The following is a 55727-nucleotide window of genomic DNA, read 5'->3' on the forward strand; positions in this document are numbered from 1 at the left end:
TGCACTGCTGCAGCTGGCCGCCTACTGGAAGCAGGACAGCAGCCTGCGCAACGCGCTGGACCTGCTGCCGGACGCGATGCGTGAAGCCTGGCAGTGCGACTGGAGCGCGGTGACCGAAGGCCTGGTCGAGGCCACCAACCTGTTCGTGCTCGGCCGTGGCCTGGGCTTGGGCGCGGCGCAGGAAGCGGCGCTGAAGTTCAAGGAAACCTGCAGCCTGCACGCCGAAGCCTACAGCTCGGCCGAGGTCAAGCACGGCCCCATGGCGCTGGTCGATCGCGGTTTCCCGGTGCTGGCCTTCGCGCAGCCCGATGAAACCGGCGCCGGCACCCGAGCGGTGGTCGAGGAGTTCACTTCGCGAGGCGCGCAGGTGTGGCTGGCCGGTGCCGGCGGCAACCTGCCGGTGGCGCCCGCGCCGCACCCGCTGTGCGCACCGCTGCTGACCGTGCAGAGCTTCTACCGCGCGATCAACGCGCTGGCGCTTCGCCGTGGCTTCAACCCGGACCTGCCGCCGCACCTGAACAAGGTCACGGAGACGGTGTGATGGCAACCGTGCTGCGCAATGCCCGCATCCTGGCAGGCGATGAGTTCCGCGACGATCTGGCTGTGGTGATCGAAGAGGGTCGCATCGGCGCGCTGTTGCCCGACGCCGCACCGCAGCTGGGCCACGCTGCCGAGCAGGTGGACCTGGGCGGCGGCTGGCTGCTGCCCGGCTTCATCGACGTGCAGGTCAATGGCGGTGGCGGCGCGCTGTTCAACAATACGCCCGATGTTGCCTCGCTGCGTACCATCGCGCAGGCTCACCGCCGCTTCGGTACCACCGCGATGCTGCCCACGCTGATCAGCGATGACGTGGCGGTGATGCGCGAAGCCATCGGTGCGACGCGCGAAGCGATCGCGCAGGGCGTGCCGGGCGTGATCGGCATCCATCTGGAAGGGCCCTACATCGCGCCGGCGCGCAAGGGCACGCACGATGCCAGCAAGTTCCGCGTACCGGACGAAGAAGAGATCGCGCTGGCCGCGTCGCTGGACAACGGCGTGACCCTGCTGACGCTGGCGCCGGAGCGCGTGCCGCTGGAGACCATCCGCGCGCTGGTCGAACGTGGCGTGATCGTGGCCGCCGGCCACACCGCAGGCACGTACGAAGAGATCCGCGCCGGCCTGGATGCCGGCGTGCGTGGTTTCACCCACCTGTACAACGCGATGTCGCCGCTGCAGGGGCGCGAGCCTGGCGCGGTGGGCGCTGCGCTGGAAGACCGCGACAGCTGGATCGGCATCATCGTCGATGGCGTGCATGTGCATCCGGCCAGCCTGCGCGTGGCGCTGGCGGCCAAGCCGCGCGGTCGCCTGCTGCTGGTGACCGATGCGATGCCGCCGGTCGGTGCCGACGATCCCAGCTACGTGCTGTACGGCGAAACCATCACCGCCATCGACGGCGTGGTGCGCAATGCCGCCGGTTCGCTGGCGGGCTCGGCGCTGGACATGGCCACGGCGGTGCGCAACACCGTGCAGCTGCTCGGCCAGCCGCTGGCCGAAGCCGCGCGCATGGCTTCGACCTACCCGGCGCAGTTCCTCAATGTCGACGACCGCCTGGGCCACATCGCCGAGGGCTACCAGGCCGACCTGGTGCTGCTGGATGACGCCCTGCAGGTACGTGGCACCTGGATTGCCGGACAGTACGAGGCCGCCTGATGAACAGTACGCCGCCACGCCGTCTGGGCTCGATCGATGCCCTGCGCGGCATCACCGTGGCGGCGATGCTGCTGGTCAACAATCCAGGCGACTGGAGTGCAGTGTTCGCGCCGCTGCGCCATTCGGAATGGCATGGCTGCACGCCCACCGATCTGGTGTTCCCGTTCTTCCTGTTCCTGGTGGGCGTGTCGATGGCCTTCAGCGTGGCACCGCGCGCGCTGGATGCCGCTGCGCGTCCTGCACTGGCGCGCGGTGTGCTGGAGCGCGCGCTGCGCATCCTGGTGGCCGGTGCGCTGCTGCATCTGCTGATCTGGTGGGCGCTGGATACACACCACTTCCGCATCTGGGGGGTGCTGCAACGGATCGCCGTGTGCGCGGCGCTGGTGGGTGTGCTGGCGGTGTATGCACGGCCGCGCATGCAGGCCGGCATGCTTGTTGGACTGCTGGTGGGATACACGGTGCTGCTGCTGGGCGTCGGTGACCTGGCGCCGTGGACCAACCCGGCCAGCCGCCTGGACACCACGCTGTTCGCACCGTGGATCTATCAATGGCATGCCGATACCCGCCTCGGCCATGACCCGGAAGGATTGCTGAGCACGCTGGGTGCACTGGGCAGTACCGTGCTCGGTCTGTTGGCCGGTGGCCTGCTGCGCAGCGGGCGTTCGACGGCACTGGCCGGGCTGGGCGTGGCGACCGCCGTGCTGGGCCTGTTGCTGGCCGGGGTGCTGCCGTTGAACAAGCAGCTGTGGACGCCCAGTTACGTGCTGTGGACCGGTGGCCTGGCCGCGCTGGCGCTGTGGCTGGGCCACGTGCTGATAGACCTGAAGGGATGGCCGGCGCTGGGCCGGCGCTTCGGGGTCAACGCGATCACTGCGTACCTGGGGGCATCGGTGATGTCGGTGGTGCTGATGGCGACCGGCGCCTGGGGCTGGATCTGGCAGCAGCTGGCCGCCGCGATGCCGCAGGCGCTCGAGCTGGCATCGATGCTGCAGGCGCTGGCGTTCGTCGCACTGTGGTGGGGCGTGGCATGGTGGCTGGACCGGCGGAAGATCTACCTGAAGATCTGACCCCATCCGCCAACGCCATCCACGCATGGCGTGGATCTACCAGGTGCCACGAGTGAATCGATTGGCGATGCAGGATCAGTAGATCCACGCCATGCGTGGATGCTTTGCGCGTGATTCTGGATGCAGGAAAAATGAACGATTTCAGCCACATCATATTGGCGTGAGGGCCCGGCGATTTCACATCCGAAGTGTGATTTCCCGCACGCAATTTCACCTATCGAAACCGTTCACCACACGGCAGACTGCCTGCGCAGTACCGCATATCCGCAGTTCCTGATCCCCTGTCCAGGAGTGCTGTATGTCCCGTGCCGTCCCGTGCGCTTTCCGTCCGCGCCGCCTCACCGTTTCCGTGATGCAGGCCCTGGCTGTCCCGTCCGTCATGCTGCTGAGTGCCAGCGTCGCCTGGGCCGGCTGTAACAGCGCCGCCCCCGTCGCCGGCCAGACGGTCACCTGCGATGCCAATGCGCCGAACCCGCAGACTGTTCCCATCACCGCCAATGGCGCGGCCGGTATCACCGTCAATGTCGCCAGCACGGCACAACTGCAACAGAGCGGTGGTGGCAGTGCGATTTCGCTGGTCGGGGCCGGCGGGCACCTGCTGTCCAACCTCGGCACGATCAGTTCGGTGGGGGGTGTGGCGGTCCAGCTCGGTGGCGGCAGCCGTGTCGAGAGTTCGGGCAGCATCAGCACCGGCAACAACATCGCGCTGCAGTTCGTTGGCGCCGGCGACAGCGTGCTGGTCAACAGCGGAACGATCAGCGGGCGCACCGGCGTGCAGTTCGATGCCGGCAATGATCGCCTCGAGATGCAGGCCGGCAGCATCACCGGCGGTGTCCTGCAAGGGGATGGCAACGATGTGCTGGTGCTGGGCAACGGTACGATCGACAGCGTTGACCAGAGCAGTGGCGATGACCAGATGACCGTCACCGGTGGCACCGTCACCGGCGTGGTGGCGCAGGGCAGTGGCCGCGATGATTTCGTCATGAGTGGCGGCACGATCGGCGCGCTGCAGCAGGGCGACAACATCGATACCTTCCGCATGAGCGGTGGCCGCATCGTCGGTGCGTTCGAAGATGGCGACCAGGCCTGGATGACCGCAGGCCGCATCGGCCGCGTCAACATGAAGCTGGACAAGAACCTGTGGGACCAGTCCGGCGGCACCGTGGACGGCAACGTGGTGACTGGCTTCGACACCGACACCATCATCATCTCGGGCACCGCCTACATCGGCGGCAACATCAGCGTCAGCGGCGGCAACGACAGCGTGACCATCACCGACGGTACCGTGCGCGGGCAGGTACTGCTCAGTACCGGCGATGACACCTTCAACTGGAGCGGCGGTGGCATTGTCTACGGTGCGATCGACATGGGCCCAGACAACGACGTGGCCAACCTCAGCAACCTCAACCAGGGCAACCTGGGTGCGGTGCCGCTGTTCGACGGTGGCAGTGGCATCGACCAGCTCAACCTGAGCAACGTCAAGACCGCAGGCGTGGGCCGTTACCAGAACTGGGAGACGATCAGCCTGGCCAACAGCACCGAGCTGAGCTTCGATGGCGATCTGGTGCTGGGCGACAGCGTTACCGGCACCGGCACGCTGACGGTGGATGACACCAGTACCGTGTACGCAGGCAGTGGGGGACATGCCATCCGCCCGTTCAACAGCGCTGCACTGGTGGAGATGGTCAATGCCGGGCGTATCGACCTGACCGGTACCGGCGCGGGCGACGTGTTCACCGTGCGTGGCAACTACCGTGGTGACGGCGGGGGCCTGTACCTGCGTACCGTGCTGGGCGCGGACAACTCCCCCAGCGATCGCGTGGTGATCGATGGCGGTACCGCCACCGGGACCACCGGCATCGGCGTACTCAATGCCGGCGGCAGCGGCGCGGCCACGCTGGCCGACGGCATCCTGGTGGTGCAGGCATTGAATGGTGGCCGCACCGCGTCGGGCGCGTTCTCGCTGTTTGCACCGGTCGCGGCCGGCGCCTACGAGTACTTCCTGTTCAAGGGCGGTGTCAGTGCCGGCACGAGCGAGAACTGGTACCTGCGTTCGACGCTGGTGACCGGCCCGACGCCGGCACCCAACGGTGGTGGCAGCGCCACCCCACCGCCGCTGACGCCGCCGGTGGCACCCCCGCCCCCCATTGCCCCGGCGCCGCCACCGCCGCCCGAAGGCGCCATCGATCCGGACCTGACCGCAGGCGAGACCGCACCACCGCCGCCGCCGCCGGAACCGGCGCCGGTGGCACCGCCCAGCGATCCGGCGGTGCCGGACGTGCCGGTGGCTGGCGGTGCGCTGCCCGGAACCGGTGCGCCGCCGACGCCGGGTGCACGCCCGGCCGAAGGTGCGGTGGTACCGCTGTACCGCGTGGAGACCGCCGCCTACGCGGTGGTGCCGCCGCTGCTGCGCGAGACCTCGCTGGCCAGCCTCGGTACCTTCCACGAGCGGCAGGGCGAACAGCGCCTGCTGTACAACCAGGGCGCATTCCGCACCGCCTGGGGCCGCCTGGTGGGGCAGAGCAGCGAGATCCACTGGAAGGGCGATGCGCAGCCCGGCTTCGATGGCGACGTGATGGGCCTGCAGGCCGGCCTCGACGTGTGGGCTGCGGCGTCTGATAGCCATCGCAACCAGATCGGCGTGTTCGTCGGCCGCACCCGCGCGCAGGGCAGGACCACCGGCCTGGCACTGGGCTGGGAAAACGTGCAGGTAGGCCAGAACCGTTTGGACGACAAGCACGCGGGCCTGTACTGGACGTTCACCGACAGCAGCGGTGCCTATATCGACGCCGTGGCGATGCAGAGCCGCTACGACGGCCGCGTACGTTCCTCGCGCGGGCTCGGCTTCGGCCTGAGCGGCGACGGCACCAGTGTGTCGGTGGAGGCTGGCAAGCCGCTGCTGCACTTCGGTCAGTCCGCATGGTGGCTGGAACCGCAGCTGCAGGTGATCTGGCAGCGCACCTCGCTGGACGACCGCCGCGATGAAGTGTCGAGCGTGCGCTTCGACAACGACAACGCCTGGACCGGCCGCATCGGCCTGCGCCTGGCCGGTGATTACCAGCTGGCCGACAACGGCTGGCAGCCGTACTTCAAGCTCAACTACTTGCACGGCCGTTCCGGCGAGGATCGCATCCGCTTCGACGACGACGTGATCATCAATTCGCATCGCTCGCGTGCATTGGAAGCCGGCGTGGGTGTGGTCGGGCGCTTCAACCGCACCATCAGTGCGTACGCCGTGGCCGACTATACGCGCGAGCTGGGTGGCGACCGCAACGAGAAGCGCCGCATCATCGAAGGCAACATCGGCTTGCGTGCGGACTGGTAGCGCGCGGTGTGGATGTCATGGCCCGCCCTGGTGGGTGTCGACCTTGGTCGGCACGAATCCCACCGACGCCATGAGCACAGCGCAGCCGAGCGTAGGCTCGGCTCTACGACAACGGCGCGCCCGCATCCGGCTCCACCAACGCTCCGGCATGATCGGCCAGCACCACCACCGCATGCAGCAGCCCTTCCTCCACCTGCGGTGGACACTGCGCCTGCGCACCATCCATCTCGCGCGCCGACTGCGCCGCCAGCAACACGCCCCCACACGCAGACACTGCCGCCAGGCAGCGCGTTGCCTCGGCCAGTTCCCGGCTGCGCGCCTCGCTGAGTTGCCGCTCGCGCCACGCCTGGCCGTCGGCCCCGTGGCTGTTTGCGATGCCGCGCAACCGGGCGAAGAACGCCGACGGCGGCGCCTGTTCGTCGGCTTCGGTGAGCGCATCTTCCAGCGCTTCGGCTGCCGTAGTGGACAGCTGCAGGTCGGGCAATGCAGCACCGAGCAGTGCCTGCAGGCGTGGATAGGTGGGGTAGGGCGTGTTCATGGCAGCAACCTCACAAGGCAAGGCCACCTGCGGGATGCAAGGTGGCGGGCGGTGCGGGTTGGCGTGCCGGTGAAGCTCTTCACGAGGAATGACGCCGGCGGATCGGGGATCCCCACGCACCGCCCGCCGCAGAACGACGGACGGTGCATTGTTCGGGCCGGCAACGACGTTGCAAGCCCGCTCGTGAAAAGCTTCATTCAGGACGCCAATCCCGGTCAGCGCAGGAAGCGCCGACGGGGGCCACCTTGGCGCGTTGTGCGCCGCGATGACATGGGCAAAGTTGCAATGTGGTGACTGCACGCAAGCCGCTTTGCTGCAACCAGCGACCGGGCCGGATACGACAGTTCGCGCGTGGCGCAAGCGGTCATGCCCCGGTTATGCTGCGGTCCTGACTCAACGACAAGGAAGCGTCGCATGCAGGTTCGCAAGGGAGTGCGTCGCATCGGCGCGCTGATGTTCGTGTTGCTGGCGACCGGCGCCATGGCCGATACGCCAAGCACGGTCGAGGTGCCCTCGCCGGAGGCCCTGGCCGAGATCCTCAGCCTGCTTGAACGCCAGGCGCTGTATCGCGATCGGGTGGACTGGCCCGCCATCCGCATCCGCCTGCAATCGGCGCAGGGCGACCCCGCGCAACGGCTGGCCGTTCTGCGCGAAGCCATTGCGCTCAGCACCGGCCACCATGGTGCATGGACCACGACCCAGCGCCAGCGTGAATCCCTTGCGCGCGCGCAGCAGGCCGGTGCCGCCGCCGTGGACCGGGCCAAGGCCGTCGATGCGGTGGATGCGCGCATCGGCTGGGTGGTCATCGAGGGCTATGCCCCTATGCCCGGCGCGACGCCGCAGGAGAAATTCCGCCAGGACATCCAGCGCGCCGCGCGGTGGCAGCAGGTAATCCGTAGCAAGGACGACGGCATGCGCTGTGGCTGGATCGTCGACCTGCGTGACAACAGCGGTGGCAACATGTGGCCGATGCTGCTGGGCATGGCACCGTTGCTGCGCACCTCGGTGGTGAACAACGAAGATGTGGGAGCGTTCGAAGCCGCACAGGGGCCGGAGCGCTGGACGTTGACCGCGACCGCTGTACAGCGTGCAGGCAAGTCGGTGCTGGACTTCGGCCAGTCCGGCTATGTGCTGCGGCAGCCCGGCGCGCCGGTGGCGGTGCTGTTCGGGCCGCGCACCGGCAGTTCGGGCGAGGCCTCGGTGCTGGCGTGGCGTGGTCGTCCGCAGACGAGGAGTTTCGGTCAGCCTACTGCGGGTGTCTCCACTGGCAATGTCGTGCACACGCTTGCCGATGGCAGTCGCCTGCTGCTGACCACCAGCGTGATGCGGGACCGCAATGATCGTGGCGATGGCTTGAAGATCGAGCCCGACCAGCGCGTCGAGGGTGACGCCGCCACCGTGGCCGCCGCCCAGGCCTGGCTGCTGGCCCAGCCCGCCTGCCAGGGCACCCGGTCATGATCCTGATCGGCCAGCAGGAACGGGTGCTGATCGTCGGCCCCACCGAGGCGCACCACTGCCTGCGCTGCCAGACGGAAACCGAGTTCGCCCCGCAGCTGCGCTACAGGATGGCGCGCATCGACCTGCTGTTCGGCTTCACCTACCAGCGCCGCTACGAGCTGGCCTGCACCCGCTGCGAGCACGGCTGGGTGCTCGATACCGAGACCATGGACCAGCAGCTGGGCGGGGTGCCGATCCCGTGGCGGCACCGCTTCGGCCTGCCGTTGATGCTGGTGGTGGTGGCGGGGCTGGCGGTGGCCGGATGGATGTGGCGGCACCTGTATGCCTCCTAGAAAGAGGGCGGGCCGACATGGCCTTAGCAGGTCGTTCCAGCGGGCGCTAGCCTCGGGTGGGGCCAAGCAATCCACGCTGGCCTAGCCCATGCGGATCGCTGTTCGGGTCTGCTCTTGGGTTTGCTCTTGTTGAGCGACCTGCTGTGCCTGCCAAATCTGCTCGGCCTTGGCGAGCGACTGTTCTACGGGTGTATTGACGGCCTCGCTGACCGCGATCGACGCCCGCAGGTGTGCCGGATTGTCGAGCGCTCCCTGCACGACGAACATGCGAGGGCCTGAACCATCGCTGGGAGGATTGCCCAAGACAACATGATCGACGCGTTCCAGGCCGCTGCGCCTGGCCGTTGCAAGCGGGCTGGCCGTCATCCGCTCGCTGGTTTCATCGAAGCTGCGCCCGTGCTTGGCATCCACGGCAGATACACCGTCGCGAATCTGCCGGTAGAGCGCATGGTCGGGGTGGCCTTCCGTTCGGGGATCCAGGCCTGCCTTGTCCAAGGTTGATTCGATTCTTTCCTGCAATGGGCTCTTGGGAGCGAAGCCTGGGTTGCTTAGAGAGGGCGAGCCCTTTTCGGTTGTCTCATGGACCAGACGCTCCCCAGGCTTCAATGCACTTTCTGCGCGCTGCACGGCTTCGGCTTCGCGACGGGCGTACGCTCCGGCTTCCTCAGTGCCGCGAAGGTAATTGACCCCGTCGCGCAGGAGTCCAGGGCCACCGCCGACAAGTACGGTCGCCCCCAGCCGCAACTGGTGGATGTCTTTGCGATACTCCGCTATCCGGCGTAGGTCCTCGGCATCAGTGATCCGCGCCTCGGGGTCGTCCAGTACGGACTGCACTGGGCCCTTGTCGGTCATACGGTCAATGAAGTGAACCATTCGATGGGAATCACCCAACTGGACCGCAACCGCAGCGGACATGACATGGCCGCTTTTCATCCCAAGCGATACGAGCGAGGCGATGCGCTGGCCCTGCTCGGCATCGCGCAAGACTCCCAGTTCCTTGGGGAGTGCGTACATCTCAACCTTGCCGTAATGAGGGCCGGCCGCACTAACCAGGTCGCCCGCCATCACATGGTTGGTGAAGGGCGCCGCATTGGCCGGCTGGCCTTCAGGCAGGCGATACGCCAACCCTGCAGCGCCGTAGGGATTGAAGGCGTCGCCAGGAAGATTGTAGTGGTGGGCACTGATCTGCGCGAGTGCGCCGCCTAGGGAATGTCCAGTGACGTACACCGGACCGTATCCGTTTTCCTCAGCTTGCTTGATTGCCTGCTTGGTCAGTACGAGGGCATCATCAATCTGTGCGTTAACTCTGGCGCTGACCATCGCTGCGTCGACGCCGCCATCAAGTATGGCCTGGCGATCAAACTCGGTGCCTCGATGGGCGATGATGATCTCGTTGGTCTTGATGTTCCGGTACACAACCCCTTGATAGCCGCTGGCTGCGTCACGTCGCCCTAGAACTTCGAAGTCTTCGCCCTCAACGCGCAGCGATTCCTTATCGCCTGGAGCTGGATGTGACGGTGGAGAGTAGGCTGCATTGGCCAGGGCTGCATTGGTTAGAGGTCTCATGGGACGATTCCTTTCGAAGGAGACGATATCTCTATGGCAAAGTACTTCTGCTTCTCGATATCAGACAATCTGTCGTAGCTATACTGGGACTGCGTTCGCACCCACCCCGGGGTCGAACTCTTTGTTTGCAGGGTCATCTGACTGTCTGCGTACGAAATCGACGTGAGTAGTTTCTTCAGTTCGAGATGGTGGACGGCAACTGATATGAAGCCTTCGCGTCCCTCGGAAATGACTGGGAATGAAGCTCGAATGATGCTGGGTTTCCATTCGCATGGCCCGCGCCCGTAATAGTCAGCGACTGCCATGCCGTCCTCGAACACGGTGCTGCTGAACTCGGTTGCACTGACGCGTTGTACTGGGAACTCTACTGACTGCCGTTGGGGGGCGTACTGCACACCCTCGTAGTTGTTGATCGGTGGGAGGCAGAGCGGATCTATCTCGTAGGAGACGAAAACCTTCGGGAGGGTAAGCTCCACAGGCGCATCGTGGACCCGGATCACAATCGGTAGCGCATCCTTGGGTGCAGGATTCTCGCGATAGACCGGGTATGAGCGTTCCTTGTTGCACCCAGAAACGGCCAGTGTGATCAAGGCTATCAACGCCACGTGAGTGAGGGGGGGGAGGGTTTCAGCATGAGCGGTCCATGTCGCTTATTGAGGTAGGCGCCTCTTCAGCGTTACTACGGGGCACGGTTCTCTGCGCGTGACGATACCGGCAGGATTGCCCTGATCCTTGATCGGCTGGACAGGAGGGATGGCCGAGGAAGACGACGCGATGTCCCGCGTTAAGGGGCACATGCGACAGGTTGCGCCGCTCGTGCTGCCAGCTTCCTTGGCCTCCATCTATGCATGCCTGTGGCGCGAGGCCTTGCGAGGTAGCGTTCATCGGCGTTCCATTGCTCTACGTCACACGACTATACGACCCGCTCCAGCCGTGCTCAAAGCTCTTGGTCATGCCAGTCTCAACGTCCTTCCAGGATTGAGTGGTGCGGCGCCGGCACGCAGCCACAAGCGAATCGGACACATTGACGGTTTCATCAAACTGTTGGAGCAGGTCTCAACAGTTACCTCGTCGAACGGTTCAGGGGCGAGCAGCGTTCGCAGAATCAGCGGCCGGCCGAATCCTGCCCGCCATGCTTTCCCCCCAAGGCCATCAAGATTTCCGCGGCCCCGATTCCCTTTGGCTGGATCCAGACCGGTGAACGCTGGGCGCTTTGGTACAACGGTCGCCGACGCCCCGCGTGTCCCTGCCAATGCGCTGTCGTGCCTCACCCTAGGCCTGTTAAAGTCTGCCCTGCAACCACGTACCGGAACCGACCATGGACCACGACACCCCGTTCGAACCCCTCAACGACCTCGAGGTGCGCCTGCTGCAGGCCCAGGACGGCACGCTGACCGCAGCGCAGTTCCTCGACGGCCTGCTGACCTCGACGGCGTTCGTGCTGCTGGACAAGGCCATCGGCGAAGATGGCGCCTGGGACGAGAGCATCTCGCCGTTGGTGCTGACCAGCGAGAGCGGCGAGCCGATGTTCGCGGTGTTCACGGCTCCCGAGCGCGCCGGCCTGTGGCACGAGCAGCTGCCGCAGTTCGCGCATGCCATGCCGATCGCGGTGCACGCGCTGCTGGCCGGTATCGGCGACGGCGTCGGCCTGGTGCTGAACCCGGGCCTGGACGTGGGCATGGAGATGATTCCCGATGCCGTGGCCCAGCTGAAGCAGCGGGCGGCGGCGATCACCCGCGGCATGGCGCATTGAAGCCAGCGATTTAGGGGTGCCGGCCAGCGGAGCGGCCGGCACTACCAGGTGCTTCAGCGGGCAGCGGCAATCGCCTTCACCCGCGCCTTGGCCAGCGCTTCGCCGATGGCCGGGCCCTTCAGATGGGTGGTATCCAGATCCCTGGCCTGCACTGACAGCGCTGCCCGGTGCAGGCGCTTGAGCGTTTCGCCCTGCGGGTAGTCGGCATCCTCGAAACCGAGCCGGCCGCGCTTGTCGGCCTCGCAGCACAACGCGATGCGGGCCACGCGTTCCGGCCGGCGCAGCGCATCACAGCGGCCCAGCAGTTCCAGCACGGTGGCATCGCGTAGTTCGTCGATGCGGTGCACGTTCAAGTGCTCGCGGCAGACCGCTTCGGCCAGCTGCTGGTGCTCGGCGGGAATCTTCAACCGCGCACACAGTGCCTTCAGCGGCTTGATGCCGCGCTGCTCGTGCATGATGTGGCGCGGCCATTCCTCCGGCGGGGTCAGGCCCTTGCCGAGATCGTGGGTGAGCGCAGCGAAGCCGACCAGGTCATCACCCGGCGCCAGTTTCGCGGCCATGTCGCTGACCATTTCCTGGTGGATGCCGGTATCGACCTCGGGGTGGAACTCGGCACGTTGCGGCACGCCGTACAGCGCTTCCAGCTCGGGCAGGATCGGGCCCAGGGCATGCGCATCGTGCAGCGTGCGCAGGAAGGCGGAGGGCCGCTCACTGACCAGCGCCTTGCGCAGTTCCTGCCAGACGCGCTCCGGCACCAGCGCGTCCAGCTCGCCACTGGCGGCGACCTCGCGCATCAGCGCCATGGTCTCTTCGGCGACGGTAAAGCCCAGCGGTGCGAAGCGCGCCATGAAACGGGCCGCGCGCAGCACGCGCAATGGATCTTCGACGAACGCAGGACCGACATGGCGCAGCACGCGTTGCTCGATATCGCGCACACCGCCGTAGGGATCGACCAGCGTGCCGGTGTCTTCGTCGCAGGCAATCGCGTTGATGGTGAAGTCGCGGCGCTGCAGGTCTTCTTCCAGCGTTACGGCCGGATCAGCATCCACCACGAAGCCGCGATAGCCGCGGCCGGATTTGCGCTCGGTGCGCGCCAGTGCGTATTCCTCACCCGTGTTCGGGTGCAGGAACACCGGGAAGTCACGGCCAACCGCAGTGTAGCCCTGCGCTTCCATCTGCGCGGGCGTGGCGCCAACCACCACCCAGTCATGGTCGCCGGCAAGGCGCTGCAGCAGGCGGTCGCGCACGGCGCCGCCGACAAGATAGATCTTCATGGGGGAATGATCGCACGGCCGGCGCAGATGTTCCGGTAGTGCCGGCCGCTGGCCGGCAGCTTCGGAATGGCTGCGGTTGCCGGCCAGCGGCCGGCACTACCAATACAGAGGCATCACGGCAGGCCGCGCCACCCCCCGATCGAGGCCAGCCGCCGGCACGACCGCTGTGCGATCAATCGCCGCCCTGCTCGGCGTTGGCGGCGCAGCTGAAGTTCTTGCGCTTGTCGACCAGGCGGCCCATCAGGCGGTCGCTCAGTGGCAGGGCATCACCATTGAGGCGCCAGTCGTAGATCACGCTGAAGGCCAGAACGCGGGCAACGTACTCGCGGGTTTCCTTGTAGCTGATGGTCTCGATCCACAGGTCCGGATCGAAGCCCGGGCGCTGGCCCTGCCAGCGTGCGGTCGGGGTCGGGCCGGCGTTGTAGGCGGCGATGGTCACGTACGGCAGACCGTCGTACTTGTTCATCAGCTGGCGCAGGTAGGCGGTGCCGATGGCAATGTTGGTGTCCGGGTCGTAGAGGCTGTCGGCGCCGCCGTAGCCGGTCAGGCCGATCGACTTGGCCACGCTGGCACCGGTGGCCGGCAGCACCTGCATCAGGCCCATGGCATTGGCAGGCGAGCGCGCACGCGGAGTGAAGGTACTCTCGGCGCGGATCTCCGCGGCCACCCAGGCCGGGTCGATCGCGTTGCGTGCCGATTCGCGGCGGATGGTGGCGTCGTGATGCAGCGGGAAGCGCAGGTCGTACAGGCGCTGTTCCTGCGGCTGCTTGCCGAGCGCGAACACGGCGCGGTCGAACCAGCCATTGTCCTGCGCCACGCGCACGGCGAGGCGGCGCTGGGTGTCATCGAAGCGCGACAGCGCGCTGTTCCATTCGGCTACGGCCCAGCCAGCGCGGTCGATCTGGTACAGCGCCATCGCGCGCTGGATGGCCGGGTCGCGCGCGATCACCGCCTGTGCCTGTGCGCTGTCGTTCGGCTTCCACGGGCACAGGGTGTAGCCCTGCTGCAGCTTGTCGGCGGCGAGGAAGCCGTGGAAGGTCGGCGCGCGCGCGGCCTCGCGGAACAGCGGCTGCGCCTGCTGGGCCTGGCCGGTCTTCTCCAGCATGCGGCCTTCGAAGTAGCGCCAGCGCGGGTCGCTGCGCTGCTTGCTGCCCATCTTGCGAATGGCGGTCAGCGCCGCCGGCCAGTCGCCGCGCGACATCGCTTCGCGCACGCGCCACTCGTGCAGGCGTTCGTCATAGGCCGACTCCGGCACCGCGTTGAGGCGACGTGCCGAATCGGGCAGATAGGAGGCCACTGTCCACAGCGCGATCTGGTACAGCACCTGGCCCTGCTGGTCGGCACTCAGGCCGAGCGTCTGGGCGTACTGCGGCAGCTGCTGCTCGGTGGCGCCGGGGTCGGCCTTGGCCAGCTTGGCCAGGCCATCGGTGGCGATGCGCCGGCTGCGCTCGTTGCGCGGCCAGTTCAACGCGCTGGCGTTGGGCTTGTCGACAAAGGCGGCGTAATTGTTCGCCAGCGCCAGGTCGGCGGCAGGCAGGCCGCGTGCAGCGCTGCGCATCACCGCCGGTTGCTGGGCATCGGCGGCGGCATCGATGCGTTCCCAGCGCAGGGCGTCGCTCAGGCCACCCTGTGCCTGCAGCACGGCAAAAACGGCATCACAGCCGTCCGGCAGCGACTTGCCGTTCTTGCGCCACAGATCCTGCGCTTCACTGATCCACTGCGGATCGACCTTGCCCGTCACCTGGCGCGCGGTCAGCTGCGCACAGCGCAGGCCGGTGTTGTCGGTGGGCGCCCAGTTGGCCAGCAGGGTCGGCCAGTCCTGGCGGCGTGCGAGCGAGGGCAGCCACACGCTGCGGAAGGTGCTGGCCACGGCCTGGCCGTCGTAGCGCTTGAGGAAGGCCTGCGCCTGCGCGTTGTCGACGGTATCGATGTTGCGGCGCAGGTTGGCGTACTCCAGCCAGCCATAGGCCGGGTGACGGCTGAGCGCAGCGGCCTGGCCAGGATCGAACTGGCCGCGTTCGGCGGCTGCGATCGCGGCTTTCAGCTGCGCGTTCTGGGCGTCGAGGGACTGGGCATTGGCGCAACCGATCAGCAGCGTGGTGGCCAAGGGCAGCAGGGACAGGGCGGTCGAAGTGCGTCGGGTCATGGCGGGCAGCATAGCGGGCAATGGCTGAATTCAGTTTCGCATTGCGTGCACGGTGGCTGCACTGATGCAAATGGCCCGCTTTGGCGGTGGGTCAGGCCGGATGCTCGGGCCGGTCCAGCGCGGAATTCAGTGAGAGTCGTCGCATAAAGCCCACTTTGAAGGCGTTTCGCGCAGTTGACGCTTTTGCCAGTTGAAGCGGCCGTACAACGGGTGCCTGCTGCAGTCAAACGGAAGCAGCCGCTCCGCCCCTGCAGAGGACCATCGCATGTCAGATCAGCCCAAGCCGTTCAGTCCTGTCTCGGTTGCCGTCATCCAGTTCGACCCACAGTGCGGGCCGGAGAACGTCCCCGCCAACATCGAACGGGCGCGCCTGCTTGCCACGCAGGCATTGGAACGTGGGGCCCGCCTGATCGTGCTGCCCGAGCTATGCTGCACTGGCTATTCGTTCAGCAGTCGGGCGGAGGCGTTCGCGATGGCTGAGTCGGTGCCGGAGGGGCCGACCTCGCGGTTCTGGGAAGCCTTCGCGCGCGAGGCGGGCATTCACCTGGCCGTGGGTATTGCTGAATACGATGGCAGCCGTCTGTACAACACCGCCGTGCTGTTCGGGCCCGGCGGCTATATCGGACGCTATCGCAAGACCCACCTGTGGTGCCGCGAAAAGCTCTACTTCTGTGCAGGAGATCTCGGCTACCCGGTTTTCGAGACCAGCATTGGCCGCATCGGCCTGATGATCTGCTGGGATGTCTGGTTCCCCGAGGTGCCGCGTCTGCTTGCGCTGCAGGGGGCCGACATCATCCTCAGCCTCAACTGCTGGGTGTGGACACCGCTGCCGTTGTTCGATGAAAGCGGACGCTGCATGGCCAGCTATCTGACGATGACCGCCGCACACGTCAACAACGTGTTCATCGCAGCGGCCAACCGCGTCGGTACAGATCGCGGGAATCGCTTCCTGGGGTGCTCGTTGATTGTCGGTACCAACGGATGGCCGCTGGCCCCGATCGCAGCGCCTGATGGTGAAGCGTTGGTGATGGCCGAGGTGGACCTGTCCACGGCACGCAGCGCGCCGATCTGGAATTCCCTCAACGATCTCTGCCGCGACCGGCGTACCGATCTCTTCGATCCGATGCTGGGCTATCGCCAGCATCCCATGCTGCCGCGCTGAGGGACCGACATGGCGCGCATTCCGTCACATGCTCAAGCGGCAGCCTCCCGCAGCCATTTCGGCTCGGCACTCTTCCTCGCGGCGTTCGCGGTGGTGATCGTCGCGACGCTGGTGGTCGGGTGGGGCGCGGCGTCTCCCGGCCAGCTCTGGCCAGACCACGCCCAGATGATGGGCAGCCTCGATACATGGGCAGGTCGTTGGCGATGGTGGGTTGGCGATGCCAGTGAAGTGACCTTCTACAAGCATGAGTTTGCCTCGCTCGGCCTGATCGGCGGTGCTGCACTGGCCCATTGGGCGCACCGGCGAGGAAAGCGATGGCAGGGATTTCCAGTCTGCTATGGCACTGGCCGCTGGCCCTGGGTCGCGGCAGCTTCGATCGGCGGACTGGTGCTTGCCAACATGGTATTTGCCAGCGCGCTGCAGGACGGGCGCTGGCAACCCACGTTTGTTGCTGCGGTATCGCTGCCGGCGGCGATGGTGCTGCTGTTCGGTGGCGGCTGGAAGATTACGGGAATCGCCGCTGCATCTGGCGCATTGCTGGTCACGCCGCTGGCGTTGTTGCTGGTGAATCAGGTCTGCGCACCGCTGGGCCTGCCCGCCGTCATCGGCAACGTCCTTGCAATGACACTGGCAAGCGCGGCCGCCTTTGTCGCCGCGAGGCGGCTGGGCTGGAATCCGGTTCCCGCTGCGCCTGGGTCAGCGCCGGCTGCGCCCGTCACGCGGCATGGCTGGCAATGGGGTATGCGCAGGGTACTGGCGGACTTCAGTGAAGCGCCCTTCCTGGGCAACGAACTCGCCAGTGCCGGGCTGATCGGCGGCGTACTGCTTGCCGCCCTTCTGCAGCCGGCCGGACCCTTCTATGGCACCGGTTGGCTGATGGCATTGCTGTGCGGCCAGGCGCTCGCCTCCGCGGTGGGGGTCTGGGTATGGCGGGAGCGCTGGATCCAGGGGGGCTGGTATCCCACGTACATCCCGATTGTCTCCGTGGTTCCTGCCTGCATTCTTGCCTATGGCGGGAGCGCGGCGGTGGTGGTGCTGTCCGCGCTGCTGGGGGCACTGCTGACGCCACCGCTGGCCGCGGCATGTTCTGCTCGCTTGCCTGCACACGTGCATCCGTATATCGGCAATCTCCTCTCGATGGCGGCAGGCGTTCTGCTGATCGTCCCTGCAGTGGGCTGGATACTGAAGGGGGCGATATGAGACGGCTGGCATTGGGCTCACTCGGCGGCACCCTCAGCATGCGTGTTGATGCGGCGGACGTGGGCATCGTTCCCAAGGTTTCTGCGCAGATGCTGGCGGAGGTAGTCCCCGGTCTGGGCAGGTTGGCAATGGTGCAGACGCATACGCTTGGGCTGTCACCCAGTGCGTCGCTGTCGTGGGTCGACGTTCTCGCTGCGCGCGACTGGGCCGGCGCGATGGTGGACGACGGCGCTGATGGCGTGGTCATCACCCAGGGCACCGACACGCTCGAGGAGTCAGCGTATCTGTTGGATCTGTTGTGGCCGCACCCGCAGCCGATGGTGTTGACTGGTGCCATGCGTGGGGCTGATGCAGCCGGTGCTGATGGGCCCGGAAACGTGCTGGCTGCGGCGATTGCGGCACTGGATCCGCACACGCGCATGCGCGGGGTGGTCGTCGCCATGCAGGACCGACTGTACGCGGCGGACCAGGTGCGCAAGGTGCATAGTCTGGATCTGGATGCCTTCCAATCGCCAGGTAAAGGCTGTATCGGACGGGTGCAGGAAGGGCAATGCAGCTATGAAGGATCGCCTCCGGAACGACTGCCTGCACTGGTGCCAACACGGGTTCATCAACGGATAGCCATGCTCGAGGCGGTGCTGGGCGAAGGTCCTGAGGTGCTGCATTCGGTGCTGGAGAGCGGATGCGAGGGGCTGGTTGTGGCGGCCATGGGCGCGGGTCATGTCCCGTCCAGTTGGGTTGAACCCTTGGCGCGTGCCGCAGTGCATCGTCCCGTCATCATCGCCTCGCGCACCGGCGCCGGCGCGACGGCACGCCGCACCTATGGCTTTGCTGGCAGCGAAATCCACCTGCAGCGGCGGGGGCTGCTGATGGCGGGATCACTGTGCCCACGTAAGTGTCGCCTGTTGTTGTGGGCGCTGATCGGCTCGGATGCACTCGGTTCTCTGCAGCAACGTCTGCAGGCCTACGGCGGTGGCAACGGCAGCTGAATGCTCCACGCGCAGACACTGCCGCCAGCCTGCATCGGCGACGTACTGTCGGCCTTGGGCGAACGGCCCGGCTGCAGGGAGCGGCACATGGCGTTCAGTAGCGCAGGAAGAAGCGGCCCGCTGGCGGACATCAACGTCACGCCACTGGTGGATGTGATGCTGGTGCTCTTGATCATCTTCATCGTGACCGCGCCGATCGTGGCCCGGCCGATTGCCATTCAGTTGCCACAGGCCACCGATCGCGTGGTCGATCGCCCCGAACCGCCCCCGCCGATCGAGCTGCGCCTGGATGCCTCGAACCAGCTGAGCTGGGATGGCCAGCCGATGGCCATCGGCGATCTGCAGGCGCGCCTGCAGGCACAGGCCGGTGAACATGCCGGCAACCTGCCGGAGCTGCGCATCGCCACCGATCCGTCGGCCGAGTACGAAGGCATGGCGCGGATCCTGGCCGCCGCCGAGGCCACCGGCATGGAGCGTATCGCCTTCGTGCGATAGCGTCTCTAAACCGCCGCTCATGGGGAGATTGCGACGTGAGCGGCGGATGAGGGTGTCAGTATTGCTGGCAGTAGACTGTGCGACCATCCCAACTGCAAGAGATGCGGCTGCTGCTTCCGCGCTGGACGGGGACTCCATACATCTGTGCAGAGCGGACCCATTTGTCAAGATCACCTTCGCGGCCGAAATAATATTGGCCGGCGTATGAGGGAGCAGTGGCGGGATCTGCAATGGTCTCGTCCGGCACCTTGTTGCCGGTGCTGTCGCGGCTTTCCCCCTTCTGATACTTGGCTTCTGTCACATTGTCAGGCGTGATGCGATAAATGGTTTTTGAACCATCTCGCCAGGTGATAACTATATTAACTGCGCCGCCGCCCTTGATGCTGGCCCAGCTAAGCGCAAATTGTTGAATGGAAAGCGCGAAACTGTTCCAGCCGGGATTGCTGGTATTTGCTCCTGCGATTTCCAGCGCAAGATACTGGCCTAGCCGGGTTCTCATGGTTGCTGAATTGACGATCTCGAACGCGTCGGAGGATTTGTATGAATCTGGAAATCGCGCCCCATTAGAATTTCCTGGATTGTCCGGGTGGAGCGGGACCACGGCAGCTCCACCCGCTTTTGGAAATGCTTGGTCGGGCTGAGAATTGGGGGTATACACGCTTTCCACAATTCGCAGAAATGCCATTTGGATTTGGCTAGGGACTGGGGTGGAAATGGCCCGCCACTTCCTGAGTTCACGGTCATACTCAACATTGAAAGCAGTCAGTTGTGCTTTTTCGAAGTCGATTACGACAGTAAGCCCAGACCCAGACTGCAAAGCCACGGACTTCGGCGAGGCACAATTGTTGCACTCGATGAGTCCGCCCGCTCTGGCTTCATCTGTGAATGAAATTACGGCAAGGACAATGATTGCTTTAAACAGCGCAGTGCTGATTGCTCTCACGACTTAACCCCGCTCCATCCTGTGAGGCATGAGTATCAGCCTGATTCATGCATGGATTTTCCCTGGGCCGTGAATTTCAAATAATTCCTAAATTCCACTAATCGCCGGATGCGCGTAGTTCATTCATAATGATTGCGTGAAAGGGTGTCGTCGGTCACGCCAATGTTTTTACCACTTGTTTACAAAGGAGACGGCGCCGCCATGCAGGGGGGTGCGGCAGTCCATGTCCCGACATTCCTTTGGAGAGAGAGCGAATGAATCACCTGCACCACCGCCCGTTGGCGGTTGCCGTCACGCTGTGCGTGATGGCCCTGGCCCCGTTGGGTGCCGCTGCACAATCCACCACCAACCTGGACGCGGTGGAAGTGACCGGTACCCGCATCAAGCGCGCTGAAGTCGAGGGCCAGGTCCCGATCCAGACCCTGACCCGTGGCGACATCGAACGCACCGGCCTGACCTCGATCGGCGAAGTGCTGCAGCAGCTCACCGGTTCCGGCTCTGCGCTCAACGCCAAGTTCAACTCGTCCGGCAACTTCGGTTTCCCGCCCGATGGCAGTGGCGTGGGTGCCGGCTCGGCGCAGGTCGATCTGCGCCACCTCGGTGCCAAGCGCGTGCTGGTGCTGGTTGACGGCATCCGCTGGGTCAACGAGTCGTCCGCATCGGGCGTCGGTGCGGCCACCGACCTCAACACCATTCCGCTGGCCATCGTCGAACGCATCGAGGTGCTGGAAGACGGCGCGTCGTCGCTGTACGGCTCCGATGCCATCGCCGGCGTGGTCAACATCATCACCCGCCGCGACTTCGATGGCGGGCAGGTGACCCTGAACTATGGTGAGTACAGCAAGGGCGACGGCACCCAGAAGGGCGTGGACCTGGCGTGGGGCAAGAGCGGTGATCGCTTCAGCCTGTTCCTGGGCGCCAGCTGGACCAAGCAGGACCCGGTATTCGCCAAGGATCGCGAGCAGTCGCGCTTCCCGATTCCGGGCACCGGCCTGGCCTTCGGCAGCGGCGGCATTCCACAGGGCCGCTTCGCCTTCGTCGACCCCAACACCGGTGCAGAGCAGGACATCGTGCCCAACAGCGGCGTGCCCAACCCGCGCTATGACGGCAGCGCCGGCTGCAACCGCAGCGATGACTACCACTGCTTCACCAGCGCCGACCGCTTCAACTTCGCCGAGTACAACATGGTGCTCACGCCGTCCGAGCGCAAGGGCCTGTTCGGCCAGTTCCGCTTTGACATCACCGACAACGTGCAGTGGTACATCAAGGCGCTGGGCAACCGCCGCGAGTCGACCAACCAGGCCGGCCCCGAGCCGCTGTTCTTCGGCCCCGATGGCGCCACCGGCAATCCGTTGGCCGACAACATCGTGGTCTCGCGCCTGAATCCGTACAACCCGTTCGGCTTCGATCTCGTCTCCGGCGACAACATGAGCCTGATCGGCCGCCGCCCGGTGGAAGGCGGTGCGCGCGTGTTCAAGCAGGAGGTCAACACGACCTATGTGGCCACCGGCCTGGTCGGCAACTTCCAGGCCGCCGACCGCAGCTGGTACTGGGACGTCAACGGCATGTACAGCAAGAACAAGGCCGAACAGACCAACTACGGCAGCTACAACATCTACAACGTCAACATGGCCCTGGGTGACCCGGCGGTGTGCGCGGCAACGCCGGGCTGCGTGCCGTTGAACATCTTCGGTGGCGTCGGTTCGATCACCCCGGACATGCTGAAGTGGATCCAGCCGGTGGTGCGCGACCGCAGCCAGAACGAGCTGAGCCTGTTCACCGCCAACCTGTCCAGCGACCTGTTTACCCTGCCGGCGGGTCCGGTATCGTTCGCCAGCGGTTACGAGTACCGCAAGTACAAGGGCTGGTACCAGCCGGATCCGCTGACCGTGATCGGCCACTACAACGGCGTACCGTCGCAGCCGACCTCCGGTTCCTACGACGTCAACGAGGCCTACCTGGAGCTGAGCGTTCCGATCTTCGCCGACTCGCCGCTGGGCAAGAAGCTGGACCTGAGCCTGGCCGGCCGCTATTCGGACTACTCCACCTTCGGTGGCGAGTTCACGCCCAAGTACGGCCTGCGCTGGCAGGTGACCGATGACTTCGTGCTGCGTACCACGTACGCCGAGGGTTTCCGCGCACCGTCCATCGGCGAACTGTACGGCTCGGCCGCACGTGCCGACCTGCAGCTGTTCGATCCATGCTCGGTGGGCCTGGGCGGTACGCCACCACGTGGCAGTGCCGCCAATTGTGCCGCGCTGGGCGTGCCGGCCGGCTTCCAGCAGGCCAACTCGCAGATCTCGGTGACCACCGGCGGCAATCGTGATCTGGAACCGGAGCGTTCGCGCAGCTTCAGCACTGGCTTCGTGTGGAGCCCGTGGTTCGGCAACAACGCGTCGTGGTCGGAGCGCTTCGATGTGGAGGTGACCTTCTACCGCCACGCCATCGATGGTGCGATCCAGGCCATCAACGCGCAGACCCAGCTGGACCTGTGCGTGGACACGCTCGACCCGGTGTACTGCGATGGCATCACCCGCGCCAGCACGGGTGCGGTCAGCAGCTTCAACAACCGCCTGACCAATCTGGGCTCGATCAAGACCGACGGCTGGGACGTGGACCTGTTCTGGACGTTGCCGCAGACCTCTTTCGGCCAGTTCAAGCTGGCCTGGAAGAACACGTTCGTCGGTCGTTACGAAGCCACCGGCGCGGCCGGGCAGAAGCAGCCGCAGAAGCCGGGCGTGGAAGTGGCCGACAGCTCCATTCCGGAATGGACCAGCAACGCCAGCATCGCCTGGACGATGGACCGCTGGAGTGCGAACTGGACAGTGCGGCACATCTCCGAGCTCACCGAGAACTGCGGCGATGCCGTGGCATTCCCGGTGTGCAGCAACCAGGCCGACGGCACCAACACGCTCTCGGCCACCACCTTCCACGACATGCAGGTGGGCTACAAGATCGAATGGATGAAGGGGCTGCAGCTGACCGCAGGCCTGAACAATGTGTTCGACAAGGATCCGCCGATCTGCCTGTCGTGTTCGTTGAACGGCTACGACGCCTCGACCTACGACATCCCGCGTGGCCGTTACTGGTACCTGCGCGCGGACCTGCGGTTCTGATGTGAGGGTGGCAGCGCCGGTCAGTTCCGGCGCTGCCTTGCGGATGTAGCGCCGAGCCCGCGCTCGGCTGATTCTCTGAGCCGAGCATGGGATCGGCGCTACAGGTGCGGGGTGGTCGTACCCCGCGTCTGATCAGAATGCCCAGGTGAACGTCAGCGAGCCATTGCGGCCATCGCCGTAGGCACCGTAACCGGTGATCTGCGAGTAGTACTTCTTGTCCAGCAGGTTGTTGAGGTTGGCCTGCACGCTGAACTCCGGCGAGATGCGGTAGCGCACGAAGGCACTGACCAGTGCGTAACCTTCCTGCTCGATGCGGCCGTAGGCCGGTACCGGGTAGTAGATGCGGTTCTGCCAGTTGGCACCGCCACCGACGGTCAGCGCCTGCAGCGACTGCGGGGTGTAGCTGGTGAACAGCTTCAGTGCGGTCTGCGGCAGGTTGGTGTTGATGTCGGCGCCGTTGATGTCCTTGGCCACGTAGCGCGATGCGCCGAAGGTGGCATTCCAGCCCGGTGCCAGCTCGCCGTTCACCTCGAATTCGAAGCCGCGGCTGACCGTGCCACGCGCGGCGCGATAGGCGAACTCGTTCTGGCTGCCCTGCACGGGTTCGCCGGTGGCCTGGCCGACGTTGTCCTGTTCGATGCGGAACACCGCCAGCGAGGCATTCAGGCGGTTGTCGAACCATGCCCCCTTGACGCCCACTTCGTAGCTCTTGCCATCGACCGGATCGAGGTAGCTGCCGTTGCGGTCCTTCAGCGTCTGCGGCTGGAAGATTTCGGTGTAGCTGGCGTAGGTCGAGTACGTGCCGTTGATGTCGAACACCAGCCCGGCGTACGGCGTGGTGACCTTGTGCGCGCGGTCGGCGCCTTCGCCCTCGCTCTTCCAGTCGGTGTAGCGGGCGCCGATGATCAGCTTCAGCGGATCGGCCAGCGACAGGCGCGCGGCCGCGTAGCCGGCCTTCTGGGTGATGGTGCCCTCGCTGGCCAGTGCCAGCGGGTTCCAGTTCGGCTCGCTGATGTTGCCGGTCCAGTTCAGATAGCTTGCGAACGGATCCCAGGTCTGGCCGGCACCGCCGACCTGGTAGTCGCCGTAGTTGGCGTACTCGCGCTTGTTGTAGCTCAGGCCTGCCATGAACTGGTGCTCGCGGCCGAACAGCTGGAACGGACCATCAACGTAGCCATCGACGCCGGTGACCTTGCGCTCGGTGTTGTAGAAGCCCGCAGACGGCGAGATGCCCGCGCCGGTGGTCTTGTCGAAGTTCGATGCGCCCGTGGTCCAGTCGTTGTAGGCCGGGTAGAACAGCTTGTCGTCAGCCTTGGTCTCATCGTGCGTGGCACCGACCTTGAACTTCCAGCCATTGCTGAAGGCGTGCTGCAGGGTGGCGAAGGCGCGTTTGCTGGTGGTGTCCCAGTAGGTCCACTTCGGGCTCGCGTTGAACGATTCGTCGTAGCCCGTGCGCGAGCCATCGGAGTACAGCATCGGGAAGCCACCCCAGGTCGCGCCATTGGCGCGCTTCTGCTGGTAGTCGTAGCCCACGCTCAGCTGGGTGTCCGGGGTCAGGTCGGCGTCGATGACGGCGTAGCCCAGCGTCTTGCGCTGGTTATAGCGGTCCATCTGGCCGTCGGTGTCCAGATAGCTGCCGATCACGCGGCCGCGCACGCTGCCGCTGGCGTTCAGTGCGCTGCCCACATCCACCGTGGTGCGGGTGCGGCCCCAGCTGCCGACGTTCACCGACACGCTGCCAGCCAGTTCGGCGCTGTCGGCGTGCTTGCGGACCAGGTTCACCGAGGCGGACGGATTGCCGGCACCACTGAGCAGGCCGGTGGCACCACGCACCACTTCCACGCGGTCGTACAGCGCCAGATCCAGGCCGGAATCACCGTAGCTCCAGTTCTGCACCATCTGTGTCGGCAGGCCGTCGAACTGGTAGGCATCGATGTAGAACCCGCGCGCGTAGAACTCGGTGCGCTCGCTGTCGGACTGGGTGCTGGTCACGCCGGTGGTGTTGGCCAGCACGTCGATGATGTCGTCCAGGTTCTGATCTTCGATGCGCTGGTGGCTGATGATGCTGATCGACTGAGGGATCTCGCGCGGCGCCAGGTCGAAGCGGGTGCCGGCCGAGGTACGGCGCACCGAATAGCCTTCGGCGCGTTCGCCCTTGACCACCACCTTGTCGAGGGTGGTCGGATCGGCGGCGGTGTCGGCGAAGGCGGCCGGGGCCACGGCGCAGAGAACGGCGAGCACGGCAACGGACAGCCGTTGCGGCTGCGGGGTACGGAAGGCGGAACGGGTCATGGGGGTCCTGGACGAGCACGTGCGCTCGGCCGGCATCCAGAAGGCGAGGCGCTACGGGTAGGGGGAGGGCGGGCAGGCCGTCCTGGCGCCACCGGAAACGAAAGAAATCGTAATACGAACTATTCCTATTTACAAATAATGAACGAATCGACCCGATGATCCGGGTGTGGGCTGGGTCAGCGCAGCAGCGGGAGTGGATCGCGCGCGCCGTCGGTGCCGTAGATGCCCCAGTGCAGGTGCGGCGGCGTGCCCTTGGCATTGCCGCTGTCGCCGACGTGGCCAAGCAGGTCGCCGGCCTGGACCACCTGGCCGCGCGACAGACCCTCGGCCCAGCCCTCCAGATGCGCGTAGTAGTAGCGTTCGCGCCCGGGCCCGATCACCCACACCTGGCGGCCACCGAGGCCGCGGTCGCTGATGTCCACGACGACGCCGGCGGTGGCACTGCGCACCGGGGTACCGCGCCTGGCGAAGATGTCGATGCCGGCGTGGGAGCGGTCACGGCCGCGTGGGGCGCCGAAGGTATCGGCGATCTGGCGGGGCCGCACACCTTCCACCGGCACCGGAAGCTCGGTGGCCGGAGGCATCCGCGAGAGTGTCCACAGCAGTTTCGGTGCAGCGGCCCATGGGCTGTTCCACAGTGCCATGGCGGCAACGATCGCGATGACCAGCCACAGGCCGCGCAGCAGCCAGCGGCGCAGGCGACGGGCGGGGGAGGGCGAAGTGTTCATGGTCTCCGACTGTAGCGCCGAGCCATGCTCGGCGGCTGTTGCTTTGCGGTCAAAGCGCAGTCGAGCATGGCTCCGCGCTACAGAACCGGGTCCAGTGGCACTTCGAAACTGCGCTTCAACGTTCCCAGTGCAACCGAGGTGCGGAAGCGCTCGATGTTGTCATCGCCACCGAACAGCCGCTCGGTGATCGCCTCGTACTCTTCCATCGACGCGGCCGACACCAGCAGCAGGAAATCGCCGTCGCCGGTGATCGAATAGCACTGCTGCACCGCCGGGTCGTCCTGCACGCGGTGCTTGAACGGCGCCACGCGTTCGCGCTGCTCGCTGACCACGCGCACCTCGACGATGATGGTCAGCGGTCGCCCGACCTCGGCTGCGGCGACTACCGCCACGTTGGCCGCGATCACACCGCTGTCCTGCAGGCGTTTGATGCGGCGCTGCACGGCTGGGGTGGACAGGTGCACGGCCTCGGCGATCTCGCGCTGCGGCAGGGTGTTGTCCCGCTGCAGCAGGCCGAGGATGGCGCGGTCGAAGCTGTCGAGCACGGGGGCGGTAGCCATGGTGAGCAGAAGTTGCACGAACGGGCTGTCAATTGAGCCAAGTGCTCGGCGCGGGCGCAATAGACTTTGCCCATGCAGACCTCACGACTCGCGCCAATGTTGCCGGCGCTGGCGGTGCTTGGCTCGGTCACCTCGCTGGCCATCGGCACCTCCTACGCAAAACACCTGTTCCCGCTGATCGGCGCCCAGGGCACCAGCGCGCTGCGCGTGGGCTTCTCAGCGCTGTTGCTGCTGCTGTTCTGGCGGCCGTGGCGCTGGAAGACCGGCCGCGCGGATGCGATCACCCTCCTGCGCTACGGGCTCACCCTGGGCCTGATGAACCTGCTGTTCTACATGGCCCTGCGCACGATTCCCTTCGGCATCGCGGTGGCCATCGAGTTCACCGGGCCACTGACGGTGGCGATGCTGTCATCACGGCGACCGATCGACTTCGTCTGGGTGGGCTGCGCAGTGGTGGGGTTGTTGCTGCTGCTGCCGCTGGGCGGCGGCCCGGCGCTGGATCCGGCCGGCGTGCTGTATGCGATGGGCGCAGCGGCGTGTTGGGGGCTTTACATCGTGTTCGGCAAGCGTGCCGGACACCTGCACGCCGGGCATTCGGTGTCGCTGGGGCTGCTGGCGGCTTCGCTGGTGGTGGTGCCGGTGGGCGTGGTGCATGCCGGCACCGCGCTGCTCGATCCAGAGATCCTGGCCGCCGGCCTGCTGGTGGCGCTGGTCTCAAGCGCGATCCCGATGTCGCTGGAGATGATGGCGCTCAAGCGCCTGCCAAAGGAGACCTTCGGCATCCTGATCAGCATGGAGCCGGCGGTGGCCGCGCTGTGGGCGATGCTGCTGCTGCACGAACACCTGCACGGGCTGCAGTGGCTGGCGATCGGCTGCACGGTGCTGGCTTCGGTGGGCAGCACGATGACCGCGCGGCGATTGAAGGTGCCGGTGGTCCAGGCCGGGTAGCGGCAGAGAGCGTGCGGACCAACGGTCCGCACCCACCAGAGCGGCGTGCCAACCAAGGTTGGCACCTACCAAGAGCGGTCAGCGCAGGGCGTCGGCCGGGACGTCGATCTGCATCGCCAGGGCGAGGTGATCGGAGAACGCGGCCGGCACGGCTTCCACGGTACGGGTCTGCAGGCCACTGCTGACCAGGATGTGGTCGATGGCGCGGTCGGGGCGCCAGCTGGGGAAGGTCGGCACGATGCAGCCGGGCGGTTGCAGTCGGGTCTTCTGGTACAGCACCTGCATTTCCGGGCGTTCGGCCAGACAGTTGAAGTCGCCCATCAGCACCGCGTTGGGGTGGTCGGACAGCAGCTCGGCGATGAAGCCCAGCTGCGACATCCGCGATCCCGCGCCCAATGACAGATGGGCCACCGCCACCGCCAGGCCGTCGGCACCATCGCCGAACTTGGCCAGCAGCACGCCGCGCCCGCCGATGCGGCCGGGCAGGGCGTGGTCCTGCACTTCCACCGGTTCCAGCTTGCTCAGCAGGCCATTGGCGCTGGAGGCGACCCCGCCCATGCGCCGGTTCGGCTGGTGGCTCCAGTAGTTGAAGCCGGCGCGCTGGGCCAGGTAATGGGTCTGGTTGGTGAAGCCCGAGCGCAGGCTGCCCGGGTCGGCCTCCTGCAGGCCGACGATGTCATGTTCGCGCGCCAGGGTGGCGATCGCGTCCAGGCTGCTGCGCTTGCGACCCGCCGGCAGCGCATGTGACCAGCTGCGGGTCACATAGTCGCTGTAACGGCGGGTACTTGAGCCGGCCTGGATGTTGGCCGTCAGCAAGCGCAGGGTCCGTGTACGGGGGGAATTCACGGCCGGGAAATGCTTCTCTTGGATCAGTGAGCCTGGGCCGCACCGCGTTCGCGGGCGATCAGGTGGTCGGCGATGCGCAGCATGTCCGGGAAGCTCTTGCCCTTCACCAGGTACTTGCCGTTGACGATGATCGACGGGGTGCCGCTGATCTGGCTGCGCTGGGCGAACTGCTTGGCCGAGTTGGTCTTGGCGTTCACCGCGAAGCTGCCCATGGTGGCCGCGAACTGTTTCGGATCGACGCCGTAGGCGGCGTAGAACTTGGCGATGTCTTCCACCGAGTCACGGCCGCGCTCGCCCTTCAGGGTCTTCTGCGAGTGGATGGCGGCGTACAGCGCTTCGTGGGTCTTCTCCTGCACGCCCAGGGTCTGCGCGGCGTAGAAGGCACGGGCGTAGTCATCCCAGGTGCCGCCGAACATGGCCGGCACGTAGACGAAGTTCACGTCGCTGGGCAGGCCGGCCTTCCACGGGCCGACCAGCGGCTGGAACGCGGCGCAGGCCGGGCAGACGTAGCCGAAGATCTCGGTCACTTCGATCTTGCCGGCGGCCGGCTGGAACGGCTGGCCGTTCGGGATCACCTGGTAGTCGGCACCTTCCACCGGAGCCGGGCCGGTCAGTGCGGCAGTGGTCGGGGCCGGCGCGGCGGCCGGAGTTGCTTCGGCCGGAGTCTTCTCGCCTTCAGCGGCAGCCGGCGCGGCGCCTTCGCTGCCCGCCGCCGGTGCGGCAGCCGGTTCGGTGGTCGTGGCCGGGGTTGCTGCCGGTTCGGCGGGCGCCGCGGTGGTGTTGGTGCTGCCGTCGTCGGCCTTGCAGGCGGCCAGGATCGGCAGCAGCGCTGCGAGGGCGAGGGCGTAACGGATCTTCATGGAAACGTCTCCAGCATCTGGAAAGGTGGGGCCGGCGGCAGGCGCCGGCCAAGGGGAAATGATGACACGTGGCGGCGACAACGCCGTGTCGGTGGTGGGTGTTGGTTCAGCGGCCGCGGGCGGCGCGCGCCTGCGCGATCAGCGCCGAGGCAATGCGCAGCTGGTCGTCGAAGCTGTTGCCGCGCACCAGGTACTGGCCATTGATGATGATGGCCGGGGTGCCCGGAATCTTGGTGCGCTGGGCGAACGCGCGCGCGGCCTCGACCTTCTTCTGCACGGCATCGCCGCGCAGGGCCTGGATGTAGCGGTCCGGGGTCACGCCGTAGGCCTTGTAGAAGGTGGCGAGCTCATCGGCCGAGACGTTCTGCATCGGCAGCGAACCCTGCTCGTGCAGGGCCTTGAACACGGCGGCATGGCTGCGCTTGGCCACGCCGACTTCGTCGGCGGCGTAGTAGGCCAGTGCCCAGGCATCCCAGGCACCGCCGAAGGCCGCCGGGACCGGGGTGAAGCGCACGTCGGCCGGCAGCTTGGCCGCCCAGGCTTCCAGCTGCGGTTCGAAATGGGCGCAGTGCGGGCAGGTGTAGCCGAAGACTTCGACCACCTCGATCTTGCCGGCCAGCGGCTGGAACGGGCCCGGCTGGGCGATGCGCTCGTAGTCTTTGCCCTCGACCAGCGGGGCATTGGCGGGGGTGGCGGCGCAGGCTGCCAGCGGCAGCAGCACCAGCACGGACAACAGCAGGCGGGAAATCAACCTCATCGACACGCATCTCCGTTGAAAAAAGCAACGCCGGCGCAGCCGCCGGCGTGAAGGAAACATACCGCAGCCGTGGGCCGGCGTCGCGGCCCGGGCCGACCAGTGGTGGTCAGGGGGCGGCAGCCGGTTGTGTTGGCGTGGCCGCGGCGGCCACATCGTCGGCCTTGTTGTGCAGGCCCTGCAGGTAGCTCGACAGCGCCTGCACTTCCTGCTCGCTGAGCTTCTGCGCGACCGTGGCCATGATCTGGAAGTGCGCCTTGTCGGTCTCGTTGGTCTGGCCGGCCTGGTACTCCTGCAGGCGGCGCGCGACATAGCTGGCGTGCTGGCCACCGAGATGCGGATAGGCCGGGCCGGGATTGCCGGCACCGCTGGGGCCATGGCAGGCCATGCAGGCCGGCAGGCCACGCTTGGCATCGCCGCCGCGGTACAGCTGCTGGCCGATCTCGTAGAACTTCATGCCCTTGTAGGGGCCGTCGGTGACCGCCGTGTCATCGGCGATGCCAGCGTTGGCCTTCTGCGTGGCGAAGTAGGCGCCGATATCACGCATGTCCTGCGGGGTGAGGTTCTGCACGAACGGCACCATCGCCACCGCCGCGCCGGAACTGCGCTGGCCGTTGGCGATCAGGGCCATCTGCTGGGCCACGTAGCGTTCGCTCTGGCCGGCAATGGACGGGTACATCTCCACCGTGGAATTGCCGTCGGCACCGTGGCAGGCCGCGCAGGCCGTCGCCTTGGTCTGCCCGGCCTTCGCATCGCCCCAGTGGGTCTTGCTGAAATCCACCTCCAGCGAGGCGGTGTTGATCGGCCCATTGTCGGGCAGCGGGGTCAACGTGGTCTGCGCGAACGCAGCAGCGGCAACGACGACAGCAGTGGCAAGGGCGGATACGGCAAGAACGCGAGCGTGGCGCATGCTGAAGCTCCGTATGGACCGGGCCGGGCGGTGGCGGCCGGCATCGCCCGGATTATCAACGCCGTTTCCGCGCACGGTCAACGCAGCAGTGCAGCAAAATGCCCGCAAAGGCCGCCGGCACGGGCGCGCGGCGCCGCAACATGCGATCCTAGGCACATGTCATTGCTCATCGAACGCGCCCGTTACCACCTTTCGGCCCATAACGTGCGGCAGCTGCCGCCCGACGAAGGGGCCGAAGTGGCCTTCGCCGGCCGCTCCAACGCCGGCAAGTCCAGTGCGCTCAACGCGCTGACCCGCCAGAACGCCCTGGCGCGTGTCTCCAAGACCCCCGGCCGTACCCAGCAGCTGGTGTTCTTCCAGGTCACCCCGGAGGCGCATCTGGTCGACCTGCCCGGTTACGGCTACGCCAAGGTGCCGCTGGACCTGCAGGCGCACTGGCAGGCCTTCATCGACAAGTACTTCCGCACCCGCGAGGCCCTGAAGGGGCTGGTGGTGGTGATGGACATCCGTCATCCGCTGAAGGACTACGACCGGCAGATGCTGTCCTATGCCGTGCAGCGTGGCCTGCCGGCGCATGCCCTGCTGACCAAGGCCGACAAGCTCAGCCGCAGCCAGCAGATGCAGTCCTTGCAGAAGGTGCGCAAGGAGCTGCAATCGGCCTACGGTGACAGCGTCAGCGTGCAGGTGTTCTCGGGCGAAGACCGTACCGGCGTGGACGAAGCCCGCGGCGTGATCGGCGGCTGGCTGGGGCTGGAATAAGGTATTGCCGGTCGCCCGGCTGGCAGCCGGGCGCTACCCGATCGGGTGGGTGCCGACCTTGGTCGGCACACCCTCACAACGGCGAATACTCCGCCGGGACCCACGCATAGGCCTGGCCTTCCCTGCGGACGTGGCCCAGGCCCGGGAAGGGCAGGTGCGCACCGGCCACCCACCAGCCGTTGGCGGTGGCCTGCTGCAGCAGCCCGCGACGGCTGGCGATGGCCGCCTTGCGGTCCGAATCGGCCTCGAACGCGGCCTCCGGGTGCGCGAACTGCACCGCATGGAAGTGCAGCACGTCGCCCCACACCAGCAGTGACTGGCCTTGGCTGTCGAACCGGTAGGAGACGTGGCCGGGGGTATGGCCATGGGTGTCCATCGCCACCGCGCCGCCGGGCAGGGCATCGCCGGGGGTGAACGTGCGCAGGTGGCCACTGGCCTGGTACGGTGCCACCGCGTTGCGCGCCAGCGGGAAGGCGAAGCGCACACCCTTCGGCGCGGAAGCCTCGCTGGCCGGGTTGAGCCAGTAGTCGGCATCGGCCCTGGACAGCCACACCGTGGCATTCGGGTAGGCCGGCTTGCCCTGTGCATCGAGCACCCCGCACAGGTGGTCCGGATGGGCGTGGGTCAGCAGCACCTCGTCCACCTCGGCCGGGTCCACGCCGGAGGCGCGCAGGTTGCCCAGCACCTGGCCCAGGCCGGGGCCGAAGCACTGCGCGGTGCCGGTATCGACCAGGGTCAGGTGGTTGCCCTGGCGCACCAGGAACGCGTTGATTGCGGTCTGCAGGCCCTTCTTGTCTTCGGGCACGTAGCGGCCTTCCAACAGGCGGCTGACCAGTGTCGGCGGCACGTCGACCACTTCCTGCCGGCCCAGCGCGACCACGCCGTCGAACAGGGCGGTGACCTGCAGCGCACCGACGCGCTGGTGGTAGACGCCGGGCACCTGCTGGGTGGGCGCGGGCGAGGTGGCTTCGGCCAGCGCCGCCAGTGGCAGGGCGGACAGGGCCAGCAGCAGGGCGGTGCGTAGGGGCAGATGGCGCAGGGTCATGAGGGTTCTCGGTGGATGATGGGCGGTTCCGTTGGCCTAGCGTGCCGTGACTGGCGTGCGCACGGCGCTCAAACCACTGCGTGGAATGCTCAGGGAAGGGGGTGTTGTCTGCAGGGCTGCGCCCTGCACCTGCTACGAGCCAGAGCAACGGCCGAAGCAACAGCAACAGCAACAGCGGGCTATCCGTGGGATGGCGGGGTGGGTCCGGTTGCGGGAGACGCCGTAAACCCGTCCATGGGGGCTTGGCCGCGGCTTGCTCGTGTGCGCTGTCCTGCGCACACGGCAAGACCGGGATTGGGCGTCCTGCCCAACCCGCCCGAGGTATACCTCGGGCCCATGCCGCGGACACTCCCGCAACCGGACCCACCCCGCCTTCGACAGTTTTCCTTGATCTGTCGGAACAGCACGTGGGGTCAGATCCGTTTTCCGGAGGAAAACGGATCTGACCCCAGGAATTTCATTCGATATCTGACAGATGTGTCGACACGGTCGACACCTACCAACAGCCGCGAAGATCTGTCAGAGGTGGGGCGGTGTGGGTGGGCAGGACCGATGGCGCCATGGATGGCGCCATCGAGCCCCCATGGGTGAGGGCGCGTTGCTTGCGAAGTACTGCTTCGCAGGCGCCCGAACGCACAGCCGCCAGCGGCTGGGCCGGACCGCGGAGCGGGGTTTACGGCGTGTCCTGCCCACCCACACCGCCCCGCCCTCCCACGGATAGCCGCTGTTGCTGTTGCTTCGGCCGTTGCCTTGGCTCGTAGCGGGTGCAGGGCGCAGCCCTGCCGACCCCCCTCAAATGTCTGTGGGAGCCAGCCCGTACTGCTCGGCAAAGCGCTTGCTGAAACTGGCCGCAGAGCGGTAGCCCGCGCGTGCGGCCACGGTCTTCAGCGGCAGGTCGGTGGTGTAGAGCAGCTGCATGCCATGCGCCAGCCGGGCCTCGGTGAGCAGCTGGCGCAGGCTGGTGTCCTCGGCGGCGAGCCGACGGCGCAGGGTCGCGCCGCTCAGCGCGAACAGCGCTTCCACATCACGCGATTGCCAGTCGCGAGCAGGTTCGGCGGCGATGCGGTCGCGGATCTGTTCGCCCAGGCTCGGCGCCTGCGGCAGCAGCAGGTTGCCGTGGCCCTGCCGGCACAGGGTCAGTACCAACGAGGCCAGGGCCAGCCGCGCTTCGCTGTAACGGCCGTCCTGCAGCGATTGCCGCCACTGGCGCAGCACCGCGCCATGATCGATCAACGGCAGCCGCGCCATCGCATGACCGGCGGCGGGAAGCTCCCCGCTCCACAGCGTGCGTGCGGCCGCCAGCACTTCGGCACACAGCGGCACGATGGCGCTGAGGTAGCGGCCACTGCGTGGGTCGGGGGTGTTGACCACATCGATGCGGCAGCGCTGGGTCAGCAGCAGGATGTCGCCGGGCATGAACTCCAGCGACTGGTGCGCGGTACGCACCTGCTTGCGTCCTTCCAGCAGGATCGCGAACTGTGGTTGTGGAATCTCCACCGAGCTGGCGCCATGTTCGCGCCGAGCGGTGATGCACGCATAACCTTCGGCGCGTGCGCAGCCGGCCAGGCTGGCCATCTCGGCCAGCAGTGCGGTGGCCGGTGGCAGCATGGCGGTCATGACACGTGGGCACCGAACAGGCGACCGACGCCGGCCGCCGCGGCCATCGCCAATGCGCCCCAGAACATCACCCGGATCGCGCCGCGAACCGGCGGTGCGCCGCCGGCCCTGGCCGCCACTGCGCCGGTCAGGCACAGGCCGAGCAGGGTACTGGCCGTGGTCATCAGTGCGACCCTGTCGACCGGCGCGAGCAGGGCGGTCAGCACCGGCAGCGCCGCGCCGCAGGTGAACGCACCGGCCGAGGCCAGCGCTGCCTGCAGCGGGCGGGCGCGCAGGGTATCGGTGATGCCCAGTTCGTCGCGGGCGTGGGCACCCAGCGCATCATGGGCGGTGAGCTGTTCGGCCACCTGCCGTGCCAGCGCAGGCTCCAGGCCGCGGTGGCGGTAGATCGCGGCCAGCTCCTCCAGCTCGCTGTGCGGATTTTCGCGCAGCTCGCGCTTTTCCATTGCCAGGTCTGCGTCCTCGGTGTCGGCCTGGGTCTGTACCGAGACGTACTCGCCGGCGGCCATCGACATCGCGCCGGCCACGGTGCCGGCCACGCCGGTGGCGAGGATGGTGGTAGCGGAGGCGCCGCCGGCGGCCACGCCGACCACCAGGCCGGCCACCGAGACGATGCCATCATTGGCGCCCAGCACGGCGGCACGCAGCCAGCCGACGCGCTCGGAGCGGTGCAGTTCGGGATGTCGTGAATGGCGGCTCATGTCGTTGAGTGTACGAGGGTCAAGAGGGCGTCGGTAGGATGCTGAAACCCGTCACCGTCGCATGACGCAACGAGGTGCCACGCTATAGTGCGCCCTTGCGATGGAAGGCCGCGAGCCCCACATCCCCCGCCACCGTCCAGCGAGCCCTCCCCTTGTCGAGCCCCAGCCACGTCGCCGATACCCCCATTACCGACCGCTCGCAGCTGGTGGAGGTGATCGCCTCCGGCGAGAAGCCTCGCGCGCAGTGGCGCATCGGCACCGAGCACGAGAAGTTCGGGTTCCGCCTGGACGACCTGCGCCCGCCGACCTTCGAGGGGGAGCGCGGCATCGAAGCACTGCTCAACGGCCTGGTCCGCTTCGGCTGGGAGCCGGTACAGGAGAATGGCCGCACCATCGCCCTGCTGCGCGATGGGGCCTCGGTGACGCTGGAACCGGCCGGCCAGCTGGAGCTGTCCGGTGCGGCGCTGGAGACCATCCACCAGACCTGCGTGGAGACCGGCACCCACCTCAACGAAGTGGCGCAGGTGGCCGGCGAACTGCAGTTGGGTTTCCTCGGCATGGGCTTTCAGCCGAAGTGGAAGCGCGATGAAATGCCGTGGATGCCGAAGGGCCGCTACAAGATCATGCGCGCGTACATGCCCAAGGTCGGTTCGCTGGGCCTGGACATGATGACCCGCACCTGCACGGTGCAGGTGAACCTGGACTACGCCACCGAGGCGGACATGGTGAAGAAGTTCCGCGTGTCGCTGGCGCTGCAGCCGATCGCCACCGCGCTGTTCGCCGATTCGCCGTTCACCGAAGGCAAGCCGAACGGCTACCTGAGCTATCGCTCGCACATCTGGACCGATACCGACGCCGACCGCACCGGCATGCTCGACTTCGTGTTCGAGGATGGATTCGGCTACGAGCGCTATGTCGATTACCTGCTCGACGTGCCGATGTACTTCTCCTACCGCGACGGCATCTACCACGACGCCAGCGGGCAGAGTTTCCGCGACTTCATGCAGGGCAAGCTGCCGGTGCTGCCGGGCGCGTTGCCGACGCTGCGCGACTGGTCGGACCACATGACCACCGCGTTCCCGGAAGTGCGCCTGAAGAAGTACCTGGAAATGCGCGGCGCTGATGGTGGCCCGTGGAGCCGCCTGTGTGCGCTGCCGGCGTTCTGGGTGGGCCTGCTGTACGACGACACTGCGCTGGATGCGGCCTGGGACCTGGTGCGTGACTTCACCCTGGCCGAGCGCCATGCGCTGCGTGACGGCGTGCCGAAGCATGCAATGAACCTGCCGTTCCGCAACGGCACCGTGCGTGACCTGGCCCGGGAAGCGGTCAGGATTTCCGTGGAAGGCCTCAAGCGCCGTGCGGCGCGCAATGCCGACGGCCAGGACGAAAGCAAGTTCCTGGACGTGCTGCAGGAGATCGTCGAATCCGGCCTGACCCCGGCCGAGCGCAAGCTGGCGCTGTTCCATGGCCGCTGGCATGGTGACGTCGATCCGGTGTTCCGCGAATTCGCGTACTGAGTGGATTGCGGTAGTGCCGGCCGCTGGCCGGCAGCCAGGCGGGGGCGCCGGCCAGCGGCCGGCACTACCAGAAAAAAACCCCGGCATTGCCGGGGTTTTTCATTTCCAGATCCGTCCTGGTTCAGGCCGCGTTCTTCAACGTCGCCATGTCGATCACGAAGCGGTAGCGCACATCGTTCTTCGCCATGCGCTCCCAGGCTTCGTTGACGTTCCTGATGTCGATCATCTCGACGTCGCTGACGATGCCGTGCTCGGCGCAGAAGTCCATCATTTCCTGGGTTTCGGCCATGCCACCGATCGCCGAGCCGGTCAGGTGCTTGCGGCCGAAGATCACGCTGCCGCCGGTCAGCGGCGGGTCCAGCTCGGTCAGCACGCCCACCAGGCACATGGTGGCCTCGCGCTTGAGCAGGCCCATGTACGGGTTGGTGTCATGGCCAACCGGGATGGTGTTGAGCAGGAAGTCGAAGCTGCCGGCGTGCGCCTTCATCTGCGCGGCATCGCGCGAGACCAGCACCTCATCGGCGCCCAGGCGCTTGGCGTCGGCGCCCTTTTCCGGGGTGGTGGTGATCATCACCACGTGCGCGCCGAGTGCCTTGGCGAACTTCACGCCCATGTGGCCGAGGCCACCGAGGCCGATCACGCCGACCTTCTGGCCCGGGCCGACCTTCCAATGGCGCAGCGGCGACCACGTGGTAATGCCGGCGCACAGCAGCGGTGCGGCCGCCTTCAGGTCGAGGGTATCGGAGACCTTCACCACGAAGCGCTGCTCTACCACCACGTGGTCGGAATAGCCGCCGTAGGTCGGCGCGCCGCTTTCGCGTTCACGGCCGTTGTAGGTCCAGGTCGCGCCCTCGGCGCAGTACTGCTCCAGGTCGTGCTCGCAGGCATCGCAGTGGCGGCAGGAGTCGACCATGCAGCCGACGCCGGCGTGGTCGCCGACCTTGAAGCGGGTGACGTTGCTGCCGACCTCGGTCACGCGGCCGATGATCTCGTGGCCCGGCACCATCGGGTAGATCGAGCCACCCCAGTCATCGCGGGCCTGGTGCAGGTCGGAATGGCAGATGCCGCTGTAGAGGATCTCGATGCGCACATCGTCGGGACCGACCGCACGGCGTTCGAACTCATAGGGGACCAGCGGAGCGGTATGGGAATGGGCGGCGTAACCACGGGCGAGGGACATGGGGAATCCTTGGCAGGGTTTATCGAAAGGCGCTTTACAATACGCCGCGTTCCCAACGGCAAGAAGCATGGATATCGGCATGATTCATCAAGTAAAACTGCACAATCATGGCCACTGACAACCTTTCCCACCTGGCCGCGTTCGCGGCGGTTGCCCGCCACCGCAGCTTCCGCCGCGCCGGCGCCGAGCTGGCGCTGTCGACCTCGGCGGTGAGCTATGCGATCCGCGCGCTGGAAGAACGACTGGGCGTGGGCCTGTTCCACCGCACCACGCGCAGCGTGGCCCTGACCGAGGCCGGGCAGCGCCTGCTGGAGCGCCTGCAGCCGGCGCTGGGGCAGGTGCATGACGCGCTGGAAGAAATGAACCACTTCCGTGCCGCCCCGGCCGGCCTGCTGCGCATCAACGCCACCCGGGCGGCGGTGGCGACCCAGCTGCGGCCTCGGCTGGCGCGCTTCCTGCACGCTCACCCCGATGTACGCGTCGAGCTGACCGAAAATGATGGGCTGGTCGATATCGTCGCCGAGGGCTACGACGCGGGCGTGCGCCTGCACGAATTCGTGCCCGAGGACATGGTGGCGGTGCCGATGGGGCCGCCTCTGCGTGGGCTGATCGTCGGCTCGCCGGACTACCTGCGGCGACACCCGGCGCCGCAGCATCCGCGCGACCTGGCCGCGCATGAATGCATCCGCTTCCGCTTTGCCAGCGGGCATCTGTACAAATGGCAGTTCGAGCGTAGCGGGCAAGCGCTGGAGATCGACGTGCCGGGCCGGCTGACGTTGAGCGAGCAGGGCACCGTGGTTGGTGCAGTGCTTGATGGCATCGGCCTGGCCTACGTGCTGGAAGACACCGCGCGGCCGTATATCGGATCGGGGCAGATGGTGGCGGTACTGGAAGACTGGAGCGAGCCGTTCGCCGGGTTCGCGCTGTACTACCCGAAGCAGCGGCAGATGCCCGGAGCGCTGCGCGCGTTCGTCGACATGCTGCGGGAGTGACGTGCGGTGGTTCGCATCCACGCCGTGCGTGGATCTACTGCCGAACGACAACCTCCACGCGTTGCTTGAAGCGGATCAGTAGATCCGCGCCATGCGTGGATTGGCGCCCGCAATGCAGACGGCAATTCACTCGACCAGCGCGTCGTAGCCTTCGCCACTGAACTGGATCAGGCAGAAGCCGTGCCCGAACGGATCGGCCAGCACGGCGATACGGCCCCAGCGGCGCTCGCGCACCGGTTGCTCGAGCATCGCCCCGGCCGCGACCGCACGCATCAACGCGGCATCGATGTCTTCCACCACCCAGTCCAGGTGCAGCGGGGTCCAGTGGCGCTCGTAGTCACGCACATCGCCGTCTTCGGTGGCGGCGCTGCCAGCCTCGTTCTGCAGCAGGTAGAGCGGTGTTGGCCCACCAAGCAGTTCCACCGCGCCGGTACCGAGCCGACGACCGATGCGCAACCCGAACGCGGCCAGGTAGAACGCTTCGGCCGCGGCCAGGTCGGGCACGTCGATGTTGACGATGAAGTTGCGGGCAGTGGCGTTCATGGCAATGATTTCCAGCATCCGTTGGTTGCAGTCTAGTCCCGCCACCTGCTGCTGCCGGTTCATCTCCTGCGCGGATTCGGGCAAGCTGGGCGGCCTCCATCGACAAGGACATCCATGAGCGCGCTATCCGACATCGAACAGGCCACCGGCCAGGCCTTCCCGCCCCTGTTCAAGCAGTTGCATGCAGCGGGTCGGTTGAGCTGGGGCACTCCCCATCCGGATTGGTCTGAGGTGGTGTTCCCGACGCTGCAGGCGGATCCACCGGTGTTGCTATACGCCCAGGATTACGAGCCGTTGGAACACGACGAGCTGCTGGAGGCGTGGCAGGAGCTGACCGCCGAGGATCACTACAATCCCCTGCGCACTGACCTGCAACTGCTGCCCTTTGCGCGGACCGGCGCGGGTGACAGCTACTGCTTCTGGAGCAACGCGCCCGGTTCTGGCGAACCACCTGTGGTGATGGTGTGGCATGACGACGACCGTGCCGATGTGCTGGCCGCCAGCTACCAGGATTTCCTGTTCCGCAAGATGGTCGAAGCAGTTGCTGACTACCAGCGGCCGTATACGCTGCTGTCGCATGGCGAGCTGGCCGGCAATCTGCAGCGCTGGCTGCAGTCCCACCAGTCCTTCCTTCGCGGGGACCAGTACGCGGCGTTGCAGCAGCTGTTTGCCCGCGTTGACGATATTGAAGAAGGAAACATCAGCGAAGACGACGCACAGGCCATCGTCGTTGAAGTGATCGGCTTTGAGCGGTTGGACGAGTCGTTCGCTTACGTGCGCGAGGAGGCTTGAACCAAGGGTCGGAGCCCCACCTGTGGCGGGGATCCGACCCTGTGCGGGATCAGCCTGCGGCCGGGTAATCGAGGTAGCCTGCCTCGCCGCCCCCGTAATAGGTGCTGCGGTCCGGCGTGGCCAGCGCGACGTTGCGCTGCAGGCGCTCGACCAGATCCGGGTTGGCGATGAACGGCTGGCCGAACGCGGCCAGGTCGATGGTGCCCGCTTCGACCAGCTGCAGGGCGCGTTCGCGGGTCATGCCACCTGCCAGGATGACGGTGCCGCCGTAGGCCTGCTTGAACTGCCGCAGGAACACCTCGCCCAGTACCGACTGGCCCGCCTGCAGGTTGTCGTTGAGATGCACATAGGCCAGGCCGCGCTTGCCCAGTTCCTCGGCCAGGTACAGGTAGGTGGCCTCGTTGTCGGGGTAGAACGGCATGTCGAAGGTGAGGTTGTTCGGCGCCAGGCGCACGCCGATGCGCTGCGCACCGATGCGCTGGGCCATCGCATCGACGGTCTCCAGGATCAAGCGCGCACGATTGGGCAGCGAGCCGCCATGGCGGTCCTCGCGCTGGTTGATGAGCGGGTTGAGGAACTGTTCGAACAGGTAGCCGTTGGCGGCATGCAGTTCGATGCCATCGAAACCGGCGGCGATGGCGTTGTCGGCGCCGCGCGCGAAGTCGTCGACGATGCCGGGGATCTCTTCGGTGGCCAGCGCACGTGCCGGGGTGGGATCGGCGTGGCCGCGGCTGCCGTCGTCCAGATAGACGAACGAGGTGTTCTTCGGTGCACTGGCGACCGGCCGGGTACCGGCGCTTACCGGTTGGCCACCGTCGGGCTGCAGCGAGGAATGCGACATGCGGCCGACGTGCCAGAGCTGGGCGAAGATCGTGCCCTGTGCGGCATGCACCGCCTCGGTGACGAGCTTCCACCCGGCGACCTGCTCGGCCGACCAGATACCCGGCACGTCGATGTAACCCTGGCCCTGCGGCGAGACCGGGGTGCCTTCACTGATGATCAGGCCGGCGCTGGCGCGCTGCCGGTAGTACTGCGCGGTGAGTTCATTGGCCACCGCGCCGGGGTTGCGGGCGCGGGTCATCGGGGCCATCACGATGCGGTTGCGCAGGGCGGTGCCTGCCAGATCGAAGGGGCGGAACAGGGCGGCGGTCATGTCGGTCATCTCGGTGCGGGGGGAGGCGCCAGCGGCGCGATGCACACAGGATGGAGTTGACATGCAGGCGCATAAAGCGCTTCGATCTCCCTAGATGCGGGACGATTTGTCCCCAATGGAGCGCGATAGATGCTGCCGCTGGAATCATTGAATGGCCTGGTCACGTTCGTTACCACGGCCCGCTCAGGCAGCTTCACCGAGGCTGCCGACGCGCTGGGCATCTCGCGCTCGGCGGTGGGCAAGGCCATCGCCCGGCTGGAAGCGCGGCTGGGCGTGCGCCTGTTCCACCGCACCACGCGGCGCATCGCGCTGACCACCGACGGCGAAGCGTACTACGCATCGTGTGCGGCGGCGCTGGAAGAAATCTCCGCCGCCGAGGCCTGCCTGGGGTCGGCCGGCCTGCCCAGCGGACGGCTGCGCATCGACATGCCATCCTCGTTCGGGCGCCTGGTGGTGCTGCCGGTGCTGCTGCGCCTGTGCCGGCAATACCCGGACCTGCAACTGACGATGACCTTCACCGATCACTTCGTCGATCCGGTCGAAGAGGGCATCGACCTGCTGATCCGCTTCGGCGGATTGCACCAGGCCGAACATCTGGTCGCGCGCCGGCTGGGTCGCCAACGACTGGTCACCTGCGCATCGCCGGAGTACCTGCGGGCGCATGGCGTGCCGGGCAGCGTGGAGGAACTGTCGCAGCACCGCAGCATCGTTGGTTTCCGCCACGGCCAGCCGGTGGCGTGGCGGATCGGCAGGGACGATGCCGAGGGAACGTTCATCCCGAATGCGACCTACCAGCTCAACGATGGTGACGCGGTGATCGATGCGGCCATCGCTGGGCTGGGCATCTGCCAGATGCCCATTTCACTGGTGCGCCGTCATCTGGATTCCGGCGCGCTGCAATCGGTGCTGGATGCGCACATGCAGCGGCATATCGACATCCATGCGCTGTGGCCACCGACCCGCCACCTGCGGCCGAAGGTGCGCTACGTGGTGGATGAGCTGGCGCGGTTGGCGGGTGAGGGATTGTTCGACTGAGCTGGCCACGATTGAGTTCCTGCTGGCTGCTTGTATACTATCCCCCAGTATAGTTCCTGGGTGGTTCGCCATGCCGCACTCCCCCGAAGAGAAGAAGAAGGTCCTGGCCCGCGTGCGCCGCATCCGCGGCCAGTGCGATGCGCTTGACCGCGCGCTGGAAGCCGGCGCCGACTGCGGGCCGGTGCTGCAGCAGATCGCCGCCATCCGTGGCGCGGTCAACGGCCTGATGTCCGAGGTGATGGAGGCCCATCTGCGCGAGGAATTCGGCCAGCCCGCTGCCTCCGACGAGCAACGCGCCGAACGCGTGCGCGACATGAGCGCGTTGATCCGCTCGTACCTGAAATAAACGACGGCGCAACATGGCGCCGCCCATCCTGTCATTGCCTGTCCCTGGAGAAGCCATCATGAAGTCCCGTGCCGCCGTCGCCTTTGGTCCCGGCCAGCCGCTGCAGATCGTCGAGATCGACGTCGCCCCGCCGAAGAAGGGCGAAGTGCTGGTGAAGATCACCCATACCGGTGTCTGCCACACCGATGCGTTCACCCTGTCCGGCGATGACCCGGAAGGCCTGTTCCCGGTGGTGCTGGGCCATGAAGGCGCCGGCATCGTGGTGGAAGTGGGCGAGGGCGTGACCAGCGTCAAGCCGGGCGACCACGTGATTCCGCTGTATACCGCCGAGTGCGGCGAGTGCCTGTTCTGCAAGAGCGGCAAGACCAACCTGTGCGTATCGGTGCGTGCCACCCAGGGCAAGGGCGTGATGCCCGACGGCACCAGCCGCTTCAGCTACAACGGCGAGCCGCTGTACCACTACATGGGCTGCTCGACCTTCAGTGAGTACACCGTCGTTGCCGAAGTCTCGCTGGCGAAGATCAACCCGGACGCCAACCCGGAACACGTCTGCCTGCTCGGCTGCGGTGTCACCACCGGCATCGGCGCGGTGCACAACACCGCCAAGGTGCAGGAAGGTGACAGCGTGGCGGTGTTCGGCTTGGGTGGCATCGGCCTGGCGGTGATCCAGGGTGCGCGCCAGGCCAAGGCCGGCCGCATCATCGCGGTGGACACCAATCCGTCCAAGTTCGAACTGGCGCGCGAATTCGGCGCTACCGACTGCATCAACCCGAAGGACTTCGACAAGCCGATCCAGCAGGTCATCGTTGAAATGACCACCTGGGGCGTGGACCACAGCTTCGAGTGCATCGGCAACGTCAACGTGATGCGTGCGGCGCTGGAATGCGCGCACCGTGGCTGGGGCCAGAGCGTGGTGATCGGCGTGGCCGGTGCCGGGCAGGAGATCTCCACCCGCCCGTTCCAGCTGGTGACCGGCCGCAAGTGGATGGGCACTGCCTTCGGTGGCGTGAAGGGCCGCAGCCAGCTGCCGGGCATGGTCGAGGACGCGATGAAGGGCGACATCGAACTGGCCCCGTTCGTCACCCACACCATGGGCCTGGACAAGATCAACGATGCCTTCGACCTGATGCATGAAGGCAAGTCGATCCGTTCGGTGGTCCATTACTGAGCCGCAGCGTGGGCTGGTTCGATGCCTTGCGCAGGCCGCGTGCGGAAGATCCGCGCGCGGCCCTGGTTGATCCGATCGAGCAGGCGTTGCGCGTGCTGGGTTGGGTCGAAGGCGTCGTGGGTCCGCCGCGCGCAGTGGACTCACCCTTCGGCATTGGTGAAATGCCGTTCGAGCACTGGCTGGCGCAGGTGTTCCTGCCGCGCCTGCACGAAGCCCGCGCCGATGGCCAATGGCCACCGCGCAGTGACGTGGCGGTCGCGGCGTACCGCAACCTGGACGGCCAGCCTGGTGTCGAACCGCTGCTGCGCCTGCTGTCGCAGCTGGATGAGTTGATCAACACACGTGACGGCTGACGCCGGCACGCAGGAGAGTTCCATGGAACGTATTGAACACCGCGCCTGTTTCGGCGGTTGGCAGGATGTTTACCGCCATCGTTCGACCACGCTGGGCTGCGACATGCAGTTCGCCGTGTACCTGCCGCCGCAGGCGGAAACGCAGAAGCTGCCGGTGCTGTATTGGCTGAGCGGGCTGACCTGCACCGAGCAGAATTTCATCACCAAGGCCGGTGCGCAGCGCTATGCAGCCGAGCACGGCGTAATCATCGTCGCGCCGGATACCAGCCCGCGCGGTGATGACGTGGCCGATGCCGAGGGCTATGACCTGGGCAAGGGGGCGGGGTTCTACCTCAACGCCACCCGTGCACCGTGGGCGAAGCACTACCGCATGCATGACTATGTGGCGCGGGAACTGCCGGCGCTGATCGAGGCGAACTTCCCGGTCACCGGCGCGCGTGGCATCAGCGGCCACTCGATGGGTGGCCATGGTGCGCTGGTGATCGCGCTGCGCAACCCGGGGCGCTACCGCAGTGTGTCGGCGTTCTCGCCGATCGTCGCGCCCAGCCACGTACCGTGGGGGCAGAAGGCGTTCACGGCTTATCTGGGCGACAACCCAGCCGACTGGGCGCAGTGGGACGCGTGTGCGTTGCTGGCGACGGCCAGCGAGCGCCTGCCGTTGCTGGTCGACCAGGGCGAGGCGGACGAGTTCCTGCAGACCCAGCTGCAGCCGCAGCGCCTGCAGGAGGCCTGCGCCGCAGCCGGCCATCCGCTGACCCTGCGCCTGCAGCCGGGCTACGACCACAGCTACTATTTCATCGCCAGCTTCATCGGCGAGCACGTCGCCCACCACGCTCGCGCCCTGCACGCCTGAGGGCTTTCCGGTAGTGCCGGCCGCTGGCCGGCAACCCGCAGCCGCAATTCCCTGGGATTGCCGGCCAGCGGCCGGCACTACCATGGTGATGCACGCGGAGTGTCGTTTTGCCGCAGCGGATCACGCCGCTGTGGCGTGCCGGCGCGCTATCGTGCGCTCAGACGGCCTTGCGGATCGGGGGGATGCATGCCGGTAGTGCTGGCGCTGCTGTACGTGCTCTGCCATGGGCTGGCCGTGGCGTTCTGGCCGAGCCCGGCGGGCGTGGGCTCTTTCCTGTTCCTGACCGGCGCACCGCTGCTGGCCGCCGCCGCGTGCCTAGTGCGGGCGCAACGTGACCGCGCCGCTCTGGGCTGGCGTTCTACCGCGATGGCACTGCTGCTGTGGGCCGGTGGCATGACGTTCAACATGGTGGATGCGCTGGGCGCCGGCCGGGCTGACTTCACCCCACGCGTCAGCCTGTTGTTGTACGTGCTGTATGGCGTGCCGCTGGTGTTCATCCTGGCCCGGGCACGCCGCGAGCGCCCGAGCATCAGCCTGATCGATGCGGCGATGGCGGCGCTGCTGGGTGTGCTGTTCTTCGTGCACACCGCATCGTTCGCCGCCCGTGTCGAGGTCGACGCCCATGCCATGTCCAACATGCAGCGCATGTTCGACATCCAGAACCTGTGTATCGCCGCGTTCGCCGTGGTGCGATGGCTGGCCGGCGACGTGCCCGAACGGCGCAGGTTCTTCCGTGCACTGGCGTTGTACGCACTGGCCTATCTGCTGGTGGCCTACTACATCAACCACTACACCTCCGATGATGCATTCGGTGCGTTCAACGACCTGCTGATCGACGTACCTTTTCTGCTGATCGCCTGCATGGCGCTGGACACGGCGCCGGACACAGGCACCACGGCACACCCGCGGCTGGCGAGGACGGTGCAGGCCGCCGGTCCGATCATCCTGCCGTTGCTGCTGCTGGTGGTCGGCACGCTGGTGGTGGATCATGCGCGGCCGTTGGCCGTCGCGGGCTTCGTCGTAGCCACCCTTGGTTTCGGCCTGCGCAGCGTCCTGCTGCAGACCGATCTGCTGGAGCGTCAGGCGGCGCTGGATCAACTGGCGCGGCAGGATGGCCTCACCGGCGTGGCCAATCGCCGCGAGTTCGACGCGCGGCTGACCTCCGAGTGGAATCGCGCGCGGCGCAGCGGCACCGAGCTGGGCCTGCTGCTGGTGGATATCGACCACTTCAAGGCCTTCAACGACCGGCACGGCCATCCGGCCGGTGATCGTTGCCTGCAGGCGGTGGCCGGGGTGCTGAAGGGCGTCGCAGGTCGCGGCAGTGACAGCGTTGCGCGTTATGGCGGTGAAGAATTCGCTGTCATCGTGCCTGGAAGCCCACTGTCGGGCGTGCTGGCGCTGGCCGAACGCCTGCGCGGGGCTGTGGAAGCGCTGCCGTTGCCGGAAGGATCGGTCAGTATCAGCATCGGCGTGGGCTACCTGCATCCGCCGGCCCTGGCCAGTGCCGATCAGTTGCTGGCGGACGCCGATGCCGGCCTGTACGCCGCCAAGCGTGCAGGCCGCAACCAGGTGGTCCTGCACGCACACGTGCTGGATGACGAGGGCAACGCGCACGGAACGATGGACTGCTGAGCGGACCAGCCCATGGCGTGCCGCCCGTCCAGGGACATCGCGCTGGGTAGTGCCGGCCGCTGGCCGGCATCTCCTTGGTTGCCGGCCAGCGGCCGGCACTACCATGGCGTGGCCTCAACGCACGTCGCGCAGTTCCCAGTGGTGGCCGGCCAGCAGGCGCAGGCGCTGCTTGAACACGTCACTGTCGATACGGGTGGTGGCGACCAGGTTGATGCGCAGGTCCTTCTGCTCGCCGGTCACGGTGGCGTCCGGATCGGTCACGCCCCACTGCGGTTCCACCGCATCCGGGTCGGGTTGCTTGGCCTTCCACCGTTCGAACAGCGTGCCGCTGCGCAGGGCGTCCTGCAGCTCTTCGGCGAAACCGGCGGCGCCCTGCGAATGGAAGGACAGGTCAGGGTCGTTGCCGCGGGCCTTGGACGGGTCGGGCAGGCTGATGTGGTACTGCGCAGGCATGAAGTTCTCCTTGAAGTGCGGCAAGGCTGGCACAACCGTGGTCGAATCGATGTGCAGATTCCAGCCACGGTCGGCCTTCATTCAAACCGATGTGGCCCATCGGCAAAGCCCACGGTGACCGCGCCCTTGCCGACATTGACCATGCCGGTCAGGCTCATCACCGATTCGTACACGGTCACGCCATGGCCGGCGCAGACCTCCTTCATCTGTGCATAGCCGGGCAGGCTGCGCAGCTCATCCAGCTCACCGCCGTAGCTGACGCATACCGTCGGCGTCATCAGCCCGGCACGCACGCGCTGGCTGACCACCGCGAACAGCTTCTGCACGGCACTGTCGAAGCCCTTGATCTTGGCCACCGGCCCGGTCTGGCCACGGTAGCCGTGCAGCACCGGCTTGATGTCCAGCGCGCTGCCCAGTGCGGCGCTGAGCAGGCCGACGCTGCGGTCACCCTTGTGTCGTGCACGCGCGCGCATGTAGTACAGGTCGCGGGTGATCATGTAGCCGTGCACATTGCCGGCCAGTTCTTCCAGCCGTTCGCGGATCTGCTGCACGCTGGCACCACTGTCACGCAGGCGAACCGCCTCCACTGCGGTCACGGCCTGCGCAGCGAACAGGTTCTGGGTATCGAGCACGCGCAGGGCGAACGGCGAGTTGTAGCCCGCTGCCTGCCGCACCGGCTTGTAATCGTTGAGGATGGCGAAGCTGGCCTGCAGCGCATTGTCGTGGATCGGGCTGCGGGTCTTGGTGATGGTCATGCAGAACACGTGGTCGTAATCGATCACCAGCTGCTGCAGGAACAGGTCGCGGATCTGGTTGACACTGAAGGGGATGGTCTCCGCCTCGGCACCGTGCTCGGCCACGTGTGCATGCAGGAAACTCAGCGTGGCCTGCTCATCGCGATGATCGGCCAGAACCGCTTCACCGATTCGTACGGTGATCGGCAGCAGCACGATGTTGTGCTCGGCAATGAAGTCCTGCGGCAGGTCGCAGGCCGAGTCGACGACGATTCCGATGCGCATCCGCGGCTCCCCCTCCAGGGCGGTTGTAGGTTCGGAAACGTGAAATCTATCTCAAATTCTGGCGTGGCGCGCGAGGGAAACGCGCCAGGCCCTGTTCAGCGACTGCGCTGCACGGCCACCGGAAGTTCGGCCAGGCGCTGCCATTCGGGCTGCTGCAGCAGGGCGGGATCGGCCAGCACGGCGGCCATCAACGGATGGGCGTCGTTGCCCCAGAACAGTTCGTCATCGATGGCCAGGGTCGGTACGCCGAACACGCCGGCAGCAATGGCGGCCTCGGTGTTCCTCCGCAGCTGCTCCTTGACCGCGGGGGCCGCGGTGGCGCTGGCGACATCCTCGATCCCCAGCCGCGCAGCCGGTTCGCGCAGGGCCTCGGCGCTATCGGCGGCATTGCCGTCGCGCCAGATCCAGTCGAACAGCACGTCTACCGCCTGCACGCTGCCACCGGCGGCCAGGCACAGCCGCAGGGCAGACAACGGGTTGAACGGGTGGCCCGGCGGGAACCGCAGCGGTGTTCCTTCGGCCTGCGCAGTCCACAGCAGCTGGCGGTACATGAAGCGGCGCTTGGCCGGAATCTCGGCCGGCCCGAGGTTGCCCAGGTGATGCAGCACGGCACCGAAGGCGATCGGCACGGTCTGGATCTGTGCGAACTGGGGCAGCTGCTTCAGCTTCTGCCAGTGCAGGTAGGAATAGGGCGAGACGAAGTCGAAGTACCAGCGCAGGGTGGCCATGCGGGTTTCCTTGGATAACTGGAGGTCAGGGCTGCGCGTTGCGCTGCAGGTAGCGGTCGCGCAGTTCGGTCTGGCGTGAGCGCATCGGCATCGCCCGGCCGCCCAGCCAGACCTGTTCGGCATAGTGCGCCACGTCCAGCGGGTCGCCCTCCCACAGCACCAGGTCGGCACGCTTGCCCGGCTCGATGCTGCCGATCTGGTCGGCCACGCCGAACGCCTGCGCCGGCACCCGGGTCAGGCCGGCCAGGCCGTCGGCCCAGGGCAGGCCATTGGCCACGGCATTGCCGGCCAGCTGGCGCATCTTGCGGGCGTTGTGCGAGGCGTCGCCTCGCTGCACGAACGAGACCGCCACGCCGGAACGCTGCAGGCGTGCCGCATTTTCCAGCGTGGCACCGATCTGGTCGAAGCTGGCCGGCAGGTTGGACAACACATCGACGAACACCGGTACCTGTGCGGCGGCCAGCTCCGGCGCCAGCTGCCAGGCTTCGCTGCCACCGGCGATGGCGATCTTCACTTTCTCGCGGGCGGCCCAGCGCAGCAGCTGGCGCATGTCCGCCGCGCGGTCCACCTCCACCACAATGCGGCCCTGGCCGGTCAGGTAGCGGCCCAGCGTGCGGCGCCCGGCCGGGGTCAGCAGCGCATGCGGCGAGTCCGCGGCGACCTGGCCGCGTGCCTCGTCCACCATCTGCTGCAGCAGCATCCATTGCGCCGCACGCGAATGCCCGGTCAGCTCCACTGCGGCCGACCCCAGGCGCAGGAACAGCGCGCGCGGCCCGAGGGGATCGGCGCTGCCGTCCAGCCGCATCACGCCACCCTGGCCTGCAACGAAGCCGCCACCAGTGGCCGCCCCCAGCACGGTGAAGCCGATGCCGTCCAGGCGCGCCACCGGGATCAGCACCGAGGCCGGGTTGTACGCCAGGGTGACATCGAACTCTGGGCGCAGCGGTTGTTCGCCGATCTTCAACGTACTGTCGACCGTGCTCGCTTCACCGGAGACTTCTTCGATGCCGATCTCGGTGATGCCCCCGAACAGCGCCGGTGTCAGCGGGCGACCATCGGCCTCGACCACGCGGGCCCCGGCCGGAGCGGACAGCCCGCTGCCGACTGCGCGGATGATGCCGCCCTGCACCAGCACATCGGCGTGCTGCAGGCTGCCGCGCGCGCTGGCGGTATGCACGGTGGCGTTGCGCACCAGCAGGTCCTGCGCCTGCGCGGATGCGGAGAGGCAGGCCAGCACCATGACCGTAGCGCCGAGCCATGCCCGGCGACGCTTGTTCAACGCGCCCATCAGTGCACCTCCTGGCCAAGCTGGAAGTCGGAACGTGGCGTGGCTGCAGGTGCGCTGCGGTCGTACAGGCGGCGGCCGTCGATGAAGACCTGCTCGGCCAGCGCGTACGAGCTGAAGGGGTTGCCGTTCCACACCACCACGTCGGCCATCTTGCCGGCCTCCAGGGTGCCGGTCTGGCCTTCAATCCCCAGCGCCCTGGCGGCGTTGGCGGTCATCCAGGTGATGGCGTGTTCGGGGGGGATCTCCGGCATGCGTGCGCGGCGCGCGGCGGCGATCACCTTGGCCGCTTCCTGGTTCAGGCGCTGGATGCCTTCGGGGGAGTCGGAATGGACGATGGCGCAGCTGTTCTTCGGCCGATCGACCAGTGCGATGTTCTCCGGAATGCCGTCGAAGGCTTCCATCTTGAAGCCCCACCAGTCGGCCCACAGCGCGCCGCAGACGCCGTCGGCGGCCAGCCGGTCGGCCAGCTTGTAGGCCTCCACGCCGTGGTGGAAGGCGGCCACCTTGAAGCCGAATTCCTTGGCCAGGTCGAGCATGGTGGCCATCTCGTCGGCGCGGTAGCAATGGATATGCACGCGGATGTCGCCCTCGATCGCACCGGCCAGCGTGTCCAGCTTGAGATCGCGCTTGCCGCCGGCATCACCGGCGCTGTCGCCCTTGTCGCTGCCGAACCAGCCCTTGCGCTTGGCCGGCTTCGGTTTGTTCTTGGCGATGTAGTCGGCGGCATCGATGAAGGCGGCGCGGTAACCGGCAACGTTGCCCATCCGCGTGGCCGGAGCGACGCCCTTGCCTCCGCCGTAGACCCGCTTCGGGTTCTCGCCGCAGGCCATTTTCAGCCCCCACGGCGCGCCGGGGAACTTCATCGCCTGGTAGGTGATGGCGGGGACGTTCTTCAGGGTCACACCACGACCACCGACCAGGTTGGCCGAGCCCGGCAGCACCTGCATGCTGGTCACGCCGCCGGCCAGTGCGGTGGCGAAACCCGGGTCCTGCGGCCACACCGAGTGCTCGGCCCAGACGTTGGCGGTGACCGGCGCGGTCATCTCGTTGCCGTCGCTGTGCGCGCCGACGCCCGGGCTGGGGTACACGCCCAGGTGCGAGTGCACGTCGATCAGGCCCGGTGTGACCCACTTGCCCTGCGCATCGATGCGGGTGACCCCGGCATCGGCCTGCAGCTGGCGGCCCACGGCGGCGATGCGGCCCTCGCGCAGCAGCACGTCGGCGTTGTCCAGGCGCTGGCCGGTGCCGGTGAGCACGATGGCGTTCTGGATCAGCACCGGCGCATCGGGATGCGCCCGGTAGGTGCTGGGGTAGGGATCGGCGACGAAGCGCGAGGCGCCCATCGCCGGTGCCGTGCTCAACGAAACCAGCGCCATCCCAAGAGCGGCGCGCAACACCATCGATGCCATGCAGAGATCCCCAACCCACGCGTGAATCCGCCGACGCTATCCGTCGTCGATACCACTTGCCAAGTGACCTTGGGCAGGGGCAGGGGTGGGGATTTTCCTATACAAAAATTCTGAACGAAGCATTAATTTTTTGTGACACCTGCCGCTACCAACCGGTGGGACAGCGAGCGCTGACCCGCCGTGAGGTGTGCTTTCCATTGCTCCATGACGGAGCTGCACCTGAAATATTTCAAGGAATCAAGGACGTAACTGCAGATGATTGTCTTCCCGTCGTATCGCTCCACCGCTTCCCGCCGCTCGATCCTCCCCTCACCCCTGGCCTCGGCCATTGTTGGCTCGCTGCTGATGGCCGCCGCTCTGCCGGCGCTGGCCCAGGACAGCAACGCAGACGCCTTGTCGCGTTACCAGTTCCAGCGCAGCCTGCAGGCCGCGTTTGCCGCACCGGTCCTCACCGCTTCGCCGTCGCTGGCCGTCGCCGCCGCCGATGTGGAAGTCGATCCGGAACCCATCATGGGCAAGCCGGGTGATGCCGCCAGCTGGCGCACCACCGAATTCAACAGCGACTGGGGCCTGCAGGCGATCAACGCCGATGTGGCCTACGCACGCGGCCTGACCGGCACCGGCATCCGCCTGGGCGTGTTCGACAGCGGCACCGGCCTGGACCACGACGAGTTCGCCGGCAAGGACCACCGCAGCATCCATCTGGCCGACGTGCTGGCCGATGGCAGCCTGTGCGCGCGCGAAGTGCTGAGTGGCCCGGACGCCTGCTTCGCCAGCGACGGTGACCAGGTGGCCGTGTCCTACCAGCTGCTCGACCCGGACTATGCCGATCTGCTGGAGCGCAATGGCTTCTACGAAGGCCTGAGCTACAACGTGCACGGTACCCACGTGTCGGGCACCATCGCCGCCAACCGTGATGGCAACGGCACCCACGGTGTTGCCTTCGGCGCCGACCTGAGCGTGGCCCGCCTGTTCTCCAACAGCGCCACCTACCTGTCGGTGGTGAATATCGGCGGTTCCCTGTATCTGGACGAACAGACCATCGCCGCCATCCAGGCCGACGATTCGATCTACCCGCAGCTGTATGCGCAGATGAACGAGCAGGGTGTGCGCGCCATCAACCACAGCTGGGGCCTGGCCAACGAGCCGACCACAGCGGAAGACCTGGACATGTACCAGTCGCACCCGGTGTTCGCCGCCAGTCTGGCTGCGATGGCCGAAGGTTCGCGCAGCAGCGGACTGATCCAGGTATGGGCCGCTGGCAACACCGATTCGCCCAACACTTCGCCGGAAGAAGCGCCGATTGCCGGCATGTATGCCTCGCTGCCGCGCGCCGTCGCCGACGTCGAGCCGTACTGGCTGGCCGTGGTCAACGTCAATCAGGACCTGGAGCTGAGCAACCGCTCGATGCGCTGTGGCCTGGCGGCGAACTGGTGCCTCGCCGCGCCCGGCTCGAACATCAACTCGACCGTGTACGGTCCCGATTCGGTGATCGAAGGTGATTTCTACGATGACAATGGCAACCTGGTGGTGGACATCATCAGCCAGACCCCGTCGTCCGATTACGAGGAACTGAGCGGCACGTCCATGGCCGCCCCGCACGTCACCGGCGCGCTGGGCCTGCTGTTCGAGCGCTTCCCGTACCTGGACAGCGCGCAGGTGCGCGACGTGCTGCTGACCACCGCCACCGACCTGGGTGCTGCAGGCGTGGACGATGTCTACGGCTGGGGCCTGATGAACCTGGCTGCGGCCGTCGAAGGCTACGGCTCGCTGCGCGTGGACACCGATGTGGTGATGAACCAGAAGGCCGGCGGCCTGAAGGTGTGGGAAGGTGATGCATGGGACGACTGGACCAATGACATCGGCGGCCCGGGCAAACTGACCAAGAGCGGCATCGGCTGGCTGCGCCTGAGCGGCGACAACAGCTTCAACGGCGCGGTGGTGCGCGAAGGCGTGCTGGAACTGGACGGCGTGAACACGCTGACCAGCGCCGTGGACGTGACCGGCGGAATCTTCCTGCTGAACGGCACCCTGCAGAACACAGCGCTGAACAGCCTGGGCGGCAGCAGCCGCATCACCGCCACCGGTGTGCTGGACGGCTCGGACCTGACCGTCACCGGTGGCGTGGTGTCCTTCAACGGCGTGCAGACCGGCGGCAGCACCTTCGTGGGTGAAAAGGGCACGCTGAAGGGCGTGGGCCAGCTGGGAAACACCACCGTGGCCGGCATCATCGCTCCGGGCAACTCCATCGGCACGCTCACCATCAACGGTGACTATGTGCAGACCGCCACTGGCGTGTACCAGGCCGAGGTGGCCCCGGGCAGCCGCAGCGACCAGCTGCACGTGACCGGCACCGCCACCCTGGGCGGCACCCTGGTGGCGCTGCCGGAACCGGGCACCTACTACCTGGGCGAGCAGTTCAACTTCATCCAGGCCGACGGCGGCGTGAACGGTCGGTTCGCCAGCACCGATTTCAGCGCCTTCTCGCCCTTCCTGCAGTTCGGCCTGGCCTACTCCGCCGCCGGCGCGCGCATTGAAGTGACCCGCGGCAACGCGCTGGCTACCGCGGCCACCACCGCCAACCAGTTGGCCGTGGCCACCGTGGTCGACGGTCTGGCGGTCAACCAGGGCCTGCCGCGTCCGCTGACCATGCTGTTCCCGGAACAGGTGGGCAGCGCACTGGACAGCCTCAGCGGCGAACTGCATGCCGCCACCAGCGCGGCCCTGCTGGAAGGCAGCCGCTACGTGCGTGATGCCGCGCTGGCCCGCCGTGCCGGTGCCGCTGCACCGGGTGCCGAAGGCGGCGACGCCACCGGTGTGTGGGTGCAGGCCCTGGCCGGCAGCACCACGCTGGATGGCAACACCAACACCGCCCGCACCGAAGCCAACAGCAACGGCCTGCTGGTCGGTGCCGACCGCGAGTTCGGCGGCTGGCAGGTGGGCGTGCTGGCCGGTACCGGCCGCACCGACGTGAAGCAGGGCGAAGGCCGCCGTGCGAGGTCGAAGGTGGACAACACCCACTTCGGCGCCTACGCCAGCCACAACTGGGGCGGTTTCGGCCTGCGTGGCGGCCTGGCATGGAGCGAACACGATGTGGACAGTACCCGTGAGCTGGCGTTCGCCGGTTACAGCGACACCCTGAGCGCCCGCTACGACGCGCGTACCCGCCAGGCCTTCATCGAAGCGGCCTACCGCTTCGGTGGCCGCGAGGCTGGCCTGGAGCCGTACGTGCAGGTGGCCCGCGTGGAAGTGGACACCAAGCACGTGAACGAGCGTGGCGGTGCTGCGGCCCTGCAGGGTTCGGTGGACGACGTGCGCACCACCCTGGCCACGGCCGGCGTGCGCTTCGACAAGGGCCTGAAGGCCTCGTTCCAGCAGGACAGCTGGTTGCACGTGCGCGGCGCGGTGGCGTACCGCCACGCCAGCGGCGACCGCAACCCGTCGGCCCGCCTGGGCTTTGCCACCGGCGGTGACAGCTTCGTGGTCAACGGTGCACCCATCGCCGACAGCGCGGTGGTGGCCGAACTGGGCCTCTCGGCCTGGCTGACCGCCAAGCAGCAGCTGGAACTGGGCTACAGCGGCCAGTTCGGCGACGAAAGCCGCGACCACGGTGCCAACCTGCGCTGGTCGGTGCGCTTCTAAGCCGCCGGTTACCGCAGGGAAACCAGGAGGGCGGCCGCAGGGCCGCCCTTCTTCGTTGCCGGCCCAGGTGTGGGTTGGCCCGTGCACGCCTACAATGGCGGCCCCCACGCCGTACCGGACCGCCCATGAAGAGCAAGCAGGAAATCGTCGACAACTGGCTGCCGCGCTACACCGGCGTTCCGCTGGACCAGTTCGGCCAGCATATCCTGCTGACCAATTTCGGCGGCTACCTGCACACCTTCTCCGCGCTGACCGGCGCCCCGGTCATCGGCCTGGACCGGCCGATGGCCAGCGCCACCATCGATGGCATCACCATGATCAACTTCGGCATGGGTAGCCCCAATGCCGCGATCATCATGGACCTGCTGTCGGCGGTGATGCCCAAGGCGGTGCTGTTTCTGGGCAAGTGCGGTGGCCTCAAGCGCAAGAACCAGCTGGGTGACCTGGTGCTGCCGATCGCGGCGATCCGCGGCGAGGGTACGTCGGGCGACTACCTGCCGCCGGAAGTGCCAGCCTTGCCGGCGTTTGCGCTGCAGCGTGCAGTCTCGACC

At 66.8% G+C, this 55727-nt stretch carries 49 protein-coding genes (2 of these 49 running past the window's edge); 25 read left to right on the forward strand and 24 right to left on the reverse strand.

Annotation, left to right across the window (positions count from 1 at the left end):
- The 4 genes from AC5P7X_RS01565 to AC5P7X_RS01580 all read left to right on the forward strand — a co-directional run.
- Positions 1 to 541, forward strand: partial view of an SIS domain-containing protein gene (locus tag AC5P7X_RS01565; protein ID WP_053498208.1) — the 3' portion only. The gene continues 488 nt to the left of window position 1, outside the view; the window shows 541 of its 1029 coding nt (coding positions 489-1029); its start codon lies beyond the left edge, outside the window; its stop codon occupies positions 539 to 541.
- Complete coding sequence (nagA, locus tag AC5P7X_RS01570) at positions 541 to 1689, forward strand: N-acetylglucosamine-6-phosphate deacetylase (RefSeq protein WP_329843300.1); 1149 nt, start codon at positions 541 to 543, stop codon at positions 1687 to 1689. The genes AC5P7X_RS01565 and nagA overlap by 1 nt, the downstream gene beginning before the upstream one ends.
- The gene (locus AC5P7X_RS01575; RefSeq protein ID WP_053498204.1) at positions 1689 to 2756 is read left to right on the forward strand and encodes an acyltransferase family protein; all 1068 of its coding nucleotides are present in this window, start codon (positions 1689 to 1691) and stop codon (positions 2754 to 2756) included. Before nagA ends, AC5P7X_RS01575 begins: the two co-directional genes overlap by 1 nt.
- A gap of 298 nt (positions 2757 to 3054) precedes the next feature.
- Positions 3055 to 6081 (forward strand): autotransporter family protein, encoded by a 3027-nt coding sequence (locus AC5P7X_RS01580; protein WP_329843301.1) that lies wholly within the window; start codon positions 3055 to 3057, stop codon positions 6079 to 6081.
- A gap of 103 nt (positions 6082 to 6184) precedes the next feature.
- Here the strand turns inward: AC5P7X_RS01580 and AC5P7X_RS01585 are convergent, their stop codons facing one another.
- Positions 6185 to 6619 carry a hypothetical protein gene (locus AC5P7X_RS01585; protein WP_053498200.1) on the reverse strand — a complete coding sequence of 145 codons (435 nt, stop codon included), beginning with the start codon at positions 6617 to 6619 and terminating at the stop codon, positions 6185 to 6187.
- 414 nt (positions 6620 to 7033) lie between these two features.
- On the opposite strand from AC5P7X_RS01585, the gene AC5P7X_RS01590 reads away from it, so the two are divergent.
- Together AC5P7X_RS01590 and AC5P7X_RS01595 are read left to right on the forward strand one after the other, a co-directional pair.
- The gene (locus AC5P7X_RS01590; protein WP_069139187.1) at positions 7034 to 8077 is read left to right on the forward strand and encodes a S41 family peptidase; all 1044 of its coding nucleotides are present in this window, start codon (positions 7034 to 7036) and stop codon (positions 8075 to 8077) included.
- Positions 8074 to 8409, forward strand: coding sequence for a hypothetical protein (locus AC5P7X_RS01595; RefSeq protein ID WP_053498196.1), 336 nt, complete (start codon positions 8074 to 8076; stop codon positions 8407 to 8409). The genes AC5P7X_RS01590 and AC5P7X_RS01595 overlap by 4 nt, the downstream gene beginning before the upstream one ends.
- An 81-nt stretch (positions 8410 to 8490) precedes the next feature.
- Here the strand turns inward: AC5P7X_RS01595 and AC5P7X_RS01600 are convergent, their stop codons facing one another.
- Together AC5P7X_RS01600 and AC5P7X_RS01605 are read right to left on the reverse strand one after the other, a co-directional pair.
- Positions 8491 to 9975 (reverse strand): XVIPCD domain-containing protein, encoded by a 1485-nt coding sequence (locus AC5P7X_RS01600; RefSeq protein ID WP_206620390.1) that lies wholly within the window; start codon positions 9973 to 9975, stop codon positions 8491 to 8493.
- On the reverse strand, positions 9972 to 10565 hold the full coding sequence (locus AC5P7X_RS01605) for a hypothetical protein (protein WP_495214352.1): 594 nt from the start codon (positions 10563 to 10565) through the stop codon (positions 9972 to 9974). The genes AC5P7X_RS01600 and AC5P7X_RS01605 overlap by 4 nt, the downstream gene beginning before the upstream one ends.
- A gap of 728 nt (positions 10566 to 11293) precedes the next feature.
- On the opposite strand from AC5P7X_RS01605, the gene AC5P7X_RS01610 reads away from it, so the two are divergent.
- On the forward strand, positions 11294 to 11728 hold the full coding sequence (locus AC5P7X_RS01610) for an SseB family protein (protein ID WP_005419309.1): 435 nt from the start codon (positions 11294 to 11296) through the stop codon (positions 11726 to 11728).
- Positions 11729 to 11781: 53 nt separating this feature from the next.
- Here AC5P7X_RS01610 and AC5P7X_RS01615 read toward each other — a convergent pair whose 3' ends face one another.
- Together AC5P7X_RS01615 and AC5P7X_RS01620 are read right to left on the reverse strand one after the other, a co-directional pair.
- Positions 11782 to 13002, reverse strand: a complete 1221-nt coding sequence (locus tag AC5P7X_RS01615) for a multifunctional CCA addition/repair protein (RefSeq protein ID WP_329843304.1) — start codon at positions 13000 to 13002, stop codon at positions 11782 to 11784.
- 172 nt (positions 13003 to 13174) lie between these two features.
- Entirely contained in the window at positions 13175 to 15160 is a 1986-nt protein-coding gene (locus AC5P7X_RS01620) for a transglycosylase SLT domain-containing protein (RefSeq protein ID WP_053500301.1), read from the reverse strand.
- 253 nt (positions 15161 to 15413) lie between these two features.
- Between AC5P7X_RS01620 and AC5P7X_RS01625 the strand changes: the two genes are divergently transcribed.
- From AC5P7X_RS01625 to AC5P7X_RS01640, 4 genes are all read left to right on the forward strand, one after another.
- Positions 15414 to 16310: a nitrilase family protein gene (locus AC5P7X_RS01625; protein WP_495214353.1), complete on the forward strand. Its 897-nt coding sequence runs from the start codon at positions 15414 to 15416 to the stop codon at positions 16308 to 16310.
- Positions 16311 to 16319: 9 nt separating this feature from the next.
- Positions 16320 to 17510 carry a hypothetical protein gene (locus AC5P7X_RS01630; RefSeq protein ID WP_495214354.1) on the forward strand — a complete coding sequence of 397 codons (1191 nt, stop codon included), beginning with the start codon at positions 16320 to 16322 and terminating at the stop codon, positions 17508 to 17510.
- Complete coding sequence (locus AC5P7X_RS01635; RefSeq protein WP_053500298.1) at positions 17507 to 18499, forward strand: asparaginase; 993 nt, start codon at positions 17507 to 17509, stop codon at positions 18497 to 18499. Before AC5P7X_RS01630 ends, AC5P7X_RS01635 begins: the two co-directional genes overlap by 4 nt.
- Before the next feature lie 87 nt (positions 18500 to 18586).
- A complete protein-coding gene (locus AC5P7X_RS01640) occupies positions 18587 to 18994 on the forward strand; it encodes an ExbD/TolR family protein (RefSeq protein ID WP_053500303.1) in 408 nt (135 codons plus the stop codon).
- Between the two features lie 55 nt (positions 18995 to 19049).
- Here AC5P7X_RS01640 and AC5P7X_RS01645 read toward each other — a convergent pair whose 3' ends face one another.
- Positions 19050 to 19937: a hypothetical protein gene (locus AC5P7X_RS01645; protein WP_141750808.1), complete on the reverse strand. Its 888-nt coding sequence runs from the start codon at positions 19935 to 19937 to the stop codon at positions 19050 to 19052.
- Positions 19938 to 20242: 305 nt separating this feature from the next.
- On the opposite strand from AC5P7X_RS01645, the gene AC5P7X_RS01650 reads away from it, so the two are divergent.
- Entirely contained in the window at positions 20243 to 23053 is a 2811-nt protein-coding gene (locus AC5P7X_RS01650; protein ID WP_428992584.1) for a TonB-dependent receptor, read from the forward strand.
- Positions 23054 to 23185: 132 nt separating this feature from the next.
- On the opposite strand, the gene fhuE is transcribed toward AC5P7X_RS01650, so the two are convergent.
- From fhuE to AC5P7X_RS01665, 3 genes are all read right to left on the reverse strand, one after another.
- Positions 23186 to 25345: a ferric-rhodotorulic acid/ferric-coprogen receptor FhuE gene (fhuE, locus tag AC5P7X_RS01655; RefSeq protein WP_053500294.1), complete on the reverse strand. Its 2160-nt coding sequence runs from the start codon at positions 25343 to 25345 to the stop codon at positions 23186 to 23188.
- Positions 25346 to 25521: 176 nt separating this feature from the next.
- A complete protein-coding gene (locus AC5P7X_RS01660) occupies positions 25522 to 26073 on the reverse strand; it encodes a M23 family metallopeptidase (RefSeq protein ID WP_053500292.1) in 552 nt (183 codons plus the stop codon).
- 77 nt (positions 26074 to 26150) lie between these two features.
- Positions 26151 to 26633, reverse strand: coding sequence for an Lrp/AsnC family transcriptional regulator (locus AC5P7X_RS01665; protein ID WP_053500290.1), 483 nt, complete (start codon positions 26631 to 26633; stop codon positions 26151 to 26153).
- A gap of 72 nt (positions 26634 to 26705) precedes the next feature.
- On the opposite strand from AC5P7X_RS01665, the gene AC5P7X_RS01670 reads away from it, so the two are divergent.
- A complete protein-coding gene (locus AC5P7X_RS01670; protein WP_080375111.1) occupies positions 26706 to 27581 on the forward strand; it encodes an EamA family transporter in 876 nt (291 codons plus the stop codon).
- A 78-nt stretch (positions 27582 to 27659) separates the two neighbouring features.
- Here AC5P7X_RS01670 and AC5P7X_RS01675 read toward each other — a convergent pair whose 3' ends face one another.
- The 4 genes from AC5P7X_RS01675 to AC5P7X_RS01690 all read right to left on the reverse strand — a co-directional run bounded on the left by AC5P7X_RS01675 (position 27660) and on the right by AC5P7X_RS01690 (position 30951).
- Complete coding sequence (locus AC5P7X_RS01675; RefSeq protein WP_005419292.1) at positions 27660 to 28397, reverse strand: endonuclease/exonuclease/phosphatase family protein; 738 nt, start codon at positions 28395 to 28397, stop codon at positions 27660 to 27662.
- Between the two features lie 53 nt (positions 28398 to 28450).
- A complete protein-coding gene (locus tag AC5P7X_RS01680) occupies positions 28451 to 29287 on the reverse strand; it encodes a thiol:disulfide interchange protein DsbA/DsbL (RefSeq protein ID WP_053500287.1) in 837 nt (278 codons plus the stop codon).
- Positions 29288 to 29393: 106 nt separating this feature from the next.
- Positions 29394 to 30044: a thiol:disulfide interchange protein DsbA/DsbL gene (locus AC5P7X_RS01685; RefSeq protein WP_005419285.1), complete on the reverse strand. Its 651-nt coding sequence runs from the start codon at positions 30042 to 30044 to the stop codon at positions 29394 to 29396.
- 106 nt (positions 30045 to 30150) lie between these two features.
- Positions 30151 to 30951 (reverse strand): c-type cytochrome, encoded by an 801-nt coding sequence (locus tag AC5P7X_RS01690; protein ID WP_014648400.1) that lies wholly within the window; start codon positions 30949 to 30951, stop codon positions 30151 to 30153.
- A 156-nt stretch (positions 30952 to 31107) separates the two neighbouring features.
- Between AC5P7X_RS01690 and yihA the strand changes: the two genes are divergently transcribed.
- Positions 31108 to 31710, forward strand: a complete 603-nt coding sequence (gene yihA / locus AC5P7X_RS01695) for a ribosome biogenesis GTP-binding protein YihA/YsxC (RefSeq protein ID WP_005411022.1) — start codon at positions 31108 to 31110, stop codon at positions 31708 to 31710.
- 73 nt (positions 31711 to 31783) lie between these two features.
- On the opposite strand, the gene AC5P7X_RS01700 is transcribed toward yihA, so the two are convergent.
- The 3 genes from AC5P7X_RS01700 to AC5P7X_RS01710 form a co-directional block, all read right to left on the reverse strand.
- Positions 31784 to 32755, reverse strand: coding sequence for an MBL fold metallo-hydrolase (locus tag AC5P7X_RS01700; RefSeq protein ID WP_053500590.1), 972 nt, complete (start codon positions 32753 to 32755; stop codon positions 31784 to 31786).
- A gap of 792 nt (positions 32756 to 33547) precedes the next feature.
- On the reverse strand, positions 33548 to 34372 hold the full coding sequence (locus AC5P7X_RS01705; RefSeq protein ID WP_065185384.1) for a helix-turn-helix transcriptional regulator: 825 nt from the start codon (positions 34370 to 34372) through the stop codon (positions 33548 to 33550).
- Positions 34369 to 35073 carry a VIT1/CCC1 transporter family protein gene (locus tag AC5P7X_RS01710; RefSeq protein WP_005419279.1) on the reverse strand — a complete coding sequence of 235 codons (705 nt, stop codon included), beginning with the start codon at positions 35071 to 35073 and terminating at the stop codon, positions 34369 to 34371. Before AC5P7X_RS01710 ends, AC5P7X_RS01705 begins: the two co-directional genes overlap by 4 nt.
- Positions 35074 to 35225: 152 nt before the next feature.
- Between AC5P7X_RS01710 and AC5P7X_RS01715 the strand changes: the two genes are divergently transcribed.
- Positions 35226 to 36590, forward strand: coding sequence for a glutamate--cysteine ligase (locus AC5P7X_RS01715; RefSeq protein WP_065196467.1), 1365 nt, complete (start codon positions 35226 to 35228; stop codon positions 36588 to 36590).
- 121 nt (positions 36591 to 36711) lie between these two features.
- Here AC5P7X_RS01715 and AC5P7X_RS01720 read toward each other — a convergent pair whose 3' ends face one another.
- Positions 36712 to 37770, reverse strand: coding sequence for an NAD(P)-dependent alcohol dehydrogenase (locus tag AC5P7X_RS01720; protein WP_053500585.1), 1059 nt, complete (start codon positions 37768 to 37770; stop codon positions 36712 to 36714).
- A gap of 107 nt (positions 37771 to 37877) precedes the next feature.
- Between AC5P7X_RS01720 and AC5P7X_RS01725 the strand changes: the two genes are divergently transcribed.
- A complete protein-coding gene (locus AC5P7X_RS01725) occupies positions 37878 to 38762 on the forward strand; it encodes a LysR family transcriptional regulator (protein WP_053500583.1) in 885 nt (294 codons plus the stop codon).
- A gap of 126 nt (positions 38763 to 38888) precedes the next feature.
- On the opposite strand, the gene AC5P7X_RS01730 is transcribed toward AC5P7X_RS01725, so the two are convergent.
- Positions 38889 to 39305 carry a VOC family protein gene (locus AC5P7X_RS01730; RefSeq protein WP_053500596.1) on the reverse strand — a complete coding sequence of 139 codons (417 nt, stop codon included), beginning with the start codon at positions 39303 to 39305 and terminating at the stop codon, positions 38889 to 38891.
- Between the two features lie 114 nt (positions 39306 to 39419).
- Here AC5P7X_RS01730 and AC5P7X_RS01735 point away from each other — a divergent pair, with 114 nt between their 5' ends.
- Entirely contained in the window at positions 39420 to 40097 is a 678-nt protein-coding gene (locus tag AC5P7X_RS01735) for an SMI1/KNR4 family protein (RefSeq protein ID WP_053500581.1), read from the forward strand.
- A gap of 49 nt (positions 40098 to 40146) precedes the next feature.
- Here AC5P7X_RS01735 and AC5P7X_RS01740 read toward each other — a convergent pair whose 3' ends face one another.
- Complete coding sequence (locus tag AC5P7X_RS01740) at positions 40147 to 41250, reverse strand: alkene reductase (protein WP_069139395.1); 1104 nt, start codon at positions 41248 to 41250, stop codon at positions 40147 to 40149.
- A 129-nt stretch (positions 41251 to 41379) separates the two neighbouring features.
- On the opposite strand from AC5P7X_RS01740, the gene AC5P7X_RS01745 reads away from it, so the two are divergent.
- The 6 genes from AC5P7X_RS01745 (at position 41380) to AC5P7X_RS01770 (ending at position 46637) form a co-directional block, all read left to right on the forward strand.
- Positions 41380 to 42285: a LysR family transcriptional regulator gene (locus AC5P7X_RS01745; protein ID WP_070490377.1), complete on the forward strand. Its 906-nt coding sequence runs from the start codon at positions 41380 to 41382 to the stop codon at positions 42283 to 42285.
- Between the two features lie 70 nt (positions 42286 to 42355).
- On the forward strand, positions 42356 to 42631 hold the full coding sequence (gene frmR / locus AC5P7X_RS01750; RefSeq protein ID WP_005411009.1) for a formaldehyde-responsive transcriptional repressor FrmR: 276 nt from the start codon (positions 42356 to 42358) through the stop codon (positions 42629 to 42631).
- A 58-nt stretch (positions 42632 to 42689) separates the two neighbouring features.
- Positions 42690 to 43799, forward strand: coding sequence for an S-(hydroxymethyl)glutathione dehydrogenase/class III alcohol dehydrogenase (locus tag AC5P7X_RS01755; RefSeq protein WP_053500575.1), 1110 nt, complete (start codon positions 42690 to 42692; stop codon positions 43797 to 43799).
- An 8-nt stretch (positions 43800 to 43807) separates the two neighbouring features.
- Positions 43808 to 44152, forward strand: a complete 345-nt coding sequence (locus AC5P7X_RS01760; RefSeq protein WP_329843319.1) for a YqcC family protein — start codon at positions 43808 to 43810, stop codon at positions 44150 to 44152.
- Positions 44153 to 44174: 22 nt separating this feature from the next.
- Positions 44175 to 45005: an S-formylglutathione hydrolase gene (fghA, locus tag AC5P7X_RS01765; RefSeq protein ID WP_495214355.1), complete on the forward strand. Its 831-nt coding sequence runs from the start codon at positions 44175 to 44177 to the stop codon at positions 45003 to 45005.
- A 186-nt stretch (positions 45006 to 45191) separates the two neighbouring features.
- Positions 45192 to 46637, forward strand: a complete 1446-nt coding sequence (locus AC5P7X_RS01770; protein WP_495214356.1) for a GGDEF domain-containing protein — start codon at positions 45192 to 45194, stop codon at positions 46635 to 46637.
- A gap of 114 nt (positions 46638 to 46751) precedes the next feature.
- Here the strand turns inward: AC5P7X_RS01770 and AC5P7X_RS01775 are convergent, their stop codons facing one another.
- The 5 genes from AC5P7X_RS01775 to AC5P7X_RS01795 all read right to left on the reverse strand — a co-directional run bounded on the left by AC5P7X_RS01775 (position 46752) and on the right by AC5P7X_RS01795 (position 51534).
- On the reverse strand, positions 46752 to 47090 hold the full coding sequence (locus AC5P7X_RS01775) for a hypothetical protein (RefSeq protein WP_006469105.1): 339 nt from the start codon (positions 47088 to 47090) through the stop codon (positions 46752 to 46754).
- Between the two features lie 77 nt (positions 47091 to 47167).
- Entirely contained in the window at positions 47168 to 48109 is a 942-nt protein-coding gene (locus tag AC5P7X_RS01780; protein ID WP_053501128.1) for a DegV family protein, read from the reverse strand.
- Between the two features lie 95 nt (positions 48110 to 48204).
- On the reverse strand, positions 48205 to 48837 hold the full coding sequence (locus tag AC5P7X_RS01785) for a 2-hydroxychromene-2-carboxylate isomerase (protein WP_005419225.1): 633 nt from the start codon (positions 48835 to 48837) through the stop codon (positions 48205 to 48207).
- A 25-nt stretch (positions 48838 to 48862) separates the two neighbouring features.
- Positions 48863 to 50125, reverse strand: coding sequence for an amidohydrolase family protein (locus AC5P7X_RS01790; protein ID WP_206620405.1), 1263 nt, complete (start codon positions 50123 to 50125; stop codon positions 48863 to 48865).
- Positions 50125 to 51534: an amidohydrolase gene (locus tag AC5P7X_RS01795; protein ID WP_495214357.1), complete on the reverse strand. Its 1410-nt coding sequence runs from the start codon at positions 51532 to 51534 to the stop codon at positions 50125 to 50127. The genes AC5P7X_RS01790 and AC5P7X_RS01795 overlap by 1 nt, the downstream gene beginning before the upstream one ends.
- A 255-nt stretch (positions 51535 to 51789) precedes the next feature.
- Here AC5P7X_RS01795 and AC5P7X_RS01800 point away from each other — a divergent pair, with 255 nt between their 5' ends.
- Positions 51790 to 55176 carry an autotransporter domain-containing protein gene (locus AC5P7X_RS01800; RefSeq protein ID WP_070490521.1) on the forward strand — a complete coding sequence of 1129 codons (3387 nt, stop codon included), beginning with the start codon at positions 51790 to 51792 and terminating at the stop codon, positions 55174 to 55176.
- Between the two features lie 125 nt (positions 55177 to 55301).
- Positions 55302 to 55727, forward strand: the 5' portion of a protein-coding gene (locus AC5P7X_RS01805; protein WP_005419211.1) for an AMP nucleosidase. It continues 351 nt past the right edge of the window; 426 of the gene's 777 nt are visible here — the first part of the coding sequence; it begins with the start codon at positions 55302 to 55304; its stop codon lies off the right edge, out of view.

This window comes from Stenotrophomonas sp. YJH_SMC_53, from assembly GCF_059369995.1.

What these genes read in the sequence shown, in the direction of transcription:
- nagA (WP_329843300.1), top strand. Translation starts at nt 541, where the DNA reads ATGGCAACCGTGCTGCGCAATGCCCGCATCCTGGCAGGCGATGAGTTC.
- AC5P7X_RS01575 (WP_053498204.1), top strand. Translation starts at nt 1,689, where the DNA reads ATGAACAGTACGCCGCCACGCCGTCTGGGCTCGATCGATGCCCTGCGC.
- AC5P7X_RS01580 (WP_329843301.1), top strand. Translation starts at nt 3,055, where the DNA reads ATGTCCCGTGCCGTCCCGTGCGCTTTCCGTCCGCGCCGCCTCACCGTT.
- AC5P7X_RS01585 (WP_053498200.1), bottom strand. Translation starts at nt 6,619, where the DNA reads ATGAACACGCCCTACCCCACCTATCCACGCCTGCAGGCACTGCTCGGT.
- AC5P7X_RS01590 (WP_069139187.1), top strand. Translation starts at nt 7,034, where the DNA reads ATGCAGGTTCGCAAGGGAGTGCGTCGCATCGGCGCGCTGATGTTCGTG.
- AC5P7X_RS01595 (WP_053498196.1), top strand. Translation starts at nt 8,074, where the DNA reads ATGATCCTGATCGGCCAGCAGGAACGGGTGCTGATCGTCGGCCCCACC.
- AC5P7X_RS01600 (WP_206620390.1), bottom strand. Translation starts at nt 9,975, where the DNA reads ATGAGACCTCTAACCAATGCAGCCCTGGCCAATGCAGCCTACTCTCCA.
- AC5P7X_RS01610 (WP_005419309.1), top strand. Translation starts at nt 11,294, where the DNA reads ATGGACCACGACACCCCGTTCGAACCCCTCAACGACCTCGAGGTGCGC.
- AC5P7X_RS01615 (WP_329843304.1), bottom strand. Translation starts at nt 13,002, where the DNA reads ATGAAGATCTATCTTGTCGGCGGCGCCGTGCGCGACCGCCTGCTGCAG.
- AC5P7X_RS01620 (WP_053500301.1), bottom strand. Translation starts at nt 15,160, where the DNA reads ATGCTGCCCGCCATGACCCGACGCACTTCGACCGCCCTGTCCCTGCTG.
- AC5P7X_RS01625 (WP_495214353.1), top strand. Translation starts at nt 15,414, where the DNA reads ATGTCAGATCAGCCCAAGCCGTTCAGTCCTGTCTCGGTTGCCGTCATC.
- AC5P7X_RS01630 (WP_495214354.1), top strand. Translation starts at nt 16,320, where the DNA reads ATGGCGCGCATTCCGTCACATGCTCAAGCGGCAGCCTCCCGCAGCCAT.
- AC5P7X_RS01635 (WP_053500298.1), top strand. Translation starts at nt 17,507, where the DNA reads ATGAGACGGCTGGCATTGGGCTCACTCGGCGGCACCCTCAGCATGCGT.
- AC5P7X_RS01640 (WP_053500303.1), top strand. Translation starts at nt 18,587, where the DNA reads ATGGCGTTCAGTAGCGCAGGAAGAAGCGGCCCGCTGGCGGACATCAAC.
- AC5P7X_RS01650 (WP_428992584.1), top strand. Translation starts at nt 20,243, where the DNA reads ATGGCCCTGGCCCCGTTGGGTGCCGCTGCACAATCCACCACCAACCTG.
- fhuE (WP_053500294.1), bottom strand. Translation starts at nt 25,345, where the DNA reads ATGACCCGTTCCGCCTTCCGTACCCCGCAGCCGCAACGGCTGTCCGTT.
- AC5P7X_RS01660 (WP_053500292.1), bottom strand. Translation starts at nt 26,073, where the DNA reads ATGAACACTTCGCCCTCCCCCGCCCGTCGCCTGCGCCGCTGGCTGCTG.
- AC5P7X_RS01665 (WP_053500290.1), bottom strand. Translation starts at nt 26,633, where the DNA reads ATGGCTACCGCCCCCGTGCTCGACAGCTTCGACCGCGCCATCCTCGGC.
- AC5P7X_RS01670 (WP_080375111.1), top strand. Translation starts at nt 26,706, where the DNA reads ATGCAGACCTCACGACTCGCGCCAATGTTGCCGGCGCTGGCGGTGCTT.
- AC5P7X_RS01680 (WP_053500287.1), bottom strand. Translation starts at nt 29,287, where the DNA reads ATGAAGATCCGTTACGCCCTCGCCCTCGCAGCGCTGCTGCCGATCCTG.
- AC5P7X_RS01685 (WP_005419285.1), bottom strand. Translation starts at nt 30,044, where the DNA reads ATGAGGTTGATTTCCCGCCTGCTGTTGTCCGTGCTGGTGCTGCTGCCG.
- AC5P7X_RS01690 (WP_014648400.1), bottom strand. Translation starts at nt 30,951, where the DNA reads ATGCGCCACGCTCGCGTTCTTGCCGTATCCGCCCTTGCCACTGCTGTC.
- yihA (WP_005411022.1), top strand. Translation starts at nt 31,108, where the DNA reads ATGTCATTGCTCATCGAACGCGCCCGTTACCACCTTTCGGCCCATAAC.
- AC5P7X_RS01700 (WP_053500590.1), bottom strand. Translation starts at nt 32,755, where the DNA reads ATGACCCTGCGCCATCTGCCCCTACGCACCGCCCTGCTGCTGGCCCTG.
- AC5P7X_RS01705 (WP_065185384.1), bottom strand. Translation starts at nt 34,372, where the DNA reads ATGACCGCCATGCTGCCACCGGCCACCGCACTGCTGGCCGAGATGGCC.
- AC5P7X_RS01710 (WP_005419279.1), bottom strand. Translation starts at nt 35,073, where the DNA reads ATGAGCCGCCATTCACGACATCCCGAACTGCACCGCTCCGAGCGCGTC.
- AC5P7X_RS01720 (WP_053500585.1), bottom strand. Translation starts at nt 37,770, where the DNA reads ATGTCCCTCGCCCGTGGTTACGCCGCCCATTCCCATACCGCTCCGCTG.
- AC5P7X_RS01725 (WP_053500583.1), top strand. Translation starts at nt 37,878, where the DNA reads ATGGCCACTGACAACCTTTCCCACCTGGCCGCGTTCGCGGCGGTTGCC.
- AC5P7X_RS01730 (WP_053500596.1), bottom strand. Translation starts at nt 39,305, where the DNA reads ATGAACGCCACTGCCCGCAACTTCATCGTCAACATCGACGTGCCCGAC.
- AC5P7X_RS01735 (WP_053500581.1), top strand. Translation starts at nt 39,420, where the DNA reads ATGAGCGCGCTATCCGACATCGAACAGGCCACCGGCCAGGCCTTCCCG.
- AC5P7X_RS01740 (WP_069139395.1), bottom strand. Translation starts at nt 41,250, where the DNA reads ATGACCGCCGCCCTGTTCCGCCCCTTCGATCTGGCAGGCACCGCCCTG.
- AC5P7X_RS01745 (WP_070490377.1), top strand. Translation starts at nt 41,380, where the DNA reads ATGCTGCCGCTGGAATCATTGAATGGCCTGGTCACGTTCGTTACCACG.
- frmR (WP_005411009.1), top strand. Translation starts at nt 42,356, where the DNA reads ATGCCGCACTCCCCCGAAGAGAAGAAGAAGGTCCTGGCCCGCGTGCGC.
- AC5P7X_RS01755 (WP_053500575.1), top strand. Translation starts at nt 42,690, where the DNA reads ATGAAGTCCCGTGCCGCCGTCGCCTTTGGTCCCGGCCAGCCGCTGCAG.
- fghA (WP_495214355.1), top strand. Translation starts at nt 44,175, where the DNA reads ATGGAACGTATTGAACACCGCGCCTGTTTCGGCGGTTGGCAGGATGTT.
- AC5P7X_RS01770 (WP_495214356.1), top strand. Translation starts at nt 45,192, where the DNA reads ATGCCGGTAGTGCTGGCGCTGCTGTACGTGCTCTGCCATGGGCTGGCC.
- AC5P7X_RS01775 (WP_006469105.1), bottom strand. Translation starts at nt 47,090, where the DNA reads ATGCCTGCGCAGTACCACATCAGCCTGCCCGACCCGTCCAAGGCCCGC.
- AC5P7X_RS01780 (WP_053501128.1), bottom strand. Translation starts at nt 48,109, where the DNA reads ATGCGCATCGGAATCGTCGTCGACTCGGCCTGCGACCTGCCGCAGGAC.
- AC5P7X_RS01785 (WP_005419225.1), bottom strand. Translation starts at nt 48,837, where the DNA reads ATGGCCACCCTGCGCTGGTACTTCGACTTCGTCTCGCCCTATTCCTAC.
- AC5P7X_RS01790 (WP_206620405.1), bottom strand. Translation starts at nt 50,125, where the DNA reads ATGGGCGCGTTGAACAAGCGTCGCCGGGCATGGCTCGGCGCTACGGTC.
- AC5P7X_RS01795 (WP_495214357.1), bottom strand. Translation starts at nt 51,534, where the DNA reads ATGGCATCGATGGTGTTGCGCGCCGCTCTTGGGATGGCGCTGGTTTCG.
- AC5P7X_RS01800 (WP_070490521.1), top strand. Translation starts at nt 51,790, where the DNA reads ATGATTGTCTTCCCGTCGTATCGCTCCACCGCTTCCCGCCGCTCGATC.